General features: G+C 48.3%; 64 protein-coding genes and 1 tRNA gene. 14 read left to right on the top strand and 51 right to left on the bottom strand.

Going from position 1 to position 56,088, the window contains the following annotated elements; all coding sequences use genetic code 11:
* Positions 1-11: 11 nt before the first annotated feature.
* From ACN0VA_RS08095 to ACN0VA_RS08060, 8 genes are read right to left on the bottom strand one after another with little or no spacing between them, the layout of a single operon-like run.
* Positions 12-2,009 carry an acetyl/propionyl/methylcrotonyl-CoA carboxylase subunit alpha gene (locus tag ACN0VA_RS08095; protein WP_417820653.1) on the bottom strand — a complete coding sequence of 666 codons (1,998 nt, stop codon included), beginning with the start codon at positions 2,007-2,009 and terminating at the stop codon, positions 12-14.
* Between the two features lie 5 nt (positions 2,010-2,014).
* Positions 2,015-2,803 (bottom strand): enoyl-CoA hydratase/isomerase family protein, encoded by a 789-nt coding sequence (locus ACN0VA_RS08090; protein WP_417820652.1) that lies wholly within the window; start codon positions 2,801-2,803, stop codon positions 2,015-2,017.
* 15 nt (positions 2,804-2,818) lie between these two features.
* Positions 2,819-4,432: a carboxyl transferase domain-containing protein gene (locus tag ACN0VA_RS08085; RefSeq protein ID WP_417820651.1), complete on the bottom strand. Its 1,614-nt coding sequence runs from the start codon at positions 4,430-4,432 to the stop codon at positions 2,819-2,821.
* A gap of 3 nt (positions 4,433-4,435) precedes the next feature.
* Entirely contained in the window at positions 4,436-5,047 is a 612-nt protein-coding gene (locus ACN0VA_RS08080) for a 2-hydroxychromene-2-carboxylate isomerase (RefSeq protein ID WP_188663945.1), read from the bottom strand.
* A gap of 19 nt (positions 5,048-5,066) precedes the next feature.
* On the bottom strand, positions 5,067-5,663 hold the full coding sequence (locus ACN0VA_RS08075; protein WP_417820650.1) for a 2-hydroxychromene-2-carboxylate isomerase: 597 nt from the start codon (positions 5,661-5,663) through the stop codon (positions 5,067-5,069).
* 16 nt (positions 5,664-5,679) lie between these two features.
* Positions 5,680-6,816: an acyl-CoA dehydrogenase gene (locus tag ACN0VA_RS08070; protein ID WP_417820649.1), complete on the bottom strand. Its 1,137-nt coding sequence runs from the start codon at positions 6,814-6,816 to the stop codon at positions 5,680-5,682.
* 36 nt (positions 6,817-6,852) lie between these two features.
* Positions 6,853-8,040 (bottom strand): acetyl-CoA C-acyltransferase, encoded by a 1,188-nt coding sequence (locus ACN0VA_RS08065; protein ID WP_417820648.1) that lies wholly within the window; start codon positions 8,038-8,040, stop codon positions 6,853-6,855.
* 17 nt (positions 8,041-8,057) lie between these two features.
* Entirely contained in the window at positions 8,058-9,230 is a 1,173-nt protein-coding gene (locus tag ACN0VA_RS08060) for an isovaleryl-CoA dehydrogenase (RefSeq protein ID WP_417820647.1), read from the bottom strand.
* A gap of 352 nt (positions 9,231-9,582) precedes the next feature.
* Here ACN0VA_RS08060 and ACN0VA_RS08055 point away from each other — a divergent pair, with 352 nt between their 5' ends.
* Positions 9,583-10,329, top strand: coding sequence for a hypothetical protein (locus ACN0VA_RS08055; RefSeq protein WP_417820646.1), 747 nt, complete (start codon positions 9,583-9,585; stop codon positions 10,327-10,329).
* Here ACN0VA_RS08055 and ACN0VA_RS08050 read toward each other — a convergent pair.
* The 10 genes from ACN0VA_RS08050 to ACN0VA_RS08005 all read right to left on the bottom strand — a co-directional run bounded on the left by ACN0VA_RS08050 (position 10,326) and on the right by ACN0VA_RS08005 (position 20,153).
* Complete coding sequence (locus ACN0VA_RS08050; RefSeq protein WP_417820645.1) at positions 10,326-10,760, bottom strand: PaaI family thioesterase; 435 nt, start codon at positions 10,758-10,760, stop codon at positions 10,326-10,328. The two genes, ACN0VA_RS08055 and ACN0VA_RS08050, sit on opposite strands and share 4 nt — an antisense overlap.
* A 40-nt stretch (positions 10,761-10,800) precedes the next feature.
* Complete coding sequence (locus ACN0VA_RS08045; protein ID WP_417820644.1) at positions 10,801-11,235, bottom strand: acyl-CoA thioesterase; 435 nt, start codon at positions 11,233-11,235, stop codon at positions 10,801-10,803.
* Between the two features lie 131 nt (positions 11,236-11,366).
* On the bottom strand, positions 11,367-13,106 hold the full coding sequence (locus ACN0VA_RS08040; protein WP_417820643.1) for a methyl-accepting chemotaxis protein: 1,740 nt from the start codon (positions 13,104-13,106) through the stop codon (positions 11,367-11,369).
* Between the two features lie 106 nt (positions 13,107-13,212).
* Positions 13,213-13,605 (bottom strand): MerR family transcriptional regulator, encoded by a 393-nt coding sequence (locus tag ACN0VA_RS08035; RefSeq protein ID WP_417820642.1) that lies wholly within the window; start codon positions 13,603-13,605, stop codon positions 13,213-13,215.
* Between the two features lie 72 nt (positions 13,606-13,677).
* Entirely contained in the window at positions 13,678-15,096 is a 1,419-nt protein-coding gene (mgtE, locus tag ACN0VA_RS08030) for a magnesium transporter (protein ID WP_417820641.1), read from the bottom strand.
* 6 nt (positions 15,097-15,102) lie between these two features.
* The gene (locus ACN0VA_RS08025) at positions 15,103-17,409 is read right to left on the bottom strand and encodes an NADP-dependent malic enzyme (RefSeq protein WP_417820640.1); all 2,307 of its coding nucleotides are present in this window, start codon (positions 17,407-17,409) and stop codon (positions 15,103-15,105) included.
* Positions 17,410-17,684: 275 nt separating this feature from the next.
* Positions 17,685-18,164, bottom strand: a complete 480-nt coding sequence (locus tag ACN0VA_RS08020) for a cupin domain-containing protein (RefSeq protein ID WP_417820639.1) — start codon at positions 18,162-18,164, stop codon at positions 17,685-17,687.
* Positions 18,165-18,466: 302 nt separating this feature from the next.
* The gene (locus tag ACN0VA_RS08015; protein WP_417820638.1) at positions 18,467-19,054 is read right to left on the bottom strand and encodes a Swt1 family HEPN domain-containing protein; all 588 of its coding nucleotides are present in this window, start codon (positions 19,052-19,054) and stop codon (positions 18,467-18,469) included.
* Positions 19,055-19,057: 3 nt separating this feature from the next.
* The gene (locus ACN0VA_RS08010; RefSeq protein ID WP_417820637.1) at positions 19,058-19,690 is read right to left on the bottom strand and encodes a DUF5343 domain-containing protein; all 633 of its coding nucleotides are present in this window, start codon (positions 19,688-19,690) and stop codon (positions 19,058-19,060) included.
* Positions 19,691-20,066: 376 nt separating this feature from the next.
* Positions 20,067-20,153 (bottom strand) — tRNA-Leu (locus ACN0VA_RS08005).
* A 125-nt stretch (positions 20,154-20,278) separates the two neighbouring features.
* On the opposite strand from ACN0VA_RS08005, the gene lipB reads away from it, so the two are divergent.
* On the top strand, positions 20,279-20,926 hold the full coding sequence (gene lipB, locus ACN0VA_RS08000; protein ID WP_417820866.1) for a lipoyl(octanoyl) transferase LipB: 648 nt from the start codon (positions 20,279-20,281) through the stop codon (positions 20,924-20,926).
* A gap of 77 nt (positions 20,927-21,003) precedes the next feature.
* Here the strand turns inward: lipB and ACN0VA_RS07995 are convergent, their stop codons facing one another.
* A complete protein-coding gene (locus ACN0VA_RS07995) occupies positions 21,004-21,828 on the bottom strand; it encodes an OmpA family protein (RefSeq protein ID WP_417820636.1) in 825 nt (274 codons plus the stop codon).
* A 233-nt stretch (positions 21,829-22,061) separates the two neighbouring features.
* Here ACN0VA_RS07995 and ACN0VA_RS07990 point away from each other — a divergent pair, with 233 nt between their 5' ends.
* From ACN0VA_RS07990 to ACN0VA_RS07980, 3 genes are all read left to right on the top strand, one after another.
* On the top strand, positions 22,062-22,745 hold the full coding sequence (locus ACN0VA_RS07990) for an HAD-IA family hydrolase (protein ID WP_417820635.1): 684 nt from the start codon (positions 22,062-22,064) through the stop codon (positions 22,743-22,745).
* Between the two features lie 2 nt (positions 22,746-22,747).
* On the top strand, positions 22,748-24,823 hold the full coding sequence (locus ACN0VA_RS07985) for an AsmA family protein (protein WP_417820634.1): 2,076 nt from the start codon (positions 22,748-22,750) through the stop codon (positions 24,821-24,823).
* A gap of 72 nt (positions 24,824-24,895) precedes the next feature.
* Complete coding sequence (locus ACN0VA_RS07980) at positions 24,896-25,603, top strand: ATP12 family chaperone protein (protein ID WP_417820633.1); 708 nt, start codon at positions 24,896-24,898, stop codon at positions 25,601-25,603.
* Between the two features lie 247 nt (positions 25,604-25,850).
* Here ACN0VA_RS07980 and ACN0VA_RS07975 read toward each other — a convergent pair whose 3' ends face one another.
* A complete protein-coding gene (locus ACN0VA_RS07975; protein ID WP_417820632.1) occupies positions 25,851-26,438 on the bottom strand; it encodes a HupE/UreJ family protein in 588 nt (195 codons plus the stop codon).
* A gap of 92 nt (positions 26,439-26,530) precedes the next feature.
* Between ACN0VA_RS07975 and nikR the strand changes: the two genes are divergently transcribed.
* The 5 genes from nikR (at position 26,531) to ACN0VA_RS07950 (ending at position 33,472) form a co-directional block, all read left to right on the top strand.
* Positions 26,531-26,956 carry a nickel-responsive transcriptional regulator NikR gene (nikR, locus tag ACN0VA_RS07970; protein ID WP_417820631.1) on the top strand — a complete coding sequence of 142 codons (426 nt, stop codon included), beginning with the start codon at positions 26,531-26,533 and terminating at the stop codon, positions 26,954-26,956.
* 264 nt (positions 26,957-27,220) lie between these two features.
* Positions 27,221-28,753 (top strand): acyl-CoA carboxylase subunit beta, encoded by a 1,533-nt coding sequence (locus ACN0VA_RS07965; RefSeq protein ID WP_417820630.1) that lies wholly within the window; start codon positions 27,221-27,223, stop codon positions 28,751-28,753.
* A gap of 61 nt (positions 28,754-28,814) precedes the next feature.
* On the top strand, positions 28,815-30,815 hold the full coding sequence (locus tag ACN0VA_RS07960; protein ID WP_417820629.1) for an acetyl-CoA carboxylase biotin carboxylase subunit: 2,001 nt from the start codon (positions 28,815-28,817) through the stop codon (positions 30,813-30,815).
* A gap of 302 nt (positions 30,816-31,117) precedes the next feature.
* Positions 31,118-33,142, top strand: coding sequence for a bacteriohemerythrin (locus tag ACN0VA_RS07955; protein WP_417820628.1), 2,025 nt, complete (start codon positions 31,118-31,120; stop codon positions 33,140-33,142).
* A gap of 51 nt (positions 33,143-33,193) precedes the next feature.
* Entirely contained in the window at positions 33,194-33,472 is a 279-nt protein-coding gene (locus ACN0VA_RS07950) for an acylphosphatase (protein WP_417820627.1), read from the top strand.
* 8 nt (positions 33,473-33,480) lie between these two features.
* Here the strand turns inward: ACN0VA_RS07950 and ACN0VA_RS07945 are convergent, their stop codons facing one another.
* Together ACN0VA_RS07945 and crcB are read right to left on the bottom strand one after the other, a co-directional pair.
* Positions 33,481-34,509, bottom strand: a complete 1,029-nt coding sequence (locus tag ACN0VA_RS07945) for an RluA family pseudouridine synthase (RefSeq protein ID WP_417820626.1) — start codon at positions 34,507-34,509, stop codon at positions 33,481-33,483.
* Positions 34,510-34,537: 28 nt separating this feature from the next.
* On the bottom strand, positions 34,538-34,933 hold the full coding sequence (gene crcB, locus ACN0VA_RS07940; protein WP_417820625.1) for a fluoride efflux transporter CrcB: 396 nt from the start codon (positions 34,931-34,933) through the stop codon (positions 34,538-34,540).
* A gap of 133 nt (positions 34,934-35,066) precedes the next feature.
* On the opposite strand from crcB, the gene ACN0VA_RS07935 reads away from it, so the two are divergent.
* Complete coding sequence (locus ACN0VA_RS07935; protein WP_417820624.1) at positions 35,067-36,509, top strand: hypothetical protein; 1,443 nt, start codon at positions 35,067-35,069, stop codon at positions 36,507-36,509.
* A 134-nt stretch (positions 36,510-36,643) separates the two neighbouring features.
* Positions 36,644-37,447: an ion transporter gene (locus ACN0VA_RS07930; RefSeq protein ID WP_417820623.1), complete on the top strand. Its 804-nt coding sequence runs from the start codon at positions 36,644-36,646 to the stop codon at positions 37,445-37,447.
* Here the strand turns inward: ACN0VA_RS07930 and ACN0VA_RS07925 are convergent.
* From ACN0VA_RS07925 to ACN0VA_RS07915, 3 genes are all read right to left on the bottom strand, one after another.
* Complete coding sequence (locus ACN0VA_RS07925; protein WP_417820622.1) at positions 37,444-38,736, bottom strand: replication-associated recombination protein A; 1,293 nt, start codon at positions 38,734-38,736, stop codon at positions 37,444-37,446. The genes ACN0VA_RS07930 and ACN0VA_RS07925 overlap by 4 nt on opposite strands.
* A complete protein-coding gene (locus ACN0VA_RS07920) occupies positions 38,733-40,148 on the bottom strand; it encodes a DegQ family serine endoprotease (protein ID WP_417820621.1) in 1,416 nt (471 codons plus the stop codon). Before ACN0VA_RS07920 ends, ACN0VA_RS07925 begins: the two co-directional genes overlap by 4 nt.
* Positions 40,149-40,311: 163 nt before the next feature.
* Positions 40,312-40,686, bottom strand: coding sequence for a cupin domain-containing protein (locus ACN0VA_RS07915; RefSeq protein WP_417820620.1), 375 nt, complete (start codon positions 40,684-40,686; stop codon positions 40,312-40,314).
* 114 nt (positions 40,687-40,800) lie between these two features.
* Between ACN0VA_RS07915 and ACN0VA_RS07910 the strand changes: the two genes are divergently transcribed.
* A complete protein-coding gene (locus ACN0VA_RS07910; RefSeq protein ID WP_417820619.1) occupies positions 40,801-41,652 on the top strand; it encodes an AraC family ligand binding domain-containing protein in 852 nt (283 codons plus the stop codon).
* A gap of 49 nt (positions 41,653-41,701) precedes the next feature.
* Entirely contained in the window at positions 41,702-42,301 is a 600-nt protein-coding gene (locus tag ACN0VA_RS07905) for a LysE family translocator (RefSeq protein WP_417820618.1), read from the top strand.
* A gap of 57 nt (positions 42,302-42,358) precedes the next feature.
* Here ACN0VA_RS07905 and rplQ read toward each other — a convergent pair whose 3' ends face one another.
* The 26 genes from rplQ to rplC form a co-directional block, all read right to left on the bottom strand.
* Positions 42,359-42,799, bottom strand: coding sequence for a 50S ribosomal protein L17 (gene rplQ, locus ACN0VA_RS07900; RefSeq protein WP_229734386.1), 441 nt, complete (start codon positions 42,797-42,799; stop codon positions 42,359-42,361).
* A gap of 151 nt (positions 42,800-42,950) precedes the next feature.
* The gene (locus tag ACN0VA_RS07895; protein ID WP_188666787.1) at positions 42,951-43,967 is read right to left on the bottom strand and encodes a DNA-directed RNA polymerase subunit alpha; all 1,017 of its coding nucleotides are present in this window, start codon (positions 43,965-43,967) and stop codon (positions 42,951-42,953) included.
* A 125-nt stretch (positions 43,968-44,092) separates the two neighbouring features.
* A complete protein-coding gene (gene rpsK / locus ACN0VA_RS07890) occupies positions 44,093-44,485 on the bottom strand; it encodes a 30S ribosomal protein S11 (RefSeq protein WP_188666785.1) in 393 nt (130 codons plus the stop codon).
* Positions 44,486-44,506: 21 nt separating this feature from the next.
* Positions 44,507-44,875: a 30S ribosomal protein S13 gene (gene rpsM / locus ACN0VA_RS07885; RefSeq protein WP_188666783.1), complete on the bottom strand. Its 369-nt coding sequence runs from the start codon at positions 44,873-44,875 to the stop codon at positions 44,507-44,509.
* 114 nt (positions 44,876-44,989) lie between these two features.
* On the bottom strand, positions 44,990-45,634 hold the full coding sequence (locus ACN0VA_RS07880; protein WP_417820617.1) for an adenylate kinase: 645 nt from the start codon (positions 45,632-45,634) through the stop codon (positions 44,990-44,992).
* Positions 45,631-46,974 carry a preprotein translocase subunit SecY gene (secY, locus tag ACN0VA_RS07875; RefSeq protein ID WP_417820616.1) on the bottom strand — a complete coding sequence of 448 codons (1,344 nt, stop codon included), beginning with the start codon at positions 46,972-46,974 and terminating at the stop codon, positions 45,631-45,633. Before secY ends, ACN0VA_RS07880 begins: the two co-directional genes overlap by 4 nt.
* Positions 46,975-47,021: 47 nt before the next feature.
* Positions 47,022-47,483, bottom strand: coding sequence for a 50S ribosomal protein L15 (rplO, locus tag ACN0VA_RS07870; protein ID WP_188666776.1), 462 nt, complete (start codon positions 47,481-47,483; stop codon positions 47,022-47,024).
* Between the two features lie 62 nt (positions 47,484-47,545).
* Positions 47,546-47,731: a 50S ribosomal protein L30 gene (rpmD, locus tag ACN0VA_RS07865; protein WP_417820615.1), complete on the bottom strand. Its 186-nt coding sequence runs from the start codon at positions 47,729-47,731 to the stop codon at positions 47,546-47,548.
* Between the two features lie 6 nt (positions 47,732-47,737).
* A complete protein-coding gene (gene rpsE, locus ACN0VA_RS07860; RefSeq protein ID WP_188666771.1) occupies positions 47,738-48,328 on the bottom strand; it encodes a 30S ribosomal protein S5 in 591 nt (196 codons plus the stop codon).
* A 14-nt stretch (positions 48,329-48,342) separates the two neighbouring features.
* Entirely contained in the window at positions 48,343-48,705 is a 363-nt protein-coding gene (rplR, locus tag ACN0VA_RS07855) for a 50S ribosomal protein L18 (RefSeq protein WP_417820614.1), read from the bottom strand.
* Positions 48,705-49,238, bottom strand: a complete 534-nt coding sequence (gene rplF / locus ACN0VA_RS07850; protein WP_417820613.1) for a 50S ribosomal protein L6 — start codon at positions 49,236-49,238, stop codon at positions 48,705-48,707. The genes rplR and rplF overlap by 1 nt, the downstream gene beginning before the upstream one ends.
* A 14-nt stretch (positions 49,239-49,252) precedes the next feature.
* Positions 49,253-49,651, bottom strand: coding sequence for a 30S ribosomal protein S8 (gene rpsH, locus ACN0VA_RS07845; protein ID WP_417820612.1), 399 nt, complete (start codon positions 49,649-49,651; stop codon positions 49,253-49,255).
* Between the two features lie 12 nt (positions 49,652-49,663).
* The gene (rpsN, locus tag ACN0VA_RS07840; protein ID WP_417820611.1) at positions 49,664-49,969 is read right to left on the bottom strand and encodes a 30S ribosomal protein S14; all 306 of its coding nucleotides are present in this window, start codon (positions 49,967-49,969) and stop codon (positions 49,664-49,666) included.
* A 20-nt stretch (positions 49,970-49,989) separates the two neighbouring features.
* A complete protein-coding gene (gene rplE, locus ACN0VA_RS07835; protein WP_417820610.1) occupies positions 49,990-50,529 on the bottom strand; it encodes a 50S ribosomal protein L5 in 540 nt (179 codons plus the stop codon).
* A gap of 12 nt (positions 50,530-50,541) precedes the next feature.
* Positions 50,542-50,859, bottom strand: a complete 318-nt coding sequence (gene rplX / locus ACN0VA_RS07830) for a 50S ribosomal protein L24 (protein WP_417820609.1) — start codon at positions 50,857-50,859, stop codon at positions 50,542-50,544.
* A gap of 1 nt (position 50,860) precedes the next feature.
* Entirely contained in the window at positions 50,861-51,229 is a 369-nt protein-coding gene (gene rplN, locus ACN0VA_RS07825; protein WP_188666759.1) for a 50S ribosomal protein L14, read from the bottom strand.
* Positions 51,230-51,418: 189 nt separating this feature from the next.
* Complete coding sequence (gene rpsQ / locus ACN0VA_RS07820) at positions 51,419-51,655, bottom strand: 30S ribosomal protein S17 (RefSeq protein WP_188666758.1); 237 nt, start codon at positions 51,653-51,655, stop codon at positions 51,419-51,421.
* Between the two features lie 10 nt (positions 51,656-51,665).
* Positions 51,666-51,851 (bottom strand): 50S ribosomal protein L29, encoded by a 186-nt coding sequence (gene rpmC, locus ACN0VA_RS07815; RefSeq protein WP_188666757.1) that lies wholly within the window; start codon positions 51,849-51,851, stop codon positions 51,666-51,668.
* Positions 51,852-51,853: 2 nt separating this feature from the next.
* Positions 51,854-52,273, bottom strand: a complete 420-nt coding sequence (gene rplP, locus ACN0VA_RS07810; protein ID WP_188666755.1) for a 50S ribosomal protein L16 — start codon at positions 52,271-52,273, stop codon at positions 51,854-51,856.
* Positions 52,274-52,288: 15 nt separating this feature from the next.
* Entirely contained in the window at positions 52,289-52,972 is a 684-nt protein-coding gene (gene rpsC / locus ACN0VA_RS07805; protein WP_188666753.1) for a 30S ribosomal protein S3, read from the bottom strand.
* Positions 52,972-53,352: a 50S ribosomal protein L22 gene (gene rplV, locus ACN0VA_RS07800; protein WP_188666751.1), complete on the bottom strand. Its 381-nt coding sequence runs from the start codon at positions 53,350-53,352 to the stop codon at positions 52,972-52,974. The genes rpsC and rplV overlap by 1 nt, the downstream gene beginning before the upstream one ends.
* 3 nt (positions 53,353-53,355) lie before the next feature.
* A complete protein-coding gene (rpsS, locus tag ACN0VA_RS07795; protein ID WP_188666749.1) occupies positions 53,356-53,634 on the bottom strand; it encodes a 30S ribosomal protein S19 in 279 nt (92 codons plus the stop codon).
* An 11-nt stretch (positions 53,635-53,645) separates the two neighbouring features.
* Positions 53,646-54,476 carry a 50S ribosomal protein L2 gene (gene rplB / locus ACN0VA_RS07790; RefSeq protein ID WP_417820608.1) on the bottom strand — a complete coding sequence of 277 codons (831 nt, stop codon included), beginning with the start codon at positions 54,474-54,476 and terminating at the stop codon, positions 53,646-53,648.
* 3 nt (positions 54,477-54,479) lie between these two features.
* The gene (locus ACN0VA_RS07785; protein WP_188666744.1) at positions 54,480-54,803 is read right to left on the bottom strand and encodes a 50S ribosomal protein L23; all 324 of its coding nucleotides are present in this window, start codon (positions 54,801-54,803) and stop codon (positions 54,480-54,482) included.
* On the bottom strand, positions 54,800-55,420 hold the full coding sequence (rplD, locus tag ACN0VA_RS07780; RefSeq protein WP_188666742.1) for a 50S ribosomal protein L4: 621 nt from the start codon (positions 55,418-55,420) through the stop codon (positions 54,800-54,802). Before rplD ends, ACN0VA_RS07785 begins: the two co-directional genes overlap by 4 nt.
* Before the next feature lie 5 nt (positions 55,421-55,425).
* The coding region (rplC, locus tag ACN0VA_RS07775; RefSeq protein ID WP_417820607.1) for a 50S ribosomal protein L3 at positions 55,426-56,088 on the bottom strand (663 nt) is incomplete at its 5' end.

Genomic DNA, 56,088 nt, shown 5'->3' with positions numbered 1-56,088 from the left:
TTAAACAAGATTTATTCGCTGTCGATTTTCAACAGCTCGACACCTTCTTCAAGCTGATCACCGGCATTAAAGAAGATATCGACAACCACACCGTCCATAGGGGCGGAAATGGTATGTTCCATCTTCATGGCTTCAAGGATCATCAGGTTATCACCTTCTTTGACTTCCTGATCTTTTTCCACCAAAACAGCAACCACTTTACCCGGCATGGGCGAGGTCAAGGAACCGCTTGCTTCATTCATGCCTTCGGCCGCAGCTAATGGATCAAACAGTTTCAGCGCATGGGCTTGACCATGTACCAGAATTTCCAGCCCATCGCCATGACGGACCACGGTTGCCTTCATCCGACGACCACCCAGATCAGCCAGTAAGTCCCCGTTTTCATCACGCACACCACGCACCATAACATCGGCACCCGGTAATTCCATCAGGTAGCCTTCGTCGCGGTAATGACAGGTCACGGTGATAATATCTTCACCATTGATAAAATACAGCTCGTGATGGTTGTCATCATTCATACGGAAACCGCTGGTGCTGTTCCACGGGCTAAACGGGTCGCCTGACCAATCAGCATGAGACTGCGCTTCTTCATCACGACTGATAAAGACATCCAGACACGCCAGTGCCAAGGCATCATCGGTGATATTTTCACGATCCGGGAACAAATCACTTTCGTGTTTTGCAATAAATCCCGTATCCACATCAAAATTAACAAATGCAGGGTGCGCCGCAACCGTTGCCAAAAATTCAATATTCGTTGTGACACCAACGACCTGATATTCGTTCAAGGCTTTACGCAAATGACGCAAGGCCCCTTCGCGTGTATTGGCCCAAACGATCAGTTTGGAAATCATCGGATCATAGTGAATGGACACTTCATCCCCTTCACGCACACCGGTATCAATCCGCACATGCGCGCTTTCTTGTGGCGGGCGCAGGTGTTTTAACTTCCCGGTTGCCGGAAGAAAATCATTATCCGGGTCTTCGGCATAAACGCGCACTTCAATCGCATGACCGTTGATCGTCAAATCATCCTGTTTGCGCGGCAGGTTTTGACCCGCAGCCACCCGCAATTGCCATTCCACAAGGTCTTCGCCAGTGATCATTTCCGTAACCGGGTGTTCCACCTGCAAGCGGGTGTTCATTTCCATAAAATAGAAAGACCCGTCTTCATCCAGCAAGAATTCGACTGTACCTGCGCCTTCATATCCAATGGCACGGGCCGCATTACAGGCAGCCTCCCCCATTTTGCTACGCAGGTCTTGCGCCATCATCGGGGCGGGGGCTTCTTCAAATACTTTTTGGTGACGACGTTGAACCGAACAATCGCGTTCAAACAAATAGACCACATTGTCATGTTGATCGGCAAAGACTTGAATTTCCACATGGCGTGGCTTTGTCAGGTATTTTTCAATCAACATATGATCATCGCCAAAGCCTTTCATAGCTTCGCGTTTGGCCGCATCATAGGCCGCAGACATTTCATCTGCATTCCAGACGACCCGCATCCCTTTCCCGCCCCCACCGGCAGACGCTTTCAAGATGACCGGATAACCAATTTTTTCGGCTTCACTCAGCATCAATTCCACGCTTTGTTCTTCACCGTGAAAGCCAGGTACCAACGGAACATTGGCATTTTCCATAATCTTTTTGGCTTCGGATTTGGACCCCATTGCCTCAATCGCGCCGACAGGCGGGCCAATAAAGGTAATGTCATTTTCCGCCAAGGCACGACAAAAGGCCGCATTTTCCGACAGGAAGCCATAGCCCGGATGCACGGCTTGCGCCCCGGATTTTTTACAGACATCAATAATTTTATCGTAACACAGATAACTTTCCGCTGCTGCTGATCCGCCGATATGAAAAGCTTCGTCCGCCATTGCCACATGCATGGCACCGGCATCGGCATCGGAATAAACCGCAACCGTCTTCACGCCCATCCGGCGTGCCGTTTTAATGACACGGCAAGCAATCTCGCCACGGTTTGCAATCAGAATTTTATTAAACATCGTTCTTACCCCTCGACCCAAGCTGGTTTTCGTTTTTCCAGAAAAGCGCTCAAGCCTTCTTTTCCTTCATCGGACGCGCGTTGTTTGGCAATACGTTCAGCCGTGTCTTTAATCACCGCCTCATCGACCGGACGATTATAAACGGCAAAAATCAGATCCTTACAGGCCGCAACAGAATTCGGCCCGGCAATCATCAGGCTGGTAATCAGGTCTTCGACCGCGCCGTCCAGCTCGTCTTCATTCACCACACGGTGCAGCAAGCCAAAACGCAAAGCTTCATCGGCCTTGAACCGTTCCGCCGTCAACATATAACGACGCGACGCACGCTGCCCCATTGCATTGACCACATAAGGGGAAATGACCGCCGGGATCAGTCCCAGTTTCACCTCGGACAGGCAGAAGCTTGCCCGTTCTGTCCCCACAGCCATGTCACACGCGGCAACAAGTCCGACACCACCGCCAAACGCCGCACCTTGAACACGGGCAATCGTCGGTTTGGACAGGAAATTCAGTGTTTGCAGCAAACCACCCAGCCCCATCGCATCGCTGAAGTTTTCTTCATAAGAATACCCCGCCATGCGTTTCATCCAGTTCAGGTCCGCCCCGGCACTGAAGCTTTTGCCCTCTGCCGCCAAGACGACTACACGAACCGCAGCATTGGCATCCAGTTCTTTCAGCTTCAACGTCAGATCTGCAATCATCGCATCGTCAAACGCGTTATGCATATCCCCGCGCGTCATGGTCAGTGTCGCCACACCGCGCGCGTCGATTTCGATTTTTGAAGTTTCGCTCATTGATCCATCGTCCCCTTACATCCGAAACACGCCGAACTTCGTCGGCTCAATCGGTTTGTTCAGGGCCGCAGACAGGGACAAGCCCAACATCATGCGTGTATCGACTGGGTCAAAAATACCATCATCCCACAGACGCGCAGATGCGTAATACGGGTGACCTTCTTTTTCGTATTTTTCCAAGATCGGTTTTTTGAAATCCGCTTCGGCCTCAACAGACCATTCTTCGCCTTTACGCTCCATCCCGTCACGCTTGATAGTCGACAGAACGCCAGCGGCCTGTTCGCCCCCCATCACGGAAATACGCGAATTGGGCCACATAAACATAAAGTTCGGAGAATATCCCCGACCACACATGGCGTAGTTGCCTGCCCCAAAAGACCCACCAATCACACAGGTGATTTTCGGCACATTCGCACACGCCGTCGCCGTCACCATCTTGGCACCATGTTTGGCAATGCCTTCTGCCTCGTACTTACGACCAACCATGAAGCCGGTAATATTTTGCAAGTACAATAGCGGAATACCACGTTGGGCACACAATTCAATAAAGTGAGCGCCTTTTTGCGCACTTTCGGAGAACAAAATACCGTTGTTCGCCACAATCCCGACCGGATAGCCATATAAATGGGCAAAACCACAGACAAGTGTTGTACCGTACAGCGCCTTAAATTCATCAAAACGCGACCCATCCACAATACGGGCAATGACTTCACGGATATCAAACGGTTTTTTGGTATCTGCCGGAATAATACCGTACAGTTCCTTGGCATCATAAAGCGGTTCTTCCGGCTCACGAATATCCAAATTTGGATTTTTCACACGGTTCAGGTTACGCACAACCTGACGCGCCAAGGCAAGGGCATGCCCGTCATCTTGCGCGTAATGATCGGCAACACCGGATGTTTTACAGTGAACATCCGCACCACCCAAATCTTCGGCACTTACAACCTCGCCCGTTGCGGCTTTCACTAACGGTGGGCCGCCCAAAAAGATTGTGCCTTGTTCTTTAACAATAATGCTTTCATCGGACATGGCAGGCACATATGCCCCACCCGCCGTACAGGATCCATGAACGACCGCAACTTGCGGGATATTCTGGCCGGACATATTGGCTTGGTTATAGAAAATACGACCAAAATGATCCCGGTCCGGGAAAACTTCGTCCTGGCGCGGCAGGTTCGCCCCACCAGATTCCACCAGATAGACACAAGGCAGATTGTTCTGCATCGCGATTTCTTGAGCGCGCAAGTGCTTCTTCACCGTAATCGGGTAATAAGACCCGCCTTTGACCGTCGGGTCATTGGCGACGATCATACATTCCTGACCTTCGATACGACCGATCCCGGTAATCACGCCACCGGCGGCAATGGTGCCGTCTTCGGGATACATTTCCCAACCGGCAAGCTGGGACAGCTCCAAAAACGGTGAGCCCACATCCAGCAGACGGCGAATACGTTCGCGCGCCAGCAACTTACCGCGGCGAATATGGCGTTCATTTGCCGTTACCCCGCCGCCTTGTTTTACGGTCTTAATTACGTTGCGAAGATCATCGACCTGCTTTTGCATGGCCTCGGCATTTGCCTTGAAATCTTCGGAACGGGTGTTAATTGAACTTTTCAGGACGCTCATAAATTATCCCCATTTCCCTGTTTTAAGCCAGTCGCGTACCATTGGCAGACGGTCCCAACCCCAAAAATCCTCACCATCCACACGGATGAAAGGAGAGCCGAAAACGCCACTGTCAATAGCAGCCTGACCTTCTTCGATTAATCTTTGTTTGGCCTCAGATGAGGTCACAGCTTTGATAAATTCTTCACGATCGATACCGCACTCGGCGGCAACATCTGCGGTTTCTTCCACTTCCCACATGGGGCGGGCATCTGCAAAATAAGCCTTGTACGCCGCTTTTGCGAATTTGTGTGCGCTCAAGGTCTTCCCTTGATCTTTCAACCAATAAAATCCACGCGGTGCCGCCAAAATCGCAGCCGGGAATTTTTCCGGCATTTGCCAAGGCGTGCCTGTATAAGCGCTCATACGTTCCCAATCTTTGACACAATAGGGACCTTTTAGCGGCACTTCCATAAAGGGACGAGAGCCTGTGGTTTTAAAAGCGGGCCCCAGCATAAAAGGTTTCCAGAGAACCTCGCGGTCAAATTCCGCACCGAGCGCATCAATCTCCTGCGCTGCGAAATAGCCATACGGACTGCCAAATTCAAAATAAAATTCAATCGGGCCTTTGGTCATATTTACCATCCCCCTGTTTTCAACCATTCTTCGATTTGGTCTTTGCGATCATTACCCCAGAAGGGTTCTGCGTCAACAATGATAAAGGGGGCACCGAACACGCCCTTTTCAATGCTTGTGCTGTTTCGTCTTTTAAGCGCGCCTTAACTTGCGGGTCTTGGCACCCTTCAATCAGTTTATCCGGATCAACGCCAACCTGAATTGCCAAGCGGGCAACATCTTCATGTGTAGTTGGGGCAATTCCATCTTCGAAATAACGGGCAAATACCGCGTGTGCAAAGTCGAAGATCACCTCATTATGATGGTCTTCCAACCAGTAAAATGCCCGCGACACCGCTAATGAGATATAAGGAAATTCTTTTGGAACAACGGCTTGGCGACCTAGTAGACGTGCCGTTCGCAGAAAATCACGTTCCCCATAAGGGCCGCGAAGCGGTTGATGAAACAGCGGACGCATACCTGTCTCTTGAAAGGCAATGCCCAACATAATCGGGTGCCAAACCACCAGACGACCATATTTTTCGGCCAGCTCATTAATCCATGTGCTGGTCAAATAGGCATAAGGTGAAGAGAAATCGAAATAAAAATCGATCGGGCGCGGGTCCACTGTTTTCATCTCCGTTCCCTCATCCTCAACCGTTGATCACAGCACGGCTGATGACAATTTTCTGAACTTCACTGGTACCTTCGTAGATTTGGCAAATCCGAACATCACGATAATATTTTTCCACCGGAAATTCAGATGAATACCCATAACCACCAAAGATTTGAATAGCATCTGAACACACACGTTCCGCCATTTCAGAAGCAAAAACTTTTGCCATAGAGGCTTCTTTCAGACACGGCTGATCCGCATCCTTCAGGCTTGCGGCATGTAAAACCATCTGACGGGCCGCATGTACCTGCGTTGCCATATCTGCCAGTTTAAAAGCAATTGCCTGATGTTCGCTGATCGGTTTACCAAACGCTTCGCGTTCTTTGGCATATTCAACAGCGGCATCCAACGCCGCACGTGCCATACCGACACATTGTGACGCAATCCCGATGCGACCGCTTTCCAGATTGGACAGGGCGATTTTATAGCCCATGCCTTCTTCCCCTAAAAGGTTTTCAGCCGGAATACGCATATCTTCAAAAACGATTTGTGCGGTATCCGATGCCTTCTGTCCCATCTTGTGTTCAAGGCTGGAAACGATATAACCGGGTGTATCTGTCGGCACGATAAAGGCAGAAATCCCCTTCCCGCCTTTGTCCGGATCCGTTACGGCAAATGCAATGAGCGTATCGCCAATTTTACCAGAGGTGATAAATTGCTTGGTTCCGTTCAGTACATAATGATCACCATCACGCTTTGCCCGACACTTCAAGGCAGAGGCGTCAGACCCCGTATGAGGCTCAGTTAAAGCAAAACATCCAAGCTTCTCCCCCGCGACCATCGGGGCGAGGAATTTTTCTTTTTGCTCGTTATTGCCAAACTTTAAAATCGGCCCATAACCCACTGAATTATGGACAGAAAGAACCGTACTTAAAGCGCCATCTCCGGCAGCAATTTCTTCAAGTGCCAGTGCAAGTCCAACGTAACCGATTTCCGATCCGCCGACCTCGGCCGGGGCAACCATCCCCATCAGGCCAAGCTCTGCCATCTCGGCAAAAATCTCGGGTGGGAAGGCCTCATTGGCCTCCCACTCACGAGCATTCGGGGCAATGCGATCTTGGGCGAAATTACGCACCATATCGCGGATCAATGTTTGTTCTTCATTCAGAATCATTTGATTGACTCTATTCCCACAGGTTCATTACTGATGTTATGCGATGCGTTCAAAGGCCATAGCGGTTGCTTCACCACCGCCAATGCACAAGGAAGCTACCCCTTTGGTCTTGCCGTATTTTTCAAGGGCTGCCAGCAAGGTCACAATCACACGTGCACCGGATGCACCGATCGGGTGACCCAAGGCACAGGCCCCACCATGTACGTTGACTTTGTCCGCATCCAGTTCAAGATCACGAATGGCCGCCATTGTCACAACGGCAAATGCTTCGTTGATTTCCCAAAGGTCCACGTCATCCTTGGACCAACCAATTTTAGACAACAAATCCTTCATGGCAAAAACCGGTGCTGTTGTGAACAGGTTCGGTTCCTGTGCATGGGTTGAATGCCCCACAACACGCGCCAATGGTTTCAGGCCCCGTTTCTCCGCCTCAGACTGGCGCATCATCACCAATGCTGCCGCACCATCTGAAATAGAAGATGAATTTGCCGCCGTTACTGTGCCGTCTTTGGCAAAAGCCGGACGCAGTGTCGGGATTTTTTCCGGCATGGCTTTGCCCGGCTGTTCGTCAATTTCAACAACCTTTTCGCCTTTACGGGACTTAATTGTAACCGGCGCAATCTCACCTTTGAAGGAACCATCTTGAATGGCTGCATTGGCCCGGCTTAACGAACGAATAGCAAAATCATCCTGTTCTTCGCGGGTGAACTGATAGGACTGCGCACATTCTTCAGCAAACGTCCCCATCAAACGACCTTTGTCATAGGCATCTTCCAGACCGTCAAGGAACATATGGTCTTTAACTTCACCATGACCCAAACGCATCCCGCCACGTGCCTTGGGCAATAGGTAAGGCGCATTTGTCATGCTTTCCATACCACCGGCAACCATTACGTCATTGACACCGGCTTTCAGCAGGTCGTGGGCCATCATAGCGGCTTTCATGCCGGACCCACACATCTTGTTGATCGTGGTACAGCCTGTTTTCAACTCCAGACCTGCACCTAGGGCAGCTTGGCGCGCAGGGGCTTGACCTTGGCCTGCACCCAAAACGTTCCCGAAGATCACTTCGCCCACGTCTTTTGCATCCACGCCGGAACGCTCGACAGCCGCCTTGATGGCCTGTGCACCCAGCTCAGACGCCACCAATTCGGAAAAATCGCCTTGCATCCCGCCCATAGGTGTACGCGCAGAACCGACAATGACAATAGGATCGTTTGACATGTTGAGTATTCTCCAGATTATTTAGTTTCGTTAAACAGTTCACGACCGATCAGCATACGGCGGATTTCGCTTGTCCCTGCACCAATTTCGTACAGTTTTGCATCACGCAGCAGGCGACCTGTCGGATATTCGTTGATGTAGCCATTGCCACCCAGAATTTGAATAGCATCCAAGGCCATTTGTGTGGCTTTTTCAGCAGAATAAAGAATAACACCAGCGGCATCTTTACGGGTGGTTTCCCCACGCGAACAAGCCGCCCCAACCGCATAGACATAAGCACGACACGCATTCATGGTGGAATACATATCGGCAACCTTGCCCTGAATGAGCTGGAATTCACCGATAGACTGGTTGAATTGCTTGCGCTCGTGGATATAAGGCACAACCACATCCATACACGCCATCATAATCCCTGTCGGACCACCGGCCAGAACGGCACGTTCATAATCCAGACCGGACATCAAAACGCGAACACCCTTATGTAATTCACCGAGAATGTTTTCTTCCGGCACTTCGCAATCCTGGAACACCAGCTCGCAAGTGTTTGATCCGCGCATACCGAGTTTGTCGAGTTTTTGCGCTGTTGAAAAACCTTTGAAACCTTTTTCGATGATAAAGGCGGTAATCCCTTTCGGGCCTGCATCCATGTCAGTTTTGGCGTAAACAACCAATGTATCGGCATCAGGGCCGTTAGTGATCCACATTTTATTCCCGTTGAGAATAAAACGATCCCCTTTCTTTTCCGCCTTCAAGCGCATAGAAACCACGTCGGATCCCGCGCCCGGCTCAGACATTGCCAAGGCACCTATATGTTCACCGGAGATCAGCTTAGGAAGGTATTTCTTTTTTTGTTCTTCATTTCCGTTGCGACTGATTTGGTTCACACACAAGTTGGAATGTGCGCCGTATGACAAACCGATGGAGGCAGAAGCCCGGCTGATTTCTTCCATCGCAATGATGTGTTCCAGATATCCCAGACCTGCCCCGCCGTATTCTTCATCAACCGTAATCCCCAGCAGACCCAACTCACCAAAACGCGGCCACATATGATTAGGGAAAGAGTTTTCCAAATCAGTTTTTTCTGCGATTGGTGCAATTTCTTCCTGTGCAAACGAACGAACCGTATCGCGGATCATGTCTGCCGTTTCACCAAGATTAAAGTTTAAAGACGGATACTCTACAAAGCTCATTGCTCTTTCCCATTTCCCTGAGAGTTAAAAATAACCGACGTCGCATTCTTTCAACGCTCTGGCGCCAGTTGTTCCCTGTTTAAATCTGCCTCAAAAGTAATTAACGTTTACGTAAACGTCAACTTAAATTTAGAGATTTTTGCTTTACAACGCAAAACCTGCAAACAAACGCCATGAAAGAAGATATAAAAACAGCTACTTTTGGTGGTTTGTTTTCGCAAGATAATCAAAGACTTCCTTACTAAACAAAGCAATTAACCATATGAAAAAAATGGTTAATTAACGCCGTTGGCGATTTTTTTGCTTGTGTTTTTAGTTGTATTCAAGCGGCAAGATCCCCACTTAGATTAACATGGCAAAGCATCTGACATGGATAAAACTGTTTGCATTTGCCCTACTATACATATGTATTTGGGCAAATGTTTCGCCTGCACAAGCCTTTTGTCCAGAACGCATCGGCTACATCGAAAAAAATGTACTGAGTAAATTAACTCTACCCATTATCCGCAAAGTTTATGAAGACCTTGGCTGTTCTTCAAAGTTTATCGCATTGCCGGGACGCCGTGCCTTGTCCTCCTTTAACCAAGGGCAAATTGATGCAGAAGTCTTTCGCCTTGCCCTTGTCGAAAAAAAATACCAACGAGCATTTTTACGTTCACAAAATCCCGTTCTTCAACTTTATAGCTATCTTTGGGTCACTCCAGACTATCAAGAAACAGATCAACGGCCATTGGGATATGTAAAAGGGATATTATGGGAAGAAAATTACGTTAAAGGAAAAAGGTTTTCGGCATTTCATAATACCACCAATCTTCTAAAAGCTTATAACAGTGGAAAAATTGCAGGCTTTCTGGGGAGTGGAACAGCTATACGCTCGAAAAAAAACACCCTTTCGCCACCGCCCATTCCTTTTCAACAAGTCCATAACGCCCCCTTATATCATTATACACAAGAAGGATATGACAAGTTTATCATCCTGTTTGACAAGTACCTTGAACAACACAAGCCCTTTGCCGAAGTAAGTGCAAAGATGCGTTTCTCAACTCAATCTAAAAAAATGCAGGTGCCTTCTGAAGATTCACGCCTCATCACCAACTAAGCCGACACAGCCATCAAGGTTTGAATCGCTGTCGCACATTGCGTCTCAATCCCATCGCGAACACCGAAGACATCAATTTCCGTCACGGTCAGTGTGCGCCCGGCTTTTACAACGCGTCCGACCCCTTTTAGAAAATCACCGGCACCGGGGGCGATAATATTCAATTTATATTCGACCGTTAACATGGCTTGACCTTCTGGCAGCAAGCTAAACCCGGCAAACCCACCAGACACATCCGCGAGCGAGCCGATTACCCCGCCATGAAAATAGCCATGATGTTGGTCCAACTCTGGCTTAAAGGGCAGATGAAGTTCGCAATAACCGGGGCGTAATTCTGCAATTTCAACACCAAGATATTTCATAAAACCCTGCGTATCGAATGCCTTTTGAACCAGCTCTACATAATTCTCGCTTTTGGGTGTTAAATTCATAATGCGGGCCTTCCTTTCTGCTTTATTGCGAGGCGTCTTCCTACACAGTCAAATATTTTTGACCTGCTGCAAGGATGTGATCAGGGAAAGGAACAGCACGCCTTTCCTGACGGTCCATATGAACACCGAACAATTCGCAGCTTGCCGCACCCTCACCACTCACGCTATGGGTCATCTCATGGATCAGTTTGAATTTTCGTCCGTCCAGCAACACAAGCTTGGTGTGAATTTCAACACAATCACCGGGCATCAATTCGCGCTTATAGGTCACATGATGATCAACCGCAGCCACACCGGCCTGGCATTCCTCAAAATAATGATTGGTCAATCCAAGCATGGATAAAAAAGTCCAGGCAGCATCATCAAATTTCGCCATATAGTGACGGACATTCAAATGCCCCATATGGTCACATTCCCATTGTTGAACGGTACTGCGATGTGTCAAAGGGGGATTATTGCTGGTAATAACGCTCATTCTCTCACGGTCCATTATCTGTTAACTTTATCAGTTTAGTTGACGTTTACGTAAACGTCAACGTTTCAAAAAAAGAAAAGGGCAGGAACACGTCCCCTGCCCGTTTTGAAACAGCTCGTCCTGAGCGTGAATTAATATCGAAAAGAACCAGACGACCCATCACGAATATCGTCCAAAAATTCTTGTACATTTGACCTTAACGCCTGACTTGCATCTTTGACGACATTGGCCGACACCGTGACATCGTTTGCTAATTCACCCGTCTGTGTCGCCGCTTGTGCCACACCATAGATATTATGTGCGACATCTTGCGTCCCGCGTGAGGCTTCTTCCACGTTATGTGCAATCTCACCTGTTGCCGCACTTTGTTCTTCAACAGCAGCGGCAATGGAAGAGGAGTAATCATTCAAACTGGAAATTGTCTTTTCAATGCCGTCAATCGCATCAACAGCACCATTTGTCTGTTGTTGAATTTTTGTAATTTGTTGACTGATTTCTTCCGTCGCTTTTGAGGTTTGTTGTGCAAGATTTTTCACTTCACTTGCGACAACGGCAAACCCCTTACCTGCCTCACCGGCGCGTGCAGCTTCAATCGTTGCGTTCAGCGCCAACAAATTCGTTTGTTCTGCAATATTATTAATCAACTTCACAATATTTTCGATATGACCGACTTCTTGTGCCAAGCTCGCAACAATTCCCGTTGTGGTGTGGGCTTCGACAACGGCTTCTTGTGCTATTTGAGATGATTGTGCAACCTGTTTGGAAATTTCAGAAATCGACGCGCTTAACTCCGACCCCGCTGTCGCAACAGCGTCTACATTTGCAGTCGCCTGTTGCGTAGCAGCAGAAACAGCCTGACTTTGCGCACTGGTTTGATCCGCCGCAGACGACATTTGCGTCGCTGTCTGTTCCAGATTATTCAAAACTTCAGAAATCTGTTTCATGCTGCCCTTCACACGTCCTTCCAAATCATCTGCAATTTGAAAGAGTGCTTCTTGTCGTTCAACGGCAGCGCGTTTTTCTTGTTCTTCCTGTTCACGTTCCAGACGCAGTTTATCAATTGCATTATCTTTAAAGACTTGAACCGCACTGACCATTTCGCCCAGTTCATCGCGACGGTCCTGCCCCATCACGTCCACATCCAGTTTACCATGCGATAAATCCGTCATGGAATGAGTCATCTGTAAGATATTGCGACAAATGCCGATTACACCGATTACAACAGACACACCAACGATAAGAGAGACAATAATGGGAACAATCGCAATCATACGTGATTTGTCATTTTCACTTTTACTATGTTCCAAAATGACATTGTCGTTTTCCAATTGCTTTGCAACAATCGCTTCGACTTCCAATGTTACATTCTGTACATCATTTTGAATTTTGGCCGCAACCTCGTCGAAGGCCCCCATTAAACGGTTTCCGCTGACCGGGCCTCCGTCAACATAGGCCTGTGCCATACGCTTTCCTGTCTCATAAAATGGTGAGAAATCTTCTCCCATCATATGGAAATGACTAACCAGCTTATCCATTTTCAAAGATTGGCTGAGTTCCAGAGCCTTTTTCAGATTTTCATTAAAGCTGTTTGCATGTTTTTGGGCTTCGTCAAAACCATCGTTTAGGCCATCTTGCCCACGTGTTGCCGAAATATCCGTCAACCATTGCTGAACCTGAATAACGTCGGTGCGCAAACCTTGCGACAAAGCCAACAAAGGCAAAACGTCTTCACCAATTTTTTTAGAAGAGGATTCGATACTTTCAAAAGCATTTGAACTATCATTTGTCACAGAAATCAGCAAAACACTGTTGATCATCAACAGAACCAGCATAAGCACAACGGCGCTAATCAGCTTCAACCGGATTGTCATTTTATCCCTAACACATCATGAGTTACATTTTTGCCGCAATATACCTTGCGAAAAGCAAACTCAAAATACGCATCACTACTTAGGGATCAGTGTGTTAGGGGGATACTCAACTTTGCTTCTGTTTTAACAATCCAGAACACTGTTCTTCCAGTGTCTCCAACTCAGACAGCATTGCCGTAATGTCCTGTTGTTGCTGGGACAAAGCATCGCGGCGACTTTGGATGCGTTTCAAGAAAACTTGCAACTGCATAACTTCTGAACGATCCGTATCATAAAGATCAATCAATTCCTGAATTTCGGATAAAGCAAAACCCAGCCGTTTCCCACGCATGATCAAACGCAGGCGAACACGATCGCGCGATGAATAAATCCGTCGTTGCCCTTCACGGGCCGGTGAGATCAGGCCTTTATCTTCATAAAAGCGGATTGTCCGAGTTGTGATATCAAACTCTTTGGACAAATCTGTGATGCTGTATGTTTTCTGTCTTTTTTCTGTCATAACGCCAAAACATTACTTAACCTTTACGTAAACGTAAATAGTTTTCTTTCAATTCAGAACGCTTCAGACAGATTAACCAAGCAAAAACAGGGCGGCAAGCCCAAGAAAAGCAAAAAAACCGACAACATCAGTCACCGTTGTCAGAAAAACAGATGACGAGATTGCAGGGTCTGCCCCATATCTGTCAAGCGCAACTGGAATTAATGCGCCTGCAAGCCCCGCAACAACCATATTAACGATCATCGCCACTGCAATGACGGATGCTAGGGCCGGGTCACGAAACCAGGCCCAAGTCGCCAGACCAATAAGAATGGCAAAAATCACACCATTCATTGCCCCTACCGCAATTTCCTTCCCGACAACCCGCATGGCATTTGCAGGTGTCAATTCTTTCATGGCAATGGCACGTACAGCAATTGTCAGGGTTTGCGTGCCCGCATTCCCCCCCATCGAGGCTACAATCGGCATAAGAACGGCCAAGGCCACCAATTGTTCAATGGTCGCACTAAAGAGACCGATCACCATCGAGGCAACAATCGCCGTCCCCAGATTGACAACCAGCCACCAGACACGGGATTTAGCCGCATCCAATGCGGAACTGTAAAATTCATCCTGCGTGACCCCACCCATACGCATGATATCTTCTTCGTGTTCTTCATCGATAACGTCAACAACGTCATCGATTGTAATCACACCCAACAGACGCCCATTGTCATCAACGACAGGGGCGGAAACCAGATCACGGTCACGGAAGATAAAGGCAACTTCTTCCTGGTCGGTTTCAACCGGGATAGTTGTCAGTTGTTCTTCCATCAAGTTGCCAACCCGAACCGGACGTTTATTACGCATCAATTGACTAAGCGGCACGGTCCCCAAGGGTTTGTGTTTTGGGTCAACAACAAAAATCTCATAAAAATCTTCCGGCAGGTCCACGTCGCTACGCAGGTAATCCAGCGTTTCCCCTACCGTCCAGAAAGCCGGCACGGCCACCAAATCGCGCTGCATGAGACGACCGGCGGAATCTTCAGGAAAGGATAAACCTTCCATAAGAACCGCACGTTCCCCATGCGGCATGGCTTCCAGAACTTCTTTCTGGTCTTCTTCATCCAGTTCTTCAATAACGGCCAGCGCATCGTCACTGTCCATCTCGACCAAGGCTTTGGCAACCGTATCGGCGCCAATTTCATAGACGACTTCTTCCAGAATATCCTGATCCAATTCGGACCAGACTTCCGGTTCCAGGTCATCCCCAACAATCTGGAGAACCTTGGTTCGATCTTCTGGTTTGAGCTGCTGCACCACGTCGGCAGCGTCCGCGTAGTGCAGCTCCTCAAACAGGTCTCGAACGGCTTCTTCGTTGCCATCGCGCAAATGGTCGCGAACATCGTTAACATGTTCATCCCCAAGACCAAACGCGTCGCCTTCCTCAATTTCGACTTGAGGCTGGACGCTTTTGTCTTCTTCCATTTGTTGTTCAGGCAACTCAGTCACGCATTCTTACTCCGCTTCACCAGCGTGGATTTGTGCATCCACAACTGCAACTGCACTGACATTCACCACCGCACGTACCGTGGCAGAAGGTGAAAGGATATGCGCCGGTTTCGCAGCCCCCAACAAAATCGGACCAACCGGCAAGCCGTCAGCCGTCATTTTCATCAGGTTATAGGAAATGTTGGCCGCATCAAGGTTCGGCATAATCAACAGGTTCGCCGACCCACGCAAGCGTGAATTGGGGAAAATATTGTTACGAAGCTGTTCAGATAATGCAGAATCGGAATGCATCTCGCCTTCGATTTCAAGGCGGGGATCGCGTTCCAACACCATTTCACGCACACGGCGCATTTTCAGGGATGAAACAGAATCACGGTTCCCGAAGTTGGAATGAGATACCAGCGCCACCTTCGGTTTCATGCCAAAACGACGAACTTCTTCCGCCGCCATCAGGGTGATTTCCGTCAACTCTTCGGCAGTTGGATCATAATTCACATAGGTGTCGCACAGGAACAAAGTATCGTTATCCGTGATTAACAGGTTCATGGCCGCCATCACGGACTTACCTTCACGCAAGCCGATAATGTTTCGGACTTCTTCCAAATGTTTGAAGTATCGCCCTGTTGTCCCACAAACCATTGCATCGGCATCACCACGGTGCAGCATAATCGCTGCAACGATTGTCGCGCGTGAACGCACAAGACCCAGCGCTGCCTTTGGCGAAACGCCATGACGCCCCATTATGCGATGGTAATAATCCGCATAATTATGGAAGCGCGGATCCCGCATGATCTCGACGACCTCGACATCTTTGTCGAGTTCCAAACGTAATCCCAAGCTTTTGATCTTGTTTTCAATGGCTTCCCGACGGCCGATCAGGATCGGCACGGCAATCCCATCATCCACAACGATCTGAACCGCACGCAAGACGCGTTCATCTTCGCCTTCCGCATAAACAATTTTCTTGGGCAAGCGTTTGGCTTGTTCAAACACCGGCTTCATCGTCATGCCGGAACGATAAACAAACTGTGACAGTTTTTCACGATACGCGTGGAAATCGTGGATCGGACGCGTTGCCACGCCACTATCCATCGCCGCTTTTGCCACGGCCAAAGTCACATTCAAAATCAGGCGAGGATCAAACGGTTTCGGGATCAAATATTCAGGCCCGAAACGTAAATCTTCTTCGCCGTAAGCTTTGGTCACGCGTTCGTCCGCTTCGGCCATTGTCAGGTCTGCCAAGGCTTCTACACAGGCCATTTTCATTTCCGCATTAATCGTTGTCGCGCCGACATCCAGCGCACCACGGAAAATATAAGGGAAACATAAAACGTTATTTACCTGGTTCGGATAATCCGAACGCCCTGTTGCCATAATACAATCCGGGCGTACTTCTTTGGCCAATTCAGGACGGATTTCAGGTTCCGGGTTGGCGAGCGCGAAAATAATCGGCTGATCGCCCATTTTGGCAACCATTTCCGGTTTAAGCACACGCGGTGCCGACAGACCAAGGAAGATATCTGCCCCTTCAATGGCTTCATCAAGGGTGCGCAGATCTGTTTCCTGTGCAAAAACTTCCTTGAATTCGTCCATTTCCTCGGTTCTGCCTTTATAGACAACACCGACAATATCGGTCACGATGATGTTTTCCGGCTTCATCCCCATGTGTTTCAACACATTCAAACAGGAAAGGGCCGCAGCCCCCGCACCGGAGGCCACCAATTTCACATTGTGAATGTCTTTACCGACAATGCGCAGTGCGTTTTTCACCGCTGCGCCAACGATAATGGCCGTGCCGTGCTGATCATCGTGAAAGACTGGAATATTACATTGTTCTTTCAGTTCACGTTCAACGACAAAACATTCCGGTGCCTTGATATCTTCAAGGTTGATCCCGCCGAATGTCGGTTCCAGTGATTTGATAATATCAACCAGTTTGTACGGGTCGCGTTCTTCGATTTCAATATCGAAAACGTCAATACCTGCGAACTTTTTAAACAGAACGCCTTTGCCTTCCATTACAGGCTTGGACGCCAACGGACCGATTGCACCAAGGCCTAAAACGGCCGTTCCGTTTGTGACAACACCAACCAAATTTCCGCGCGCCGTCATATTTGCGGCTTCTTTTTCATCACGGACAATTTCTTCACAGGCAAATGCAACGCCCGGCGAATAAGCCAGCGCAAGATCGCGTTGGTTCGCTAACGGTTTGGTCGCGGTGACACTGATTTTACCGGGGACCGGGTTGCGGTGGTATTCCAGCGCCCCTTCCCGAAATTTGGCTTCTGTATTTCGTTTATCTTCTTCTGCCATTCACTCGTCCCCTTTTGTGTGGCTATTTCGACAGCGATTCGAATTTTATCGGGTCTCCAACTCTTCCCTCTCCTGAAGTGTCAGAAATCTTACTTTCAGCATCGTGTTGTTTTTATTCAGCTATATGCGTTGGGTAAGAAGGACGTTTTCTTGAATGCCCATCTTTTCGACAGGTCTCCTGCAACAATATCCGTATTGGGAAAAATCACAACAGAAAAAGCTGTGACAAAAATCGCTTTTAGTCCGCACCCTTGATAAAATCCGAATGTCGAAGATTATTTCTTTCCTCCTTGCGGATGCTCGATTTTATCAAGATCCACCATTTCCCATTTCATCCCTTCATTACGAAACAGGCGTTTCTTTTTATCTGGGTATTCACCCACATCGTGGGCCAGACGTTGACCAACCACGATACATTTTAAGACCTCTTGGCCTGTATTGGTCATACAGTGGGCCAAACCGCCTTTGCGGTATCCGATAAAATCACCCGGGCCGATATCGGTCCGCTCTTCTCCAATACGCACGACACCATGCCCACTAAGTACAAAAGTGCATTCATCTTCATAAACATGGAGATGAAACTCTGTTGAGTCCGCCCCCGGTGGGACCTCAATCAAATGAAAACCAAATCCGGTAATCCCGGTCAAATCCCCCAGCGACTTATTAATCCGTCTCCCGTTCGGGTTTAGAAAATGCGTCTTTTCCGTACCGGCGAACGCTTCAATCTCTTCTTTCTTCAGAACATACTTATCCATGCCAGATCTCCAATTTTATAAATTTTGGAAACAGTCTAAAGGATAGAAACAAAGGAAGACAAAATAAAAAAATCCCCGCTTTCGGATGAAAGCAGGGAGATTTTGGTGCGGTCGAGAAGATTTGAACTTCCACTCCGGTTAAGGAACAACGACCTCAACGCAGTACTATTTTCAGGAAGCTTAGAGATACTGCGGCATACAAGAAACATCGTTGCAACAAAACAAGCAATTTTGAGACAATTGCAACAGAAATTGGGACAGTTGCAATGGGAAAGCTACCATATCTACCAGCGTTTCTATTCCTAGCTCATTTGCCTAAACCAATCACGTAGAGCGAGGTGCAGTCTTAGAACTTCATCTTCAGCTAAAATCTTGCAGTGTGCAATTGGTGCTCGCAGGGTGTTAAGACTTCCCAAAATTTTCTCTACTGCCTTTTTGTCCCTGAACATATCGCCGAAGATAGGCCAATTTGATTTTATAATCTCACCTAGTTCGCCGAAGTTACAATAGTCTAACAAATCATCCGAACGAGGTGTAATGCCTGTACTCAGCTCTTTCTGTTGGTTCTTTTCAGCATTTTTCCTCACTTCTTGAACCACAACTCCCTCAGTAGACCACCATGTTTCACCATGAATTTCTTCCAGTCGATCGTTTACAAGTTCGCGAATGGAGTTTTCCAGACAGTAAAAGATTGAATAGTGCCCAGACATAGCCTCTGCTTCATTCCGCAGTTTCATTGAAAACTGCGGATAATATGTATGATCATCCTTCGGGGCGTTCCTATCACGATGTCCAAGGTCAACGTCCAGCTTCTTTTCCACTCGACGAATTTCAGATTCGATGCTGATATTGTTCAAACCGAAGAGTTTTACTGTGTTCTCTGATTTCATTTTTCAGTTTTCCAGTAAATTTTCCTTCAACGCCTTGAAGATAGCGTTAAAGACCTCTGGGTCCGTAGTTTCAGGCAGATTCAAATTAATAGTATAGGCTAAATTCATTCCCACGCTTTGCGCTGCCTGAGATGCAGTTTGCACTGGTTCGTCATTGCGAACAGTCTCAGGTTTCACCGTAACTTCAGGTACTGCAGCATCTTCAGTCGCTTCAAAGTCGGCAAACGCCTTTAACGCAGAAAATGTAGACATCATTAATTGAAGAGACCGATTATCTTTTTCAAGCCCTGTAACTTCGATCATCAAAGACTGTAACTTGGCTTTCTCCATATCAGAAGCCCACTCATTGCGATCAAATAAATCTTTGAAGGCTTCACGCATACCTGCTGCCATCGCCGCACCTTGAGTATGTTCATTCCTGAATTTGTCGTATCGTTCTGTTGGAGTTCCATCACTATTCAAAAAGCCCAACCTCTTAAGAAGCGGAATTATGGCCTGAGCACTACCTCCCGAGTGCTTCAACTTGGTGGCCAAATAATCCTGAGTGAAGCGATCCGGTCTCCTTGCTTCCTGAATTTTAGGTAATATTTTTCCAATTAAACCCGGAGCTGCCATATACGGAATTTTGGACGCCATCTGTGAAACCTTTCTATCTATCTCTATTGAAAAATGATAATGCCTCACATCCAAAACACAACCTTAAAATAACCCACCCACTATTGGTGGCAAACCATTCTATTGCAACATTTTTTTAACAAAATCGCGATTATGGCAAAAATTCGACTTCCTGTGCCACACGGCACACTGGTTTTGTTTACTTTCGACAATTTAGCAAATTACAGTTTTCTAATTTTTCGTGCGCTGTACAACGTTTTTCTGGAAAAGTGCACGGTTTATATTGTGCCTTCTGGCACAGGTGACAGTTTTGAACGGGGAAAACAGAGGATGACACAGAAACACTAGCACTTTGTTTAAAAAAAATCCCCGCTTTCGCATGAAAGCAGGGAGATTTTGGTGCGGTCGAGAAGATTTGAACTTCCACTCCGGTTAAGGAACAACGACCTCAACGTTGCGCGTCTACCGATTCCGCCACGACCGCATAAAATGTGGCATTTGATGAAAGGACGGTGTATGAGGTGTCGAACCGCGTTTCATCTTGTGGCGTGGTATATACAAATGATTCACATAGATCAAGACATGAATGATAAAAAAATTTCGACTTTGATGAGAAATGGCATCGAGTGGCGTTTCAGCGACGACGAAGTTCCTTATGAAACAGCACTTTCCTTTATGGAACAGCGTGTTAAAGAGATTGCCGAAGGAAGCGCGCCAGAATGTATCTGGTTATTGGAACATCCCCCACTTTACACTGCCGGAACCAGCGCAAAACAAGAAGATTTGATCGATCCGGAACGGTTCCCCGTTTATGACGCCGGGCGTGGCGGTCAATATACCTATCACGGCCCCGGTCAACGCATAGCCTACGTCATGCTGGATTTAACCAAGCGCGGGCGTGATATTCGCAAATTCGTACAGAATCTGGAAGAATGGGTCATTCAAACCCTTGCGACCTTTAATATTACAGGGGAACGACGCGACGGACGCGTGGGAATCTGGGTGGATCGTGGTATGGGGCGTGAAGATAAAATCGGTGCCATTGGCGTACGTGTGCGCAAATGGGTCACGTTTCACGGTATTTCATTAAACGTAGAACCGGACCTGTCTCATTTTAATGGAATCGTACCTTGCGGAATTAGTGAACATGGCGTGACCTCCCTACAGGATTTGGGTATCTGGATCACGATGTCAGAAATTGACAGCCTGTTGATGACCTGTTTCGATGCTGTTTTCGAAGACGAATCGCAAGAATAATCTTCTGTTTTTTCTTCAAACATAAAAAAGGCGACCTCAATATTGAGGTCTCCTTTTTGATTTGAACTGAATATTCCTTATTTGAAGGAAACAACCACACGACGGTTGCGTGATTCTTCAACTTCGTCACCTGTGGTGACAGCGTTCATGTTTTCGCCATTTGCGCCAACACGAATTGCATTACCTGCAACGCCATGACCTTTCAGGAATTCAGAAACGGCCTGTGCACGGGACAAGGCAAGTGCTTCGTTATAAGCTGCGGAACCTTTGGTGTCTGTATGACCATTGACCATAACAGTTTGTACACCACGGCCCATCATGGACGCTTTCACCAACAAGGCTTTGGCTTCATCATTCAAAGCTGTGCTATTGAAGTCAAAATAAACAATGATGTCTTCCATCGGTGCCATTGCCGGTTTTGCCATCGGCTTAACCGTCATGTCATTCAAGCCAGCCATGAAGTATTTCTTACAGGCTTCGATATCATCGGGTTGGAAGTTTTCTTCCTGTTCCTGCATCCAGCAATCAAAACCGGCTTGTGCACGAGCAGCTGCTTCCGGGGATGCTTCTTTACCACCCGCGGCATAGGCTGCCATCAGTTTCTCGCGCGCAGCACTCAGTTCGCCAACCTTGTCTTCCGGCAAGCTGCGATCTGCAATCATCTGCGGTTCAACATCGCCTTGTGTTGCGGCAAGTGCTTTCCCGACAAAACGACGTGCATCAGCCCAGTCGCCTTCGTCACGTTCCAGACCAGCCAAGCGCGCATACTCGCTCTGCAGCCCTTTTTGGAAAGCGCTACCGTTGTTCTGCGCCATCTTCGCACCTTCAACGTCCCAGTTAGACGCACAGGCTGCCAAAAGCGGAAGGGCCCCAAGTGCTACGGCTGTTTTAAAAAATTTCATGTATTGCCTCCTAAGCTTAAACCAAATCTTCATCGCTCATCGTCGAATGAAAGCCACCCACACAAGCCGCGTAGACGTCTGTCACAATCAGACTGTAACCTCGTATGTTTGTAGTATTCTACATTTGTAGAAGAAATACAAACTTTAGGATTATTAAAATGATTGTATCTGAGCTAGCCTAGTGCAAGCTAAATATTTATGATTGTAAGTGATTCTTATCACAGGAGCCCCTTTTGACCCCCGAGACCCCTTTGCAACTGGCGATTTTCGACTGCGACGGCACATTGGTTGACAGCCAGAACGCTATTATCACGGCCATGAATTTGACCTGTGACAGTTATAATCTGGACCGTATCCCTCGCGACTCCATCCGTCGAATCGTCGGCTTACCCCTTGAAATCGCAATGGAACATTTATTCAATGCCCAGCCCAGTCGATTCCATCATGAAATGGCAGAAACATATCGACGCCATTTTCGAACCATGCGGGAAAACGACGCTGTAGAAGAACCCCTCTTCCCCGGTGTGGTTGAGGCACTGGATGCCTTGGAATCCCAAGGCTGGTTGTTGGGCGTTGCCACAGGAAAAGCCATGCGTGGGCTAATCCCGACCTTGCAAACACATAATCTGGAAAACAAATTCACAACATTGCAAACCGCGTGTCGGGCACGGGGCAAACCCGATCCGGAAATGGTGGAAAAGGCCTTGGCCGAAACCGGTGTTGAGGCAAAAAATGCGGTTGTTATTGGGGATACGACCTACGATATACTTATGGCATGTAATGCAAATGTAAAATCTATTGGCGTCGCATGGGGGTATCATGCCCCCAAAGAACTGAAAGAAGCAGGTGCAGCATTGATCATAAATACGTATGATGAACTTACCGAGGCAATAAACACAATAATGAAGGATGAATAGATATGGGACGTTTAAAACTAATTTTAGGGGGGCTTGTCGTCCTTGTCGTCGGCGTTATTATTGCCGGTGTTGCAATCCTCAAGTCCACTGATTTCAATCAGTATAAAGGAGAAATCACCGAACAGGCCAAAGCAGCCACCGGGCGTGATCTTGTGATCAACGGTGATTTGGAACTGGATATTTCCCTTTCCCCGAAGGTACGCGTCAGCGGTGTCTCGCTCTCCAACGCAGAATGGGGTTCAGCCCCCAACATGGTAAAAGTCAAAAGCTTCGCAGCTGAAATGAAGCTGATGCCCCTTCTTTTTGGGGATATCCACATCGTTGAAGTTGCCTTGATTGAGCCGGAAATTTTGCTGGAAACAAACAAGGCCGGCAAAGGCAACTGGGAAATGGGCCCCAAAGAGGCCAAAGCAGAAGAACAGAGTGCATCTAGTTCCGACCCGGCCAAGCTGCCCGCAGTCAACAAAGTGCGCATCGAAAAAGCACGTTTTATCTATAAAGACGGTGTGAAAGGCGAAACAACATCTATCGTCATCGACACGATGGAAGCTTCCGCCGATGATTTGGACGATCCCCTGAATCTTTTGTTTAAAGGATCCTTCAACGATCATGTTGTTGAATTGGCCGGTAAAGTTGGCACACCTGAAGACCTGATGAATAATGCCCCCATTGACCTTGACCTGACCCTGAAAGCCGCAGGAGCCGAAGTTAAAATCACAGGCAACATTCAAGAACCCGCCAAAGGTAATGGCTTGAATCTGGCCCTCAGTGCAAAAAGCGACAACATTGCCCGCCTTGCAGAATTAGCCGGTAGTCAAGTTGGCAAAGTTGGCCCGTTTGAAATGGCTGCAACAGTTTCCGGCGGCCAAATGAAGTATAAAGTCGGTGGTTTGAACATCAAAATTGGCGGTAGCGATTTATCCGGCGATATTACAGCAGACCTGAGCGGTAAAGTCCCGCAAATTGACGTCGCATTGGGTTCAAAGTTACTGAACACCAAAGACGTCACACCACAAAGTGGCGAACAAGCGAGTGCAGAACCGCAAAAACCGGCAGAAGGCACATCAGCCAAAGCTGAAAAGCTCTTTCCGTCCGACCCACTTGTTCTGGACGGTTTGAAAGCCGTGAATGCCAATGTGGCCTATAAAGCTGAAACGCTGATTGCCAATGATTTCACGCTGACCCAATTCACAAAGAAATTAACGCTGAAAAATGGTTTGCTCAACGTACTGCCTGCTTTTGCGATGGGTGGTGGTGTCTTTGACGGGCAAGTCACACTGGATGGTCGTAATTCCCCTGCAAAGTTGAAAATCGACCTGACAGGCAAAGACCTTGGCCTTGGCAACAGTCTGAAAGAAACAGGTGTCACCGACCTGATCCACGAAGGCAAAACGCAAATTCGCTTTGACTTGAACGCAACAGGCACATCTGTCGCGGGCTTGATGGCCTCCTTACAAGGTAAAACTCTGGTCAACGTCGGGGAAGGCAAGATTAAATCCAGTAAGGTCAATTTCTTAGGTGGTGACCTGATCACGGGTGTCTTTGAAAATATCCTGCCCAGTGCCAAAGAGGGGGAATTCACACCGTTTTCTTGCATGATTGTTAACCTCGACTTTAACAAAGGTGTTTCCAAATTCGATAAAACAATCGCTATGCAAACCAATGTTATGAACGTTGCCAGTTCCGGCGAAATCAACTTGGCAAACGAAACATTGGATGTGGGTGTCAAACCGGAACCGCGTGGCGATACCGCAGACCTGGGCGTCAACGTCGGTGGGCTGGCCAGTATGGTTCGTGTCAGTGGTCCTTTGTCCAACCCCGGCATTGGCATTGACGCCTTTGAAACAGCCAAAGCTGCAATGGGTGTCGGTGCAGCGATTGCCACAGGCGGCATGTCCATCCTGTTCAGCAGCCTGACAGACAAAGCCTTGGCCGATGGCGATCCTTGCGCCACGGCACTGGGTAAAAAATCAACTTCTACGGCACCTGCCGCAACTGAAAACACAACAGAGGAAAAGCAACCCGCATCGGACAATCCGATTGGTGGCTTGCTAAATCTGTTCGGAAAGTCTAAATAAAGGCCAATTGGCAAGACTCTTAAAAGGCCCCTGCCAGCGCGGGGGCCTTTTTTATATCGGGAAAGACAGATAATGGACTCTTCTTCTGCACTCAAACGTTTTTACAGATCCGTTGGGATTGAAGAACATGACAATGGATACGTCGTAACATTGGACGGACGCCATCTCAAATCCCCGGCAAAACGCCCGTTGCACCTGCCCACACAAGATGTTGCCGAGGCATTGGCCTCGGAATGGGATGAACAAGACGAAATCATCAAACCTGCGGCCATGCCTGTCATGGCCTTGGCCTCCACAACAGTTGACCGTATCGGCCAACAACGCGCCGGTGTCGTTGAACAAATTGCAAAATATGGTGAAACAGACCTTGTCTGTTACTGGACCGATGACCCGAAAGAACTGGCAACACGCCAAGCCAACGCCTGGATTCCTTTAATTGACTGGACCAAAAAAACATATGGCATTGAACTGAACACACAAACAGGCGTGATGCATCTGGCACAACCGGACGGCACTTTCGATGCCTTCCATAAAGTGATTGATCAATATAACGATTGGGAACTGGCGGCCCTTTCCAGTGCCACCCATTGTACAGGCTCCATCGTCATTGCGTTGGCCCTAATGAACAATCATCTCGATGCCGATGCCGCTTTTGAAGTTTCACAAATTGACGAAACCTATCAAATCGAATTGTGGGGGGAGGATTGGGAAGCCAAAGATCGACGCGAAACCATTCTGAACGACCTCAGAAACGTCATACGTTTCCTAAATTATCTATAGAACAAAAAAGGGAGGCATAATCGCCTCCCAGACTGCTGGCAAAGTGTTTTTAGTAAATAATTGACCAAAATCCGTCATCCCGCACTTGATGCGGGATCCATTTAAAATCAATGGATTATATGTTACTTATTCAGCAAAGATGGATCCCCGATCGGGGTCGGGGATGACAGCTTAGGGGCTTTCTCAATAAGCTGAGGGAGAGCGCAGCCAATGCACTCTCCCTTTTTTTAATGAATGACGTTCACTTTTACAGAACCAGCAAGGCCACACCGGCTGTGCCGACCGCACCACCACCGATCCGCAATGCCAGCGGAGCAATTTTTTCATCCAGTTGTTTCAAGGCAAAGCTGATGCCCAAACCAGCAAGGTGCAACATGGTTGTTGCCAATGCAAAACCCAGTGCGTACTGGCTGCCTTCTGCATTTACCGGCATTTCCAGACCATGTGCAAAACCGTGGAAAATTGCGAGAACGCCAACCAGTGCCATTGCCCCCAATAACGGCATTTGACGCCCAAACGCCACAACAGCCCCCAACAGGATAACGGAACCGACAATCCCCAATTCAACGAACGGAACGGTTCCACCAACCATTGCAACAAGACCGCCAACCAACATCATGGCAACGAACGACGCCGGCACATATGCCATTGCTTTGCCACCTAGTTGAGCCGCCAGAACACCGACAGCAACCATTGCTAAAATATGATCCAATCCGGCGAATGGATGCCCAAAGCCCGCTGCAAAACCATGAACGCTGTCGCCACCCGTATGTGCAAACGCAGAAGTCGCCAACAACATTCCTGCTGCTGCGACGCTAAAGAATAGTCGATTCATTTCCCAACCCTTGTATGATTGTTTAAACAATATGAAAAGTATGATGTTTTTGAAAATTATCATACTGAGTGCAGCAAAAGCAAGAGGCAAAAATGGAACGAATTACCATTACCATCGACGACAATCTGCTCGCCGATTTTGATCGGCTGATCGAAATGAAGGGTTACAGTAACAGGTCTGAAGGCATACGCGATGCTATTCGACAATTGGTAAAAGACCAACAAATCGCTGAAAACGAAGAGGCGCCTTGTGTTGGATGCGTTGTTTATATGTACAATCATAAAGAACGCACCCTTTCCACGCGCCTGATGGAAACACAGCATCACCACCATGATATCCCGACAGCGACCCTGCATTTACATGTGGACCCGGAAAACTGTCTGGAAGCCACCGTTTTGCATGGCTCCGTCCATCAGGTGAGGCATATGGCAGATCAGATCACATCGCAAACCGGCGTTAAGTATGGAAAACTTCATGTTATCCCCTTATCCAAACCTCCTGCACATTCCCACGAATAACATCAAGAAAACCGTGTATTTCGGATTCTCTCCTTTCCACGGGGTGTTTTTCCAGTTTTTCAACAAAACTTGAGGTTTTTATCCATCAAAACAGCCGCAAAACCGTGAAAAATCAATACCAAATAAAATAAATCGGTAATTCGGTATTAGAGTGCGTATTTTTTCTGGTGCGTAAAATCCGATTGTGGTAATCATAACGTCAGGAAGCTACATATCCTTCCAAATATATCTATGCCCGAACAAGGGCGAAGGGGACATATTTAGATGCACGACATTATCCAGATGCTTGACGAAAAACGCGCCAAAGCCCGCATGGGTGGCGGTCAGCGTCGTATCGACGCACAGCACAAAAAGGGCAAGCTGACAGCCCGCGAAAGAATTGACATTTTCCTCGACGAAGGCAGCTTCGAAGAATGGGACATGTTCGTTGAACACCGTTGCACCGATTTCGGCATGGAACAGGACCACACACCGGGTGACGGTGTTGTCACCGGTTACGGTACGGTCAATGGCCGTCTGGTCTTTGTTTTCTCACAGGATTTCACGGTTTACGGTGGTTCCCTGTCGGAAACACATGCAGAAAAAATCTGCAAGATCATGGATCAAGCCATGAAAGTGGGCGCGCCCTGCATCGGCTTAAACGATTCCGGTGGGGCACGTATTCAGGAAGGTATCGCTTCCTTGGGCGGTTACGCAGACGTTTTCCAACGCAACGTCGAAGCATCCGGTGTTATCCCGCAGATCTCCATGATCATGGGCCCTTGCGCTGGTGGTGCCGTATACTCCCCGGCCATGACCGACTTTATCTTCATGGTTAAAGACAGCTCCTTCATGTTTGTGACAGGTCCGGACGTTGTCAAAACCGTGACCCACGAAGAAGTGACGCAAGAAGAACTTGGCGGTGCCATCACCCACACATCCAAATCCGGTGTGGCTCACCTCGCCTTTGAAAACGATGTCGAAGCCCTTCTCAAGCTGCGCGATTTCGTTGACTTCCTGCCGAGCAACAACAAGGAAAAAGCCCCGACCCGCCCGACAACAGATCCGGCAGATCGCGATGACATTTCCCTAGATACATTGGTGCCGGATAACGCCAACAAGCCCTATGAAATGAAAGAACTGATCACCAAAGTCGTCGACGAAGGTGACTTCTTTGAAATTATGCCGGACTTCGCCAAAAACATCATCATCGGTTTTGGCCGCATGAATGGCGATACAGTCGGCTTTGTTGCCAATAACCCGATGGTTTTGGCGGGTTGTCTGGATATCGACAGCTCTATCAAAGCGGCGCGTTTTGTACGCTTCTGTGATGCCTTCAACATTCCGATCGTCACATTTGTGGACGTACCGGGCTTCATGCCGGGCACGGATCAGGAATATAACGGCATCATTACACATGGTGCGAAACTGTTGTATGCGTTTGCCGAAGCAACAGTACCGAAAGTGACCGTTATTACCCGTAAAGCCTACGGTGGTGCTTATGACGTTATGAGCTCCAAACACTTGCGCGGTGATGCAAACTTTGCATGGCCGTCTGCAGAAATCGCCGTAATGGGGGCCAAAGGGGCCGTGGAGATTATCTTCCGTTCCGACATCGGTGACGCTGAAAAAATTCAGAAACGAACTGACGAATATGCTGCAAACTTCACCAACCCGTTCAAGGCTGGTGCCCGTGGCTTTATCGACGATGTGATCATGCCGCACGGTACACGTCGCCGTATCTGTCAATCTCTCGCAATGTTGAAAAACAAAGATTTGAAAAACCCGGCGCGCAAGCACGGTAACATTCCGCTCTAGGGTTTGCCTAAAGCGTATTTCATTCAAATCTGAGTTTTAGCAAAGAATAGGAACCGGACACATGTTCGATAAAATCCTGATTGCAAACCGCGGTGAGATTGCCTGCCGCGTAATCAAATCAGCCCGCAAAATGGGCATCAAGACCGTTGCGGTCTATTCCGATGCCGATAAAGAAGCGCTTCACGTCCAAATGGCAGACGAAGCCGTCAATATCGGCCCGGCCCCGTCCAACCAGTCTTATCTGGTGATGGATAACATCCTGAAAGCCATCAAAGACACCGGTGCACAGGCCGTGCACCCCGGTTATGGTTTCTTGTCGGAAAACGCCCATTTCTTTGATGCGTTGAACGAAATCGGTGTTGAATTCATCGGCCCTGAAAAGCTTGCTATTCAGGCGATGGGCGACAAAATCGAGTCTAAGAAACTGGCGCAAAAAGCTGGTGTCAGCACTGTGCCGGGTTATACCGATGTTGTGCGCGACACAGACCATGCGGTCGAAATTTCCGCTGAAATTGGTTATCCCGTAATGTTGAAAGCCTCTGCCGGTGGTGGTGGTAAAGGCATGCGCGTTGCCTATAACGAAGAAGAATGCCGCGACGGTTTTGAACGTGCCACATCCGAAGCCAAATCTTCTTTCGGTGATGATCGCGTCTTTATCGAAAAATTCATTGAAGAACCGCGCCACATCGAAATTCAGGTTTTGGCCGACAAACACGGCAATGCGATTTATCTTGCAGAACGTGAATGTTCCATCCAGCGCCGCCACCAAAAAGTCATTGAAGAAGCGCCGTCCCCCTTCCTGAACGAAGAAACGCGCAAAGCAATGGGCGAACAGGCCGTTGCACTGGCCAAAGCGGTAGATTACCGTTCTGCCGGTACAGTGGAATTCATCGTTGATAAAGATCAGAATTTCTACTTCCTGGAAATGAACACCCGTTTGCAGGTGGAACACCCGGTTACCGAATTGATTACCGGTGTCGATCTGGTTGAATGGATGATCAATATTGCCGACGGTCAGGAACTGACCATCAAGCAAGAAGACGTGAAAATCAACGGCTGGGCGATGGAATCCCGTGTCTATGCCGAAGATCCGTTCCGCAACTTCCTGCCTTCCACAGGTCGCTTGGTTAAATACCGCCCACCGATTGAAAGTGACACTGTGCGCGTCGATACAGGTGTCTATGAAGGTGGTGAGATTTCCATGTTCTACGACCCGATGATTGCCAAACTGATTACACATGGCAAAAATCGCGAAGAATGTACGGAAAATATGCGCCGTGCGCTGGATGAGTATTACATCCGTGGCGTTGGTCATAACATCTCCTTCTTGAACGCTGTTATGTCCAAGCAACGTTTCATCGACGGTGCCTTGACCACGAACTTCATTGCAGAAGAATATCCCGATGGCTTTGATGCTTCTATGGTCCCGCAAAAAGACCCGAAAAACCTGGTCGCGGTTGCCTGCTTTATGAAACGTATGGAGTCAGAACGCGAAGTTATGATTTCCGGCCAAATGGAAGGCGGTCGTGGTCGCCTGTTGAATGATGAATGGGTTGTTCTTTATAACGACCAAAAATTCAATACAACAGTCACACCAAACCCGACAGAAGGCTACGACGTTGAAATTGACGGTACTGAAATGCACATTCGTTCAGAATGGACATTTGGCGAACCGTTGTTCTTTGCCGATATCAACGGGACGGAAATTTGCGTTCAGGTCGACCGTATGGCAACAGGATACAGCCTGTTCCACGCTGGTGCACAAGCCGACGTAAAAGTCCTGACAAAACGTCATGCAGAACTGAACGAGCTGATGCCGTTCAAGGCACCGCCGGACATGTCAGCCTTCCTGATGTCACCCATGCCGGGGCTGCTGCTCTCGGTTGCCGTCGAAGAAGGTCAGGAAGTCAAAGCCGGTGAAGAACTTTGCGTGATTGAAGCCATGAAAATGGAAAATATCATGCGTGCGGAAAAAGACGTGGTTATTAAGAAAATCCACGCTTCTGCTGGTGGTTCTTTATCCGTTGATGAAAAAATCATCGAATTCGTAAGCGAAGACTAAGAAAAGTCGAAAGATTTTTCACAAGAAAAAAGCGAAGGTGTCCGCACCTTTGCTTTTTTTTGTTGTATAGTTGATCCATCCCCCCCATCTATCAACACAAATTAAATCGTATTACTCATTTGAAGTAACACTTTACCCATCAAGTACTTCTTTTGCTCAATTGAGCTTATGAGTTGTATGACTATTATCCAAATCACGCGCTAATCGGGGGAAAGTATATGTTTTTACAAAATATATCGATATCAAAGAAGCTGCTATTTCTGTCACTTATCACATTTACAGGCCTTGCTGGTTTAACGGCAATGAGCTTGCAGCAATTTCGTCTTACAATGGTCGAAGACCGCCAAATCAAAACGCGCCATATTGTAGAAAGTGCCTATAGTATCGTTCTTGATTACGCAAAAAAAGCCGACCAAGGGACCCTCACACCAGAAGCTGCGCAAAAAGCTGCCAAAGAAACATTGGAGGCCATGCGTTACGATGGGCAGGAATATATTTTCATTACGGATTTTGATGCAACTATTCTGATGCATCCCATAAGCCCCTCCCTTAATGGGAAAAATATGGGAGATACAAAAGACCCCAACGGTGTTCCTCTTTTCCGAAAAATTTCAGAAACAGGTAAAAACGGAGAGGGTTTTGTCAACTATCACTGGCCAAAAGCCGGACATGACAAAGCCATCGCCAAACTGTCTTTCGTAAAAGGTTACACACCGTGGCAATGGGTTGTGGGGTCAGGCATCTACATGGATGATGTCGATAAGGCTTTTTATAAGGCCGTTTTCCTTTTAGGGGGCATTGCAATTCTTGTTGCAGCTTTGGTTCTGGGGGCATCCTTCTTTATCGCCCGCGATATTGCCCGGCCCTTAAACAAGATGACCCGTAGCATGTCCTCGTTGGCATCCGGTGCCTTGGATACGGAGATTGAAGGAACACACCGTGGTGATGAAATCGGCCATATGGCAGAAGCCGTTCAGGTTTTTAAAGACAATATGATCAAGAATGAAGAACTGCATATCGCCAAGCAACAAGACGAAGAAATCAAAGAACAGCAACGTCAGTTAATCAACAGTTACATTCGTGAATTCGAAATGACCATGATTAACGTTCTCGACAGTCTCAACAGTTCCGACCAGGCCGTTCGCCAAGCCTCCAACAGAGTGACCGTCGAATCTGATCAAACCAAAGCACAGGCAACCACAGTTGCCAGCGCATCGGAGGAAGCTACAGCCAATGTTCAAACCGTTGCGGCGGCAGCGGAGGAACTATCCAGTTCCATTTCTGAAATTGACCGACAGGTTACTCAGGCCTCAGAAGTAACAGCCCGGGCTGTGACGGAGTCAGAAGAAACATCTAGCCATATCCGCGAGCTGGAAGAAGATGTTTCCAATATCGGCGAAATCGTCAAACTGATCACAACCATTGCAGAACAAACCAACCTGCTGGCCCTAAACGCCACCATCGAAGCCGCACGTGCGGGTGATGCGGGTAAAGGGTTTGCTGTTGTTGCCTCGGAAGTCAAAAATCTGGCAAATCAAACAACGCAAGCAACGGACGATATCACCGCCCGCATTACAGAGATACAGCAGTCAACCTCGCGTTCCGTCAACGCCATTGGTTCCGTTTCCCGCGTAATTAGGGAAATGAACGAAATTTCAGCGACGATCGCCAGCGCCGTAGAACAACAAAGTGCCGCCACACGCGAAATTGCACAAAATGTGGATCAGGCCTCCAGTGGCACACGTGAAGTCTCGTCGTCAATTATTGAGGTTCAAAAATCCGCTGAAAGTGCCAATGAAGCCGCCAATAGCCTGATGGATGTTTCGGATAAACTGGCAACAGAGTCCACCTCGTTACGTGAACTGGTGTCGCGCTTCCTCAAACAGATCAAAGTAGATGAACAGGATGAACAAACCCTGTTTAGTTGGAGTGATGATCTATCCTGCGGTAACAAAAAAGTCGACGATGATCACCGTTTCTTATTAGGATTGATCAACGAACTTTATACCGAAATCAAAAATGATGACGACGAGCATACAATCGAAGACACCTTCCACAAGATGCAAGACTACACCAAGCATCACTTTGCGGACGAAGAAGAGATTATGCGAAACTCAGGTTATCCGGATTTGGAAGCCCATGCGGCTGAACATAAACAGTTCATGGAACGTCTCGAGACCTCCTTTAACCTGTATATGAAAGCACCCAACAAGCATGCATCCATAGAACTGATCGGCATTCTTGCATCCCTTTGGCAAAAACATGTTGGTTATACGGATAAAGCTTTTGCCACATTCCTCAAGTCTAAGGCTTCAACAGCAGCCTGACACTATGCTACACTCGGGTCCGAATAAGATTTTGGACCCGAGGTTTTCTTTATGACAAAGACATATCATCTTAAGATCACAGGACGTGTACAAGGTGTCTGGTATCGGGCATGGACACGCGAAACCGCATTGACCTTGGATATCGATGGCTGGGTCCGTAACCGAATGGATGGCTCCGTTGAAGCGCTTATTCACGGTGAAGAAGACAAGCTCACAAAACTGATCGAACTTTGCCGCAAGGGACCACCTGCTGCAAAGGTTGATGACGTGATTGTCACCCCTTGCGACGAAACAGTCGCCCCCGGTTTTATTCAGGAAAGAACCCTATAGCCGCACAATCAGTCGTGATGTTTATAAGTCGCGGTTACTTTCTTGCTCAGATCAAAAAGCTCGTCGGCCTCTTCATTCTGTTCATCAAACCCGAAGAAATCCCATGACCGTTTCATATGATCCGGGAGCGGCGCAAACACATCAATAACACCCACACCATCTGGTGAGGGGATTTGTATCCGGCGGGCATGAAGGTGCATTTTCTTGCTAACTCCTTCCCCCGTCAAATAGGCATCTTCGCCCCCATATTTACCGTCACCTTGAATCGGCGTTTTCAGATAAGCACAATGGACGCGCAACTGGTGTGTTCGCCCGGTGCGGGGTTCCATCGCCACCCATGCCGCCACATTGCCTGTACTTTCAATGGTACGATACAGTGTGCGGGCATCCTGACCTTCATCCACATCAATCACCATGCGTTCCCCACGCCATGAAGGGTGCTTTGCGATCGGTTGAAAGACTTTTCCGTCGCGCGGATTGGGCACCTTGACAGTCAAGGCCCAATAAAGTTTACGGGCATCTTTTGATTTAAACGCCTTGGTTAGGGAACCAGCCGCTGTGGCACTACGCGCCAACACAAGAACACCGGATGTATCCTTATCTAGGCGATGGCACAGGCGTGGCTTGTCTTTTTTATCAAACTGCAACGCATGCAATAACCCGTCAAGGTGACGTTTAATGCCCGTTCCACCCTGTGTCGGCAGACCGGCCGGTTTGTTAATGACAATCACTTCATCATCGCGATAAAGCACCCATGAGCGCACTTCGTCGATTTCATCTTGCGTCAAATGAATATGCGCCTTGGGTTCAACCGGTTTTAAGCTTGCGGTGTCACCAAACGGAGGAACACGAACCACTTGGCCTTTTTCAATGCGCTGATTGGCTTTTACGCGTTTTCCATCCAGTCGGATTTGCCCTTTGCGCAACAGCTTTTCCAAACGACCATAAGGCAGTTCAGGGAAATGACGTTTAAACCAACGATCCAGACGAATATCGTCATCGTCGGCCGCAACGGTGATATTTTTCACACCGGACATAGGACTCATCCAATCTTGATAATACTAATTAAGTGATAAGGGCTTTCATCGTTTGCATGCCCATATAGAGCGCAACGATCGACAATGCAACAGATATCCCCATATAAAGCGCCACCTGCCCCCACGCACCCCGCGTCATCAATGTGACCACGTCCAGCGAAAAAGTAGAAAAGGTTGTAAAGGCACCCAGCATGCCGACAACGATCATCGCACGTACATCCGGACTGGGTGACCAGGCAAGAGCGCTCAGTTCAACCAAGGCCCCTAGAATGAAAGACCCCAGCACGTTAACAACCATTGTGCCAAACGGAAAACTGCTGCCTGCGGCGTGCGCCCAACTGCCCACCAACGAGACAACCAGAAAACGGCCCACGGCCCCAACGGCCCCGCCTGCGGCGACATATATGACTGTAGATATCGACATAGCGCAGACTTTAGCGACAAAATCAGCAAAATTAAAGCGAATAATAACTCGCATTCTTTTAAGAGATTAATTGAATACAAAACAACTTTATGTAAACATAACTATCTTAGAATCATTCTTTGGTAGGTCAAATATGTTCAAAAAACATAAAATCGTCTTTTCCCTCACCGCAGCGTTGCTTGGGCTTGCCGTTTCCGATCTCAATGCCAAATCACCGGACGCAACATATCACCCTTTTCCTGACGGATACGGTTATCTAAAAGACGGTAAAGTTCTGTCCGATGCCGTGGAAAAAGGGGACACAACACCTTTGCGCGAACATGGCTGGCGTTTATGGGCCGGGATCATGCAGGAACCAAAGGGGATGAACTGGCCCGTTTGGTACAGTTGGCCCAACGCAACAGGTATTTATAAAAATCCCGATGCGACATATAAACCCTGCCCGGTTGGAAAAGCACAAAACACAGGAACCGCTTCCGCCCATAAAGCCCACGGACTGATGGCCTTGAACAAAGCAAACATTATTCAGGATGATTTAACATTGCCCGCCTACCCCGTTCCTGAGGCTGTTATCAAAGCTTATCCCAAGGCGACATATCTGGATTCAAACGGCAACTGTACCATCATGGACGGAAAACATTTTCAGTCCAACGGTGACATTATGATCGCCAACGAAGCTTTCAGCAAAGAGGCGGCAGACTGGATCACACAAAATAAACTAAACCGCAAATCCACCCTTATTGATCTTGAAGCCAAAGGATTTCATCTGCTAGATGCGCCCAAAAAACATATCGTTACAAAACATATGTATTGGCCGGTCAAAAAAGGTCAACTGGGTGTTCTTCCGGTCTGGAAAGAAGACTATGGCCCCAACTTCACCAAATATGCCGGATATGAATTATGGAATAAAACCATTGCCATTGATCCCACAGGAAAAAAAGCCGGACAGGAAGTGCAGACCAAATACCTTTATGGTGTGACCTTTGACGGATTGGATAAAGACCGCATTCCCCAATTGCCGATCACCAAGACCAGCAAGGTCCATGACATCAAGGATTTTTATTATCATCAAGTTACAAAAGAGGATTGGAAATCTTTTGATGATGGCGATAAAGCTATCTTAAATGCAGCAAGTTACTGGGCCTACGACCAACCCTTTGAAGAAGGCGATTATCTGGTCACAATTTCCATGCATATCAATACAAAAGAAGTGCCAAGTTGGTCTTTGAATTCTGTCTGGTGGACACCGGAACCAGATAAAACCATTTATTCGCAAAACAAACCCAAGGATTTAAAAGCCAAGGGGCCGTGGCGACATTACGATCTTGTTGACTCTTACGACATTACACCAAAACCCGGTTTTAACATGCCGGTTGCAATGAACCCTTATATCGAACTGGTCATCCATCCCGTCGCAACCAACTGTCAAAACTGTCATATCCGCGCAGGGTATAAAAGCGGCTATCAAAGCAAAGAATGCCCGGACATGCTTGAACACCTGACCACAGACAAGGCCTGTCTGTTGCGCAAACTTTTAACCGATTATCAATGGACGATCCCAGATCGCGCCTATTGATCACTTCGCCCCAACTTGAGCGCCCCGTGATTTCTTTTGCGGGGCGTTTTTTTATCTTACAGTTCATCTTGCGTATTTTATTTTTTCGGATAATTTACGCCTTATATCAAACCAACATGACTGGAAAAGCCGACATGTCCACACGTTTGCGTCTTTTGAACTGGGTTGAAAGCACAAAAATTCAGTATTTCATCACAGGCGTAATCATCCTGAATGCGATCACATTAGGGTTAGAAACTTCCGATGCTCTCATGGCGCAATTTGGAAGCTTGCTGCATCTCTTGGATAAAGCGGCCTTGGGCATTTTCGTCATCGAGATTGGCCTAAAACTCTATGGGCGCGGCTGGTCGTTTTTCAAAAACGGCTGGAACCTGTTTGATTTTGCGGTCGTCGCCATTGCCTTGATCCCGGCATCCGGCCCACTGGCCGTCTTGCGATCTTTCCGTATTCTTCGGGTCTTACGCCTGATGTCAATGGTCCCGCAAATGCGCTCGGTTATTCAGGCGCTCATTTCAGCAATTCCCGGTATGTTTTCCATTATCGGGCTGATTACCTTGATTTTCTACGTTTCGGCCGTTCTCACCACCAATTTCTATGCCGAAACATTTACAGAATGGTTCGGCACGATCGGGGCGTCCATGTACACCCTGTTTCAGGTCATGACATTGGAAAGCTGGTCAATGGGGATTGTCCGCCCGGTTATGGAACAACATCCCCTTGCGTGGATTTTCTTCGTTCCCTTCATCCTCGTGACCAGCTTTGCTGTTATCAACCTGTTTATCGGTGTCATCGTTGATGCCATGCAATCCCAACATCAGGCCGAAGCCCACGAGATTGAAGCCAACATGCACGCCGACACAGAAAGCCTGAAAACCGAAATCGTTAGCCTTCGTAGCGAAATTGCAGAATTAAAAGAGTTGATGAAAAAAGAGGTTTAACGCTTTTTCTCTGCCCGTAGTTTCGCCCAATACGCTTGGCGCTTGGCGAGTTCGCGTTCAAAGCCACGGTCATTGGGCTGATAAAATTCCATACGCCCGGTTTCTTCGGGGAAGAAGTCCTGACCGGAAAAGCCACCTTCAGCGTCATGGTCATACTGATAACCATCGCCATACCCGATATCTTTCATCATCTTGGTCGGGGCATTTAAAATATGTTTAGGTGGCATAATGGACCCCGTCTTGCGTGCCATGTCGCGTGCCGCCTTATAAGCCGTGTACGACGCATTGGATTTCGGTGCCGTCGCCACATAAATAACCGCCTGTGCCAAGGCATATTCGCCTTGCGGACTGCCCAAGCGTTCGTAACTTTCCCACGCCTGCAAGGCTTGTGTCATGGCATTAGGGTCTGCGGTGCCAACATCTTCAACCGAGGTAATCAACAAACGTCGGGCAATATATTTCGGATCTTCCCCACCATCCAGCATGCGCGCAAACCAATAAAGGGCCGCATCGGCATCACTACCGCGCAAAGATTTTTGAAAAGCCGAAATCAGGTTATAATGACCTTCTTGGGATTTGTCATAAATCGGCATACGTTTTTGCACGACCTTCAACAGCCCATCTGTATCCAAAAGAGGATCATCGGGCAGTTCAAACACCGCTTCGACCATATTCAACAAATAGCGTCCGTCCCCATCGGCCATTGCGCGCAGGGCCGCGCGCGCGTCCTCATTTAACGGTAACTTACGCTTTTGTTCGCTTTCCGCACGACTTAGCAATCCTTCCAATGCCTCGTCCGACAGGCGTTTCAACACCATGACCCGACAACGCGACATCAGGGCCGCATTCAATTCAAACGAGGGATTTTCCGTTGTTGCCCCGACCAGAACAACCGTTCCATCTTCGACAAAAGGTAAAAAACCATCTTGTTGCGCACGGTTAAAACGATGGATCTCGTCAATAAACAACAAAGTACCCTGCCCGGCTTGATGGCGAGACTTGGCATCTTTGAAAACCTTTTTTAAATCCGCCACGCCGGAAAAAATCGCAGAGAGCGGTTCAAAATATAAATCTGTCTTATCAGCCAAAAGGCGCGCCACAGTGGTTTTACCACACCCCGGCGGCCCCCACAGGATCATAGACGTCAAACGCCCGCCAGAACGCACCATACGACCAAGGGGGCCATCTTCACTTAAAAGATGATCTTGACCAATCACATCTTCCAATGTTTGGGGACGCAATCTGTCAGCAAGCGGTCTTGGGGCTTGATCATCGAAAAGAGAACTCATCCGCGAAATCTCAACTCTTGGCGTTTTCCATTGCGGATAATACCGACCAGCCAGTTGCCTTCGCGTCCTTCCAGCTTGTCCAACACCCGCATGAGGTCTTGAACCGATTGGATGTCCTGCCCGTTCAAGCCAACAATCTGATCCCCGGGACGAAAGCCCAATCGATTGGATGTACTGCCCCGACGCAATTTCAGAATGGCCACACCACGGGTCATTGTGTCCCAGCCCAATTCATCATTTAGCGCCGGTGACATATTGACAACAACCGCGCCGGTAAAAGGATTGCGCCCCTGAATACGGGTTTCTTCGCGTTTGGGAGTTTCCGGTGGCGGCAAGATGTCGAATTTCAGGTTCATGCGTTTACCATGACGTAGAATTTCCAGTGTTGTTTGACTGCCCAATGGACGGGTTGCGAGGCGAAAACGCAAGGCTTGCGGATCATCGATCTCATAACCGTCTATAGACAAAATAACATCGCTACGTTTCAGACCTGCCAAGTCTGCCGGACCACCGGGATAAATCGTATCAATCAAAACACCTGTTGGATGGGGAAGTTTGAAGGTAGAGGCTAAATCCTGCGTCAAAGACTGCCCACTTGCCCCCAGCCACGGACGCACAACTTTGCCCGTTTCGCTTACACCAGAAAGCACAGAACGTACCATACTGACCGGAATGGCAAAGCCGATCCCGTTGGACCCGCCACCTTTTGAATAAATGGCCGAATTCACGCCAACCAGCTTGCCATTCATATCCACAAGCGCCCCGCCGGAATTACCGGGGTTAATCGCCGCATCGGTCTGAATGAAAAAACTATAATCCGTAATGCCAACATGTGTGCGGGCCAATGCGGAAACAATCCCGCTGGTTACGGTCTGTCCCACGCCAAATGGATTACCAATGGCAAGAACGATATCCCCGACTTCTAAGCTATCAGCTTCCCCCAACGGTAATGTCGGCAACATCGCCCCTTCTGTATTCACTTTTAAAACAGCCAGGTCAGTGCGTTCGTCTGAGCCCAGAACCTTTGCCTCAAATTCGCGCCGGTCATTCAACACCACTTTGATATCATCTGCGCCTTCAATGACATGATGATTTGTAATGATGACGCCACCAGCTTCGACAATTACACCGGACCCCAGCGAGTTTTGCACTTTCTTTTGTTGCCCGCCTTTGGGAACATTACGAAACGCATCGCCAAAAAAACGGCGAAAGAACGGGTCATTGAATAAAGGCGACACATTGCGCGTCCGCACCGTTTTAGAGGTATAAACATTCACCACAGCCGGGGCTGCAGCTTTCACCAAAGGGGCGTAGGACAACTGCACTTGCACTTTTGATGTTGGAACCTCTTTAATCTCGGCATGAGCAGATGTTGCAACTAAAAACGCAATAAGGAAAATTCTGATAAACATAAGACCCCATGTCCCCAGTGAACTGACTAAGTTTCCTTTTTTGAGATCATCAAAACAGGAATTCTTCTTAGATTTGTTCTTATCACTTTGAACGCGCAAGGCCAAACCCAAAGTCGGTAAAAAGCTTTAGAGCAAATTTATCGACTTTGGGCTTTCTCTCTTTCTATCCTTCTAACTGATCTTCAATCGGTTTGCTTTTCTCGCTGATGACATCGCCTGTATGTAACGCTGTTTTTGTCTCAACCAAGGCGAGGCAGCATTCTTCCTCAGCCACCGGATTATGTTCAACCCCTTTGGGCACGACATGAACATCACCAGCAACAAGTTCAACCACATGGTCACGATATTCAATTTTCAGATGCCCTTTCAGAATATAGAAAAGTTCATCCTCATCGGCATGACTGTGCCATACAAGTTGCCCCTTGACCTTCGCAACTTTGACATATTGATCATTGACCTCCGCAACAATGCGCGGTGACCAATATTCGCTCAAGCTTTCGGCTTCTTTGTATAAATTCGTAGAAACGGCAAAGACCATTTTTAATCTTCCTTTCTTTTTTAGATCAGTTCAAAAAAAATGTCAGAGGTTTTACAAAAACGGTAGTTTAAAAAATGCACAAATCTTCTAGAATATCGTACACGGTATGCTTAGATGGCAGGTATGGTTACGACAAAAAACACAGATTGGGTTAATCTTCAACACGACCATAGGACGGGCGTGGAAACTCTGCATGCCCATTTTGAAGGCCATGCCTATGACCCGCACTTGCATGATACCTATGTCATCGGCTTAACGGAAAGCGGTATTCAGCAATTCAATTGCCGTCACAAAATACATAATTCCCTTAAAGGTGGCTGTTTTTTAATTGAGCCGGGCGAAATTCATGACGGTCATGCCCCTTATGAAGGCGGCTTCACTTATCGGTCCCTAAACATACCGGAAAAATGGTTACACGACCAAATATCCGATATTTTTTGCGATAAGCCCGATAAATTTGAACTCACATTCAACAGTACACTATCACAGGATCATCCTCTCGCCTGCGCTGTATCCGATGCATTTCGCGCAAAACATATGCATGATCCCGATATCGTTCAGGAAGCCTGTATGGATACCATGCTGCAAACCTTGACGCGGCATATGAATTGGCGGCAAAAAGAACATGCAAAACACGGACACTATCTGGCCTATCGTATTCGTGAGTATATCAATGCGAATATCGAAACCGACATGCTGGTTCAGGATATCGCACTGGATTTTGGCTATGACCGTTTTCAGATCACGCGGGCCTTTAAAAACGCATTTGGCATCTCCCCACATGCCTATTTGATCCAGCTACGACTGGCACGTGCACGCACTTTGCTTTCACAAGGCCATGCCCCCAGCGACGTTGCCCATCGTCTCTGCTTTGCCGATCAAAGTCATTTGGGACGTTGGTTTAAGCGGGCTTATCGATTAACCCCTTCAGCCTATGCAAAAAACTGCACAGACATTCCAGACTAATTTCAAAACAAACAACATAATCGAGATTATCATTTCAAAGGATTGAAAGATGATCTCTTATTTTTTCAGCTTTATCGCCTTTTCTATTTTAGCGTCCATCACGCCGGGGCCGACCAACATTCTTTCCTTCAGCCTCGGGATGCAAACAGGGCTACGTCGTACCCTGCCTTTTGTCTTCTCCTCCTCTGCCTCCGCTTCCCTTATTCTGTTTTTTACCTTTTTCGGCATTTCACATATTTTGTTGAAGTACCCCCTATTGCAAACATGCATGACATTTGCGGGGGCTCTATGGTTAAGTTGGATGGCTGTGCGCCTTTTTAAATCTGACGGAAACTTTAAACATCACACACAAGACCTGCCAAACTGGAAAGATGGCGCATTCATGCAAATTATAAACCCGAAGGTCTGGATGATGGCCTTAACCGTCAGCAGCTTGTTTTTATTTCCTGCACTGGATAAAGAAACAAACGCAGCCCTCCTTGCCTTCACATTCTTTATCGTCACCTGCCCCTGCATGGGGTTTTGGGCCGTTATGGGGGCTATCACACGCACCACAGTCACAACGCCTCGGTATCGCAGCGTAATCAACAAAACGCTTTCTATTCTTTTGCTTCTGACCGTCTGGGGACTGATCTTCCAAACCATTTAAAACAAAAAAGGCGGCTACCCGAAGGTAACCGCCTTTTTTAAAGGTGCAAAAGATCACTTATACAGCGAGGTCTTCAGCAGCATCTTCTGCTTCGCGTTCAGCTTCAACACGCGCCTTATCGGCTGCGCCTTTTGCTTCTACGTCGCGCTCAACCAGCTCGATGAAAGCCATCGGAGCGGCATCGCCAAAACGGAAGCCGGCTTTAAGAACACGTGTATAACCACCGTTACGTTCTTTGTAACGCGGGCCAAGAACGTCGAACAGCTTCTTAACAGCTGCTTCGTCGCGCAGAGTAGCCATCGCCTGACGACGTGCGTGCAAATCACCACGTTTGCCCAAAGTGATCATTTTGTCCGCAATGGAACGAAGATCTTTTGCTTTCGGCAAAGTTGTTTTGATTTGCTCGTGAGTGATCAGAGCAACCGCCATGTTCGCAAACAAAGCGCGGCGGTGTGATTTAGTACGGTTTAATTTGCGACCAGACATACGGTGACGCATAGCGGTATCTCCTTCATCAGAGTTCGTCTTGCAAGGCAAGAGCGATAAGTAAATCTTTTCGCCTCACCCTTTTCCCATCAATCAAGAAAAGAGCGGGAACGAAAAGTCGGGACCAACAGGACCCCAAACAACCCAACGGTTATCTAAAAGATCAGAACGGATCTTCCAGACGTTTTGCCAGGTCTTCGATATTTTCCGGCGGCCAGCCGTCAACGTCCATCCCCAGTGACAAGTCCATACCACCGAGAACTTCTTTGATCTCGTTGAGGGACTTACGACCGAAGTTCGGCGTACGCAACATTTCTGCTTCGGTTTTCTGAACCAGATCGCCGATGTAGATGATGTTGTCGTTTTTGAGACAGTTGGCAGAACGAACGGAAAGTTCCAGCTCGTCCACTTTGCGCAACAAATTCTTGTTGAACGGAAGATCGTCTTCTTTCTTCTCCGGCAGAGCCACTTCCGGCTCTTCGAAGTTGATGAAGAGTTGCAGTTGATCTTGCAGGATACGACCCGCCAAAGCAACAGCATCTTCCGGTGTTACGGAACCGTCTGTGGTCACTGTCAAAGACAATTTATCATAGTCGGTTACACGGCCTACACGCGTGTTATCCACTTTATATGACACTTTCTTCACCGGAGAGAAGATCGCATCAACAGGGATCAAACCGATCGGAGAGTCTTCCGGACGGTTTTGAACAGCGGGAACGTAGCCCTTGCCCGTATCAACTGTGAATTCGATATTCAGCTTGGCATCTGCATCAAGGTGGCAAATCACGAGATCTGGATCCATCACAGAGATGTCAGCCGGACATTCGATCATACCGGCGGTCACTGGACCAGGACCGGTTGCCTGAAGATGCATTTTCTTCACGCCTTCGCTTTCGCAACGAAGAGCAATGTTCTTAACGTTAAGAACAATATCAGTCACGTCTTCACGGACACCCGCGACAGACGAAAACTCGTGCAAAACGCCGTCGATTTGAATTGCGGTTACAGCTGCACCCTGCAGCGACGACAGCAACACACGACGAATAGCGTTACCAAGAGTCAGACCAAATCCACGCTCAAGCGGTTCAGCAACGATAACGGCCGTACGACCATCATCTTCACCAGACTTCACTTCAAGCTTGGACGGTTTAATGAGTTCTTGCCAATTCTTTTGAATCACAACCCTGACCTCACACAAGCATTAAAAAAAAATACGCGAATCCAAAAAGCTGGGTTCACGGCAAATAACCGATACCTTAACCGGTACCGGTTATTTGTGAGAAAAACCCGCTTTTCAAAAGCGAATTATACGCGACGACGTTTGCGCGGACGGCAACCGTTGTGCGGAATCGGCGTCACATCTTTAATAGATGTAATCGTGAAACCAACTGCGTTCAAAGCGCGCAGTGCAGATTCACGCCCAGAGCCCGGGCCTTTAACCAGAACTTCAAGGGTCTTCATGCCGTGTTCCATCGCCTTTTTGCCAGCATCCTCGGCTGCCATCTGTGCTGCATAAGGTGTGGACTTACGAGAGCCCTTAAAACCTTGTGCACCAGCAGAAGACCAAGAAATTGCATTACCTTGTGCATCGGCAATGGTGATGATCGTGTTGTTAAACGTTGCGTTTACGTGTGCAATACCAGAAACGATATTTTTACGCTCACGACGACGCGGACTTTGTCTACTAGCTTTTGCCATAATTCAATTATCCTACTTGAATTATTTCTTTTTACCCGCGATAGGACGCGCAGGTCCTTTGCGGGTGCGAGCGTTACACTTGGTACGTTGACCACGAACCGGAAGACCTTTCCGGTGACGCAAGCCGCGGTAGCTTTTCAAGTCCAACAGACGTTTAATGTTCATCGCAACTTCACGACGAAGGTCACCTTCAACCGTGTAGTCTGCATCAATCGTTTCACGAATCTTAACGACTTCGTCGTCAGCTAATTCGTTTACACGCTTCTCTAACGGAATGCCTACTTTCTCACAGATCTCCTGTGATTTCGCCGGGCCAATTCCGTGAATATATGTAAGTGCAATCACAACACGTTTTTGTGTCGGGATGTTTACACCTGCAATACGCGCCAAAGCGGTTCTCCTCACACCAAAAAAATACTAAAGGTAAGTAAAAAACTTACCGGAAACCGAGGGGCGGGATTATAGAAAGGAAATCCTTCCTGTCAAGCCCCCTTTCCAATTAAATCAACCCAAGATCGCCTTGAGCTGAGCGGTAACTTCATCGATGTCAGCCATGCCATCGACTTTCTTCAACATCCCTTTTGCACCATAGTGAGACGCAATCGGGGCTGTTTGTTCACGATAAGATTCCAAACGGGAACGAACGGTTTCTTCATTATCATCGGCGCGACGGGTAAATTCTGTCCCGTCACATTTATCACAGACACCTTCAGCTTTAGGCTTCTGGAAACTATCGTGATACCCTTGACCACATTTGGCACAGGTATAACGACCGGTGATACGTTCAACAAGCGCATCTTCATCGACAACCATTTCGATGACTTCATCAAGCTTCTGACCTTTTTCAGCCAACATGGCATCCAAAGCTTCGGCTTGTGCTGTTGTACGCGGGAAACCATCAAGGATGTAACCTTTTTGACAATCATCCTGTTCGACGCGGCTGGAAATCATAGAAATAATCAATTCGTCAGTAACGAGATTGCCTGCTTCCATAACAGCTTTCAATTCTTGTCCGATTTCGCTGCCACTGGCCACTTCCGCACGCAGCATATCGCCGGTGGAGAGTTGAACAATGCCATAAGCTTCTTCGAGACGTTTTGCTTGAGTACCTTTACCAGCACCTGGTGCACCTAACAGGATAAGTTTCATCCTCTTTTCCCCCTGAGTTTTGACTTCTTAATCAGACCTTCATACTGGTGGGCGAGAAGATGCGAATGCACTTGCCCTACCGTATCCATTGTAACCGTTACAACGATCAACAAGCTTGTCCCACCAAAATAGAAAGGAACTTGCCATTCCGCAATTAGAATTTCAGGCAGTAGACAGACAGCGGACAAATATGCCGCACCGATAACTGTCAAACGACTTGTGATCTTATCCAAATATTCCGCCGTATTTTTCCCCGGACGAATACCCGGTACATACCCACCGTTCTTGCGCAGGTTTTCCGCCGTTTCTACCGGGTTGAAAACAACCGAGGTATAGAAGAAAGCAAAGAAAACAATCAACCCAAGATACAGACTGATATATAACGGCTGCCCGCGACCAAGCCATGCGGCAACAGTTTGCAGCCATTCCGGTCCCTGCCCGGCTGTCATGGAAATAACAGTCGTCGGCAGCAACAGCAAAGAGCTGGCAAAAATGGGCGGGATCACACCAGACGTGTTGATCTTAAGCGGCATATGGGAAGACTCGCCCCCATAAACCTTATTTCCACGTTGGCGTTTGGGATATTGGATCACGACTTTGCGTTGGGCGCGTTCCATGAACACGATGAACATGATCACGCCAACACTCATCGCCAGCAGTATGATGATGAACAATACGGATAGAGCCCCCGTACGACCAAGTTCCAGCGTTCCCGCCAAAGCACTTGGTAAATTCGCCACAATACCTGCGAAGATGATCAAAGAAATGCCGTTACCAATCCCGCGAGCCGTAATTTGCTCACCCAGCCACATCAAGAAGATAGTACCACCAACCAGCGTGATAACGGTTGCTCCCCGGAAGAAATACCCCGGATCTATAACCGCTGAACCAGCAGAGGAATTCATCCCTTCCAGACCTACGGCAATACCGTATGCTTGCAAGGACGCGATCAACACCGTCAGATAACGGGTGTATTGCGTAATCTTTTTGCGACCTGACTCGCCTTCCTTCTTCATGGCTTCCAGGCTTGGCGAAACCGCCGTGCCCAACTGCATGATGATGGAAGCTGAGATATAAGGCATGATGTTCAGTGCGAAAATGGTCATACGACCCAACGCACCACCGGCGAACATATCAAACATCCCAAGAATGCCACCGGCATTCTGCGTGAACAGATCACGCAGAATAACCGGATCGATACCCGGAATAGGAATGTAAGCGCCAATTCGATAAACGATCAATGCCCCCAACGTGAACCAGATACGCTTTTTCAGTTCTTCTGCTTTCGCAATAGAACCGAAGCTCATGTTAGCGGCTAATTGTTCTGCGGCAGATGCCATAACGGTCCCCTGGACTTACTTACTTGGTCCGAAAATCGAAGTCGGTTTTACTCAGCAGCGTCAACACTGACGGAACCGCCTGCCTTTTCGACAGCAGCGATTGCACCAGCAGAAGCGCTATTGACTTCAACCGTTACTTTTGAGGTAATCTCACCTTTGTTCAGGAGACGAACGCCGTCCTTCACACGGTTCACAAGACCAGCGGCCTTCAGAACCTCAACAGTGACAGTGTCACCGTCTTTGATTTTACCTGCATCAATCGCCTTTTGAATGCGACCGACGTTAACAACAGCGAATTCCGTACGGAAGATGTTGTTAAAGCCGCGCTTAGGCAAACGGCGATACAGCGGCATTTGACCGCCTTCAAAACCCACAGCAACTGTGTTGCGGGCTTTTTGACCTTTTTGACCACGCGTGGAAGTCTTGCCTTTGCCGGAACCGATCCCTCGGCCCACACGCATGCGAGACTTTGTTGCGCCGTCATTGTCACGAAGCTCATTGAGTTTCATGTTTCAAATCCTTTAAAGTTTCTCGTAAACTCTCGAAAAAGAGGAAGGTGTGAAACCACACCCTACTCAACGATTTCCACGAGATGTTGAACTTTAGAAATCATGCCGCGAACAGAAGGAGTATCTTCCAGTTCGGAAACACGGTTCATTTTGTTCAAACCAAGGCCAACCAACGTAGCACGTTGATCTTTATTGCGACCGATCGGGCTACCGACCTGTTGCACTTTAATGGTATTTTTCTTAGCCATGTCTCATTACTCCTTTGCAGCAGCCTGAGCAGCCGCACCTGAGTCCCGACGGGCCACGATTTCACCAACTTTCTTACCACGCTTGGAAGCGATGGAACGCGGAGAGAATGAATTCTGCAGCGCATCGAAAGTAGCTTTAATCATGTTGTTCGGGTTTTGAGTACCCATCGACTTCGCAACAACGTCTTGTACGCCCATTGTTTCGAACACTGCACGCATCGGACCACCGGCAATAATACCAGTACCAGACGGTGCAGCACGCAGGATAACTTTACCTGCGCCGAAGTGACCTTTCACATCGTGGTGAAGTGTACGACCTTCGCGAAGCGGGATACGAATCATGTTACGTTTCGCTTGTTCAGTAGCCTTACGGATGGCTTCCGGAACTTCACGTGCCTTACCCGTGCCGAAACCGACACGACCACGACCGTCACCAACAACGACCATAGCAGCAAACGAGAAGCGACGGCCACCTTTGACCACCTTGGCGACGCGGTTAATGCCGACGAGCTTATCGATCAGGTCGGAGTCTTGCTCCTGTACCTTCTCTTTGCCACGGCCTTTACCGCGAGAGTTTTCTTTAGGATTACGTGCCATATCTCATTCTTCCTTTAGAACGACAGACCAGCTTCACGAGCTGCGTCAGCCAAAGCTTTCACACGCCCATGATAGCGGTAGCCACCACGGTCGAAGACGACATCCTTGATACCGGCAGCGACAGCGCGCTCACCAACCAAAGCACCAACCTTAGCGGCAGCGTCTTTGTCAGCACCAGTTTTCAAGCTACCTTTGAGATCTTTCTCAATGGAAGATGCGGCAACCAACGTTACACCCTGTGTATCGTCGATAATTTGCGCATAGATGTGCTTGCTGGAACGGAAAATCGACAAACGCGGGCGACCGGCGGCGCGCTTGCGGATCTGGAAACGAACGCGGCTTTTGCGACGTTCCTGAAGTTGTCTTGTATTCAACATTACTTCTTCTTCCCTTCCTTACGAAGGATGTACTCACCCTTGTAGCGAACACCTTTGCCTTTGTAAGGCTCCGGCGGACGGAATGCGCGGATTTCAGCGGCAATTTGGCCAACTTTTTGTTTATCCGCACCAGAGATCGTAATCTCTGTTTGAGACGGGCAAGCAATCTGCAGGTCAGACGGAATCGGCACGATTACGTCATGTGAGAAACCCAGTTGCAACTCCAGATTAGAACCCTTAACGGCGGCACGATAACCAACGCCAGTGATTTCCAATGATTTGGAGAAACCTTCGTTCACACCAATGACCAGATTGTTAATACGTGTGCGAGCCGTAGCCCACATTTGACGAGCGCGACGAGTTTCGTTTTTCGGAGCGACAACAACTTTGCCTTCTTCCTCAGAAACAACAACTTCATCCATCACAGTGAAAGTTAATTCACCGTTTTTACCCTTGGCGACAACGTCCTGACCGTTAATAGTAACGGTAACGCCGGACGGGACTTCTACCGGGTGCTTACCAATACGTGACATAATAGTATGCTCCCTTAGAATACGGTGCAGAGGATCTCGCCGCCAACATTGGCTTCACGAGCTTCTGCATCTGACATGACGCCACGCGGGGTGGTCAAAATAGAAATACCCAAGCCATTAAAGACTTTCGGCAAACCATTAACGCCAGAATACACACGGCGACCCGGTGTAGACACGCGTTTGATTTGAGAGATGACAGGCTTGCCATCATAGTATTTCAGCTCGATACGCAGTTCGTCGAAACCAGCAGCGCCGGTGACTTTTTCAAAACCACGAATGTAACCTTCCCGTTTCAAAACATCCAAAACGTTCGCGCGAAGTTTAGACGCTGGTGCAGAGACCGCGCTTTTGTTCGCTTGTTGACCGTTACGGATACGGGTCAGCATATCCCCTAAGGGATCTGACATAGACATGATCGTATCTCCTTACCAGCTAGATTTCACCACGCCCGGCAGGCTACCATTAGAAGCAAGATCACGGAATTTAATCCGGCACATCTTAAACTTACGGTAGTTGCCACGCGGGCGGCCAGTTACTTCACAACGCAGACGAATGCGGCTTTTAGACGCATCGCGCGGCATAGCGTTCAGTTTAAACTGAGCATCCATACGCTCTTCGCCCGGCAGGTCGCGGTTCATAATGATTGATTTCAACTCTGCGCGTTTTTGTGCAAATTTCGCCACTTTACGTTCGCGACGCTTATTTTTCTCGATAGCACTTGCTTTAGCCATAACTAAATATCCTTCTATCGTTACTTCGCGAACGGCATGTCGAATTTAGCCAACAAAGCGCGAGCTTCGTCGTCATTATCCGCCGTTGTGCAGATTACGATGTCCATCCCACGGATCGCGTCGATTTGATCGTAGTCGATTTCCGGGAACACGATTTGTTCTTTGATACCCATAGCATAGTTGCCACGACCATCGAAAGATTTGCCGTTCAGGCCACGGAAGTCACGAACACGCGGTAAAGCGATATTAACCAAGCGATCCATGAATTCGAACATACGGTTACGACGAAGCGTAACTTTTGCACCAACTACTTGACCTTCGCGCAGCTTGAAGCCGGCGATGGATTTAGTCGCTATGGTTTTGACTGCTTTCTGACCTGCAATTGCTTCCAGTTCAGCTACCGCTGCGTCGATCTTTTTCTTATCCTGAGCAGCTTCACCAACACCCATATTGATGACGATTTTTTCAAGTTTCGGGATCTGCATATCACTTGCATAACCGAACTCTTCCTTCATCGCCTGACGGATGGTGGTGTTATATACTTCTTTTAAACGAGCCATCTATCCAATCCCTCAGCTATCAATGACTTCGCCGGAAAGCTTGGCTACGCGAACTTTCTTGCCATCTTCCAGAATTTTGAAGCCAACGCGTGTTGCTTTGCCTTCTTTCGGGTCAACGATTGCAATATTTGAAAGTGCGATTGCAGCTTCTTTCTCAACGATACCACCGGCTTGGAATTGGGTCGGCTTCGTGTGGCGTTTCACCAGATTGATGCCTTGCACAACTGCTTTGGCATTATCAGGTTGAACACTCAGGACTTCGCCTTGTTTGCCCTTGTCTTTACCGGTCAGGACGATGACGTTATCGCCCTTCTTAATCTTGGCTGCCATGTTAAAGCACCTCCGGAGCTAGGGAGACGATTTTCATGTAGTTACGAGCGCGAAGTTCGCGAGTAACCGGGCCAAAGATACGCGTTCCGATCGGCTCGCCGTTTTTGTTAATCAAAACAGCAGCATTTTTATCGAAACGGATTGCAGAGCCATCAGGGCGACGGATGTCCTTGGCTGTGCGAACGATAACGGCGCGATGCACGTCACCTTTTTTCACACGACCGCGCGGAATGGCTTCTTTTACAGAAACGACGATAACGTCGCCTACAGAAGCCCAACGGCGCTTGGAGCCACCGAGAACCTTGATGCACTGCACTCGGCGTGCACCGGAGTTATCCGCTACATCCAAGTTGGTTTGCATCTGAATCATAGAATATTCCTTTTTCTAGATCCTGGTCACGAAATTAAGGAAGTCTAAAAACACTTAGACTTCCTCTCTTTTGAGTCACACAAGAATAATCTTGATGTCTCAAGGTGAGGATACCTAATCGTTTAGGCATCAACAGTCAAGACTTATCAAGTTTTTCTTTATGTCACGAAATTGAGGAAGCCTAAAGGCTTAGGCTTCCTCAGTAACAACTTCCCAAGACTTGTTCTTGGAAATAGGCTTGGTTTCAATGATTTTCACCAATTGACCAAGTTTGAACTGATTGTTCTCGTCGTGCGCGGCATACTTTTTAGAGCGCTTGATGAATTTTTTGTAGAGCGGGTGCTTGAAGCGTCGTTCTACTTTCACCACAACAGTCTTGTCTTGCTTGTCGCTAACAACAACGCCTTGGAGGATACGTTTGGGCATCACTTTCTCCTTAGGCTTTTTCGCCGATGACCGTCTTGATACGCGCAATTTCGCGACGCACTTGACGGACTCGAGCTGTGTTTTCCAATTGACCGCTAGCTTGCTGGAAGCGAAGATTAAACGCTTCCTTACGCAATTTCAGCAGTTCATCCTTCAGTTCGTCAGAACTTTTGGAGCGGATTTCTGCAGCCTTCATATTTATTCTCCTTCACCCAAGCGGGTTACGAAGCGCGTGCGGACCGGCAATTTAGCAGCCGCCAATTCCATGGCGCGGCGTGCTACTTCGTGCGGTACACCATCGATTTCAAACATGATACGGCCCGGCTTTACCTTACAAGCCCAGAATTCCGGTGAACCTTTACCTTTACCCATACGGACTTCAGCAGGTTTTTTGGAAACAGGCACGTCAGGGAAGATACGGATCCAGACACGACCGGCACGTTTCATGTGACGGGTCATGGCACGACGCGCAGCTTCGATTTGACGGGACGTTACACGCTCGGGAGTTAAAGCTTTCAAGCCGTAAGCTCCAAAGTTCAAAGAAGAACCACCTTTAGCATTGCCTTTAATACGGCCTTTATGCTGCTTGCGGAACTTTGTACGTTTTGGCAATAACATGACTAACCTCTCTCCTTAGCGCGCACTTGTCGGTGCGTCTGCAGTAAGGTTTTCAACAGCCATCGGATCGTGTTCCATGATCTCGCCTTTGAAGATCCAGACCTTCACACCGCACGCACCATAAGTGGTGTGACCGGTAGAAGTCCCGTAATCAACGTTTGCACGCAGTGTGTGCAGCGGAACGCGGCCTTCACGATACCATTCAGTACGCGCGATCTCAGCACCACCCAAACGGCCGGAGCAGTTGATACGAATACCGAGTGCGCCGAGGCGCATGGCAGATTGAACGGAACGTTTCATCGCACGACGGAAAGAAACACGACGTTCCAATTGCTGAGCAATAGAGTCAGCAACCAGTTGTGCGTCCAGTTCCGGTTTGCGGATTTCCACGATGTTCAAACGAACGTCATTGCCTGTCATAACAGAAAGACGCTGACGGAGTTTCTCGATGTCTTGGCCTTTTTTGCCGATTACAACACCCGGACGAGCCGTGTGAATTGTAATGCGAGCGCGTTTAGCCGGGCGTTCGATGACAACCTTTGCAACACCTGCCTGTGCGAGTTCTTTTTTGATTAACTCACGCAGTTCCAGATCCTGGTGAAGCTTGTCAGCATAATCGCTTTTACCGGCGTACCAACGAGATTCCCATGTACGGTTGATCCCGAGGCGCAGACCAATCGGGTTTACCTTCTGACCCATTATGCTGTCTCCTCACGTTCACGCAGAATGATGCGCATGTTGCTCCACGGTTTCAAAATCTTTCCAACACGGCCACGAGCACGTGCTTTCCAGCGTTTCATAACCATAGCGCGACCTACAGAAGCTTCTGCGACAAACAGGTTGTCAACGTCAAGCTGGTGATTGTTTTCTGCATTGGCAATCGCAGATTCCAGAACCGCTTTCACATCTTTTGCGATACGGCGCTTGGAAAATGCTAATTCAGCAACCGCTGCAGAAGCATTCTTGCCACGGATAGAAGCACAGACCAGGTTCAGCTTTTGCGGGCTGACACGGATCATTTTGGCGCGAGCCATTGCTTCGTTATCGGCAAGGCGACGCTCTGTCTTTTTCTTACCCATAACTTACTTCCTCTTGGCTTTCTTATCGGCAGCGTGACCATAATAGGTACGAGTCGGAGAGAACTCACCGAACTTATGACCAATCATGTCTTCTGTCACCAATACCGGGATAAATTTGTTACCGTTGTAGACACCGAAAGTCAGGCCTACGAATTGCGGCAAAATAGTGGAACGACGCGACCATGTCTTAATGACATCATTGCGACCGGACTCACGTGCCTTCTCAGCTTTACCAAGAAGGTAGCCGTCAACAAACGGTCCTTTCCATACGGAACGAGCCACGAGCCGGCCTCCTATTTCTTATGACGGCTGCGCATAATCAGCGCGTCCGTCTTCTTGTTGCTACGAGTGCGTTTACCCTTAGTCGGTTTACCCCAAGGTGTAACCGGATGACGGCCACCAGAGGTGCGACCTTCACCACCACCATGCGGGTGATCGACAGGGTTCATTGCCACACCACGGACAGACGGACGCTTGCCGAGCCAGCGATTACGGCCAGCTTTACCAAGTTTCACGTTCTGTTGATCCGGGTTGGAAACAGCGCCGATTGTTGCCAGACACTCACCGCGGACCAGGCGAACTTCACCTGAACCGAGACGAAGCTGAGCGTACCCTTGGTCTTTACCAACGAGCTGAACGTAAGTACCGGCAGAACGCGCGATCTGACCACCCTTACCGGGCTTCAATTCGACGTTATGAATAATGGTACCAACCGGAATGTTTGCCAAAGGCATTGCATTACCCGGTTTTACGTCAACGCGCTGACCAGACACAACAGTGTCGCCAACTTGCAGGCGTTGCGGAGCGAGAATGTAAGACAATTCGCCGTCTTCGTAGCGAATAAGAGCGATAAAGGCCGTACGGTTAGGATCGTACTCAAGACGCTCAACTGTTGCCGCAACATCAAATTTCGCATTGCGTTTGAAATCGATAAAACGATAACGACGCTTGTGACCACCACCGATACGGCGAGAGGTAATGCGACCAGTGTTGTTACGACCACCGGTCTTACGCAGACCTTCGGTCAGACCTTTGACCGGCTTGCCTTTGTAAAGATCGGAACGATCAACCAGAACCAGATTACGCTGGCCCGGAGTCGTTGGTTTGAATTTTTTCAAAGCCATGGTTTAGACCCCCGTCGTCACATCGATAGACTCACCTTCGGCGAGTGTCACGATTGCTTTTTTGACATCGGAACGACGACCAACGCGGCCACGGAAACGTTTGGTTTTACCTTTAGTAATAATGGTATTAACCGCCGTAACCTTCACACCAAACACTTCCTCGATAGCTTTGCGAACTTCAATTTTGTTCGCATCCATCGGTACACGGAAAGTGACCTGGTTGTGTTCTGACAACAGTGTCGCCTTTTCGGTGATAACCGGAGAACGCAGTAATTCAAACTTACGTTCAGAAGAAACGGTTACTTTGCTTGCTAGATATTTTGTCATGACAAGCGCTCCACCAATTTTTCGACTGCACCTTTGGTCAGAACCAATTTGTCAGCGCGAAGGATGTCGTAAACGTTGGCGCCTTGACTTGGCAGAGCGTCGATGCCGGGAATATTGGCAATCGCGTTCTGGAAGTTGGCGTCAACATCGGTTGCATCGATAAACAGTGCAGAAGTCAATTCCAAAGCTTTCAGCTTAGCAACCGCTTCTTTTGTTTTCGGGGCATCCAGCTTGGCTTCGTCAATAACGACCAACGCACCACCAGCTGCTTTCGCAGACAGCGCACATTTCAGGCCGAGTTTACGAACTTTCTTGTTCAGGTCATGTGCATAAGAGCGCACAACCGGACCATGAACGGTCGCACCGCCACGCATTTGGGTTGCACCTTTAAAGCCCTGACGAGCGTTACCGGTACCCTTTTGCTTGAACGGTTTGGTTTTGACGATTGCCAATTCACCACGGGTTTTAACTTTGTGAGTACCGGTTTGGCGACGTGCCAATTGCCAGTTTACTACACGGTGAAGAATGTCAGCGCGCGGCTCAACACCAAAAATGGCATCGTCCAGCTCGATATCGCCGACTTTCTTATTTTCAAGACTAATTACGTCGCACTTCATGCCACTTATTCCTCAGTCGCTTCCGGTGCTTCCGCAGCCGGTGCTTCTTGAGCAGCCGGAGCATCCGCAACAGCAGCAGTCTTGATGGCTGCCGGGAACGGCAAACCTTCCGGCGCAACACGCTTGACAGCGTCTTTCACCAGAACGTAACCACCCTTGGCACCGGGCAAACCGCCCTTAACCATGATAAGACCACGCTCGCCATCTGTGGCGACGATTTCGAGATTCTGAACAGTCACACGCGCAGCACCCATATGACCCGCCATCTTCTTACCTTTGAAGACGCGGCCGGGGTCCTGACATTGACCGGTGGAACCATGTGAACGGTGAGAGATTGATACACCGTGAGAAGCACGAAGACCGCCAAAATTGTGACGTTTCATGCCCCCTGCAAAGCCTTTACCGATGGAAGTACCAGTAACGTCTACGTACTGACCAACCACAAAGTGTTCTGCAGAAATTTCTGCACCCACTTCGATAAGACCTTCAGGCTCCACGCGGAATTCAGCCAGTTTGGCTTTCGGCTCCACCTTATTAGCGGCGAAGTGCCCGCGCATGGGCTTGCTCACGTTCTTGACCTTGGCGCTACCAAATCCGAGCTGCACTGCCGTGTAGCCATCCTTGTCTTCGGTACGCTGCGCAACGACTTGGGTGTCGACTTTCAACAC

This window comes from Terasakiella sp., from assembly GCF_048267425.1.
GTDB lineage: Bacteria > Pseudomonadota > Alphaproteobacteria > Rhodospirillales > Terasakiellaceae > Terasakiella.
This window is presented reverse-complemented; position numbering and strand designations above follow the sequence as displayed.

What these genes read in the sequence shown, in the direction of transcription:
- ACN0VA_RS08085 (WP_417820651.1), bottom strand. Translation starts at nt 4,432, where the DNA reads ATGAGCGTCCTGAAAAGTTCAATTAACACCCGTTCCGAAGATTTCAAG.
- ACN0VA_RS08055 (WP_417820646.1), top strand. Translation starts at nt 9,583, where the DNA reads ATGGCAAAGCATCTGACATGGATAAAACTGTTTGCATTTGCCCTACTA.
- rpmC (WP_188666757.1), bottom strand. Translation starts at nt 51,851, where the DNA reads ATGAAGGCTGCAGAAATCCGCTCCAAAAGTTCTGACGAACTGAAGGAT.
- rpsE (WP_188666771.1), bottom strand. Translation starts at nt 48,328, where the DNA reads ATGGCACGTAATCCTAAAGAAAACTCTCGCGGTAAAGGCCGTGGCAAA.
- ACN0VA_RS07985 (WP_417820634.1), top strand. Translation starts at nt 22,748, where the DNA reads ATGGGACGTTTAAAACTAATTTTAGGGGGGCTTGTCGTCCTTGTCGTC.
- ACN0VA_RS08095 (WP_417820653.1), bottom strand. Translation starts at nt 2,009, where the DNA reads ATGTTTAATAAAATTCTGATTGCAAACCGTGGCGAGATTGCTTGCCGT.
- rplV (WP_188666751.1), bottom strand. Translation starts at nt 53,352, where the DNA reads ATGGGTAAGAAAAAGACAGAGCGTCGCCTTGCCGATAACGAAGCAATG.
- ACN0VA_RS08050 (WP_417820645.1), bottom strand. Translation starts at nt 10,760, where the DNA reads ATGAATTTAACACCCAAAAGCGAGAATTATGTAGAGCTGGTTCAAAAG.
- ACN0VA_RS07880 (WP_417820617.1), bottom strand. Translation starts at nt 45,634, where the DNA reads ATGAAACTTATCCTGTTAGGTGCACCAGGTGCTGGTAAAGGTACTCAA.
- rpsC (WP_188666753.1), bottom strand. Translation starts at nt 52,972, where the DNA reads ATGGGTCAGAAGGTAAACCCGATTGGTCTGCGCCTCGGGATCAACCGT.
- rpmD (WP_417820615.1), bottom strand. Translation starts at nt 47,731, where the DNA reads ATGGCTAAGAAAAATACCATTAAAGTGCAACAGGTCGGTAGCCCGATC.
- ACN0VA_RS08015 (WP_417820638.1), bottom strand. Translation starts at nt 19,054, where the DNA reads ATGAAATCAGAGAACACAGTAAAACTCTTCGGTTTGAACAATATCAGC.
- ACN0VA_RS07955 (WP_417820628.1), top strand. Translation starts at nt 31,118, where the DNA reads ATGAGCTTGCAGCAATTTCGTCTTACAATGGTCGAAGACCGCCAAATC.
- lipB (WP_417820866.1), top strand. Translation starts at nt 20,279, where the DNA reads ATGAGAAATGGCATCGAGTGGCGTTTCAGCGACGACGAAGTTCCTTAT.
- rplF (WP_417820613.1), bottom strand. Translation starts at nt 49,238, where the DNA reads ATGTCACGTATTGGTAAGCACCCGGTAGAAGTCCCGTCCGGCGTTACC.
- rplX (WP_417820609.1), bottom strand. Translation starts at nt 50,859, where the DNA reads ATGGCAGCCAAGATTAAGAAGGGCGATAACGTCATCGTCCTGACCGGT.
- ACN0VA_RS08040 (WP_417820643.1), bottom strand. Translation starts at nt 13,106, where the DNA reads ATGACAATCCGGTTGAAGCTGATTAGCGCCGTTGTGCTTATGCTGGTT.
- ACN0VA_RS08090 (WP_417820652.1), bottom strand. Translation starts at nt 2,803, where the DNA reads ATGAGCGAAACTTCAAAAATCGAAATCGACGCGCGCGGTGTGGCGACA.
- ACN0VA_RS08080 (WP_188663945.1), bottom strand. Translation starts at nt 5,047, where the DNA reads ATGACCAAAGGCCCGATTGAATTTTATTTTGAATTTGGCAGTCCGTAT.
- rpsN (WP_417820611.1), bottom strand. Translation starts at nt 49,969, where the DNA reads ATGGCTAAAGCAAGTGCTATCGAGAAAAATAAGCGTCGCGAACGTAAA.
- nikR (WP_417820631.1), top strand. Translation starts at nt 26,531, where the DNA reads ATGGAACGAATTACCATTACCATCGACGACAATCTGCTCGCCGATTTT.
- rpsK (WP_188666785.1), bottom strand. Translation starts at nt 44,485, where the DNA reads ATGGCAAAAGCTAGTAGACAAAGTCCGCGTCGTCGTGAGCGTAAAAAT.
- ACN0VA_RS07975 (WP_417820632.1), bottom strand. Translation starts at nt 26,438, where the DNA reads ATGAATCGACTATTCTTTAGCGTCGCAGCAGCAGGAATGTTGTTGGCG.
- rpsH (WP_417820612.1), bottom strand. Translation starts at nt 49,651, where the DNA reads ATGTCTATGTCAGATCCCTTAGGGGATATGCTGACCCGTATCCGTAAC.
- rplP (WP_188666755.1), bottom strand. Translation starts at nt 52,273, where the DNA reads ATGTTATTGCCAAAACGTACAAAGTTCCGCAAGCAGCATAAAGGCCGT.
- ACN0VA_RS07915 (WP_417820620.1), bottom strand. Translation starts at nt 40,686, where the DNA reads ATGGTCTTTGCCGTTTCTACGAATTTATACAAAGAAGCCGAAAGCTTG.
- ACN0VA_RS07935 (WP_417820624.1), top strand. Translation starts at nt 35,067, where the DNA reads ATGTTCAAAAAACATAAAATCGTCTTTTCCCTCACCGCAGCGTTGCTT.
- rplN (WP_188666759.1), bottom strand. Translation starts at nt 51,229, where the DNA reads ATGATTCAGATGCAAACCAACTTGGATGTAGCGGATAACTCCGGTGCA.
- ACN0VA_RS07945 (WP_417820626.1), bottom strand. Translation starts at nt 34,509, where the DNA reads ATGTCCGGTGTGAAAAATATCACCGTTGCGGCCGACGATGACGATATT.
- ACN0VA_RS07995 (WP_417820636.1), bottom strand. Translation starts at nt 21,828, where the DNA reads ATGAAATTTTTTAAAACAGCCGTAGCACTTGGGGCCCTTCCGCTTTTG.
- rpsQ (WP_188666758.1), bottom strand. Translation starts at nt 51,655, where the DNA reads ATGCCCAAACGTATCCTCCAAGGCGTTGTTGTTAGCGACAAGCAAGAC.
- ACN0VA_RS07785 (WP_188666744.1), bottom strand. Translation starts at nt 54,803, where the DNA reads ATGACAAAATATCTAGCAAGCAAAGTAACCGTTTCTTCTGAACGTAAG.
- ACN0VA_RS08045 (WP_417820644.1), bottom strand. Translation starts at nt 11,235, where the DNA reads ATGAGCGTTATTACCAGCAATAATCCCCCTTTGACACATCGCAGTACC.
- ACN0VA_RS07950 (WP_417820627.1), top strand. Translation starts at nt 33,194, where the DNA reads ATGACAAAGACATATCATCTTAAGATCACAGGACGTGTACAAGGTGTC.
- ACN0VA_RS08035 (WP_417820642.1), bottom strand. Translation starts at nt 13,605, where the DNA reads ATGACAGAAAAAAGACAGAAAACATACAGCATCACAGATTTGTCCAAA.
- rplQ (WP_229734386.1), bottom strand. Translation starts at nt 42,799, where the DNA reads ATGCGTCACCGTATGTCTGGTCGCAAATTAAACCGTACTAAATCACAC.
- ACN0VA_RS07925 (WP_417820622.1), bottom strand. Translation starts at nt 38,736, where the DNA reads ATGAGTTCTCTTTTCGATGATCAAGCCCCAAGACCGCTTGCTGACAGA.
- ACN0VA_RS08060 (WP_417820647.1), bottom strand. Translation starts at nt 9,230, where the DNA reads ATGAGCTTTGTAGAGTATCCGTCTTTAAACTTTAATCTTGGTGAAACG.
- ACN0VA_RS08010 (WP_417820637.1), bottom strand. Translation starts at nt 19,690, where the DNA reads ATGGCGTCCAAAATTCCGTATATGGCAGCTCCGGGTTTAATTGGAAAA.
- ACN0VA_RS07910 (WP_417820619.1), top strand. Translation starts at nt 40,801, where the DNA reads ATGGCAGGTATGGTTACGACAAAAAACACAGATTGGGTTAATCTTCAA.
- secY (WP_417820616.1), bottom strand. Translation starts at nt 46,974, where the DNA reads ATGGCATCTGCCGCAGAACAATTAGCCGCTAACATGAGCTTCGGTTCT.
- ACN0VA_RS07905 (WP_417820618.1), top strand. Translation starts at nt 41,702, where the DNA reads ATGATCTCTTATTTTTTCAGCTTTATCGCCTTTTCTATTTTAGCGTCC.
- ACN0VA_RS08070 (WP_417820649.1), bottom strand. Translation starts at nt 6,816, where the DNA reads ATGATTCTGAATGAAGAACAAACATTGATCCGCGATATGGTGCGTAAT.
- rplR (WP_417820614.1), bottom strand. Translation starts at nt 48,705, where the DNA reads ATGTTGAATACAAGACAACTTCAGGAACGTCGCAAAAGCCGCGTTCGT.
- ACN0VA_RS07980 (WP_417820633.1), top strand. Translation starts at nt 24,896, where the DNA reads ATGGACTCTTCTTCTGCACTCAAACGTTTTTACAGATCCGTTGGGATT.
- ACN0VA_RS07960 (WP_417820629.1), top strand. Translation starts at nt 28,815, where the DNA reads ATGTTCGATAAAATCCTGATTGCAAACCGCGGTGAGATTGCCTGCCGC.
- ACN0VA_RS08020 (WP_417820639.1), bottom strand. Translation starts at nt 18,164, where the DNA reads ATGGATAAGTATGTTCTGAAGAAAGAAGAGATTGAAGCGTTCGCCGGT.
- rplB (WP_417820608.1), bottom strand. Translation starts at nt 54,476, where the DNA reads ATGGCTTTGAAAAAATTCAAACCAACGACTCCGGGCCAGCGTAATCTG.
- ACN0VA_RS07930 (WP_417820623.1), top strand. Translation starts at nt 36,644, where the DNA reads ATGTCCACACGTTTGCGTCTTTTGAACTGGGTTGAAAGCACAAAAATT.
- ACN0VA_RS07965 (WP_417820630.1), top strand. Translation starts at nt 27,221, where the DNA reads ATGCACGACATTATCCAGATGCTTGACGAAAAACGCGCCAAAGCCCGC.
- rplD (WP_188666742.1), bottom strand. Translation starts at nt 55,420, where the DNA reads ATGAAGTGCGACGTAATTAGTCTTGAAAATAAGAAAGTCGGCGATATC.
- ACN0VA_RS07920 (WP_417820621.1), bottom strand. Translation starts at nt 40,148, where the DNA reads ATGTTTATCAGAATTTTCCTTATTGCGTTTTTAGTTGCAACATCTGCT.
- ACN0VA_RS08025 (WP_417820640.1), bottom strand. Translation starts at nt 17,409, where the DNA reads ATGGCAGAAGAAGATAAACGAAATACAGAAGCCAAATTTCGGGAAGGG.
- ACN0VA_RS08065 (WP_417820648.1), bottom strand. Translation starts at nt 8,040, where the DNA reads ATGTCAAACGATCCTATTGTCATTGTCGGTTCTGCGCGTACACCTATG.
- ACN0VA_RS08075 (WP_417820650.1), bottom strand. Translation starts at nt 5,663, where the DNA reads ATGAAAACAGTGGACCCGCGCCCGATCGATTTTTATTTCGATTTCTCT.
- rplE (WP_417820610.1), bottom strand. Translation starts at nt 50,529, where the DNA reads ATGGCTCGTTTAAAAGAAGTATATAACACCACCATCCGTCAGGCGATG.
- crcB (WP_417820625.1), bottom strand. Translation starts at nt 34,933, where the DNA reads ATGTCGATATCTACAGTCATATATGTCGCCGCAGGCGGGGCCGTTGGG.
- rplO (WP_188666776.1), bottom strand. Translation starts at nt 47,483, where the DNA reads ATGAAACTCAATGAGCTTCGTGACAATGACGGCGCAACAAAGTCTCGC.